The organism is Chryseobacterium sp. 22532 (assembly GCF_052044665.1).
Taxonomy (GTDB): Bacteria; Bacteroidota; Bacteroidia; order Flavobacteriales; family Weeksellaceae; genus Chryseobacterium; species Chryseobacterium lathyri.
This window is the reverse complement of record NZ_JBQENJ010000003.1, coordinates 1-57,671: the sequence shown is the minus strand read 5'-3', so window position 1 is coordinate 57,671 and position 57,671 is coordinate 1. Positions and strand designations below refer to the sequence as shown.

The window sequence follows — 57,671 nt, the reverse complement described above, 5'->3', positions numbered from 1 at the left end:
TCAATTACATTGTCGGCTGCAATGTAAAAAGCATCCTGATCATACAGTATTGGAATGGGTTGATACCCACTCAGATCAGGTTTTTGGTCATAAATAACAAATTCGTTGGCATCATAATCAATTTTAAATGCTTTTCCCTCAAAGAGAGTCGTTCCGATCTTTCCATCTGCTTCATGTCCTGCCAGTTGATTGTCGGAAAAATGGACATTTTTTTGAGTAAATTTTCCGATCTCAACCGTGTTATGATTGCTTATTTCATCTTTAGTAAAAACAATATGGTCTGCTTTTCTTTGCCGTTCCGGAGAAATTGAAGCATCTTTCATAGCGATCTGGAACATCAGGTCCAGAGAATCCTTTTTATTCACCAGGGTCTTGATGATGATATTGTTATGTTTTGTTATTCTGAAAGGGATTGTCTGCTGTGCATTGATGCTGAAAAGACCTGCAGAAAGGAGTAAGATAATGCTTGATTTTCTGAACATTCTGATGTGATTATGGGTTAAATTCCGGAATTTTAAAATTACCTATTATCTTTGGAACAGCAAATACTAATATCAAATGATTCAAAAACTGCTTAACAGTGGTCTTCATTGGGAGAGCAAGGAATTCAAACGGAATGAGTTTCTGAAAATTTCAGGAAGTACCGACACCGATATTTATTTTGTAGAAAACGGCAGCATCAGGATCTTTATGATGGACGAAAACGAAGAAAGAATCATCCGTTTCGGATATACGGGAAATATTATTGTTTCCCTTGATTCATTTCTTTCAGGAAAACCGTCAGATTTTTATATCCAGGCGATTAAAAAAACAGTGGTAAGAAAAGCTCTGAAAAAAGACTTCTACAGATTTATTCAGTCCAATGAAGAAAATCTTAGGTTCTGGATTGGTGTTTTAGAAGATCTCGTCCTGCAGCAGGTTGAAAGAGAAAAAGACCTGTTAACCCATTCACCTAAAGAACGGTATCAGAGGGTATTGAAAAGAAGTCCGAAGCTGTTTCAGGAAGTCCCGAATAAATACATTGCAAACTACCTCAGAATGTCTCCGGAAACTTTATCGAGGCTTAAAAAATCTTGAGTTCAATCAAGATTTAAGAAAAAACTGATCCCGAAATTTGTATAAAAATCAACAATGAAAATTTCTACATCGCAATTACTGGATGAGCTGAGAACATTAACTAAAAGACATATACAATACGCAGAGAACCTTCTGCAGGAAACTGATGATAAACTGAATTTCAGGGTCTCGGATGAAAGCTGGAGTGTACTGGAATGTCTGGAACACCTTAACCGTTACGGAGATTTTTATATTCCGGAAATCAACCGCAGAATTTCTTCTTCCAAAACTTCTCCCACACCCATTTTTAAACCAGGAATGTTGGGAAATTACTTTGCAAAAAGCATGCTTCCCAAGGAAAAGCTTAACAAAATGAAAACCTTTAAAAGCATGAATCCGATAAACAGTCAGTTGAATAAAGGAGTAGTGAACGAGTTCATAAAACAGCAATATCAACTCATAGAATTGCTGGAAAAAGCAAAAGATATCGACCTCAATGCTGCTAAAACCAACATCAGTATTTCCAGGTTGATCAAGCTGAAACTGGGAGATACTTTTCGGTTTGTGATTTATCATAATGTGAGACATATTCGTCAGGCAGAAAATATTCTGAAGGATATTTAAGGTTTTTTTACAGAGATTCCAAATATGTATTAATTTAGATCTATGGAAATCATTTACCGTAAAACCATACAGACTCCGCTGGGAGAAATGGTAGCTTGTGCTGTTGAAGAAGGAATCTGCCTGCTTGAATTTACCGACCGGAAGAATTTTGAAAAACAGTTTATCTCCTTATCAAAAGCATTAAAAGCTGATATTGAACAAGGAGATCACAAACACTTTATACAGCTTGAAAAAGAATTGGAAGAATATTTTGAAGGAAAAAGACAAATCTTCGATGTTCCCATCTACATTACCGGAACCGAGTTTCAGGAAAAGGTCTGGCAGCTTCTGCGTGAAATTCCGATGGGAGAAACCAGAACCTATAAACAGCAGTCGGAGTTCTTAGGAAATCCTAAGGCAATACGTGCGGTGGGAACAGCAAACGGTATCAATAAAATTGCTATTCTGATACCATGCCATCGTGTTATCGGTTCAAATGGTGAGCTGGTAGGTTATGCAGGCGGAATCTGGAGAAAGCAAAAATTATTGGAATTAGAGAAGGCTATTTTATTTTGATTTTTGTAAATTTAGGCAAAAATTTACACGTGAAAAAGTTACTATTTGCACTTTGCATATCAGCTTCGGCTTTAAGCTTTGCTCAGGATTATTCAGTGCCGGCAGCAAGCCCGCGTCAGAGGGTAGAGCAGCAGTTTTCTATGTCCAAAATCAGTATTGACTATGGAAGACCGGGAGTGAAAGGGCGTAAGATCTTCGGAGAACTGGTTCCTTACGGACAGGTTTGGAGAGCAGGCGCTAACTCATCTACAAAAATCACATTCGGACAGTCTGTTAATTTTGGTGGAAAAATGGTTCCGGCGGGAACGTACGGACTTTTTATCGTTCCTACAGAAAAAGAATGGAAAGTGATATTAAATAAAGATTTCCAGCAGTGGGGTGCTTATACCTACGATCCAAAACAGGATGTGGTAGATGTAACAGTACCGGTAAATAAACTGGCTGACAAACAGGAATGGTTTGAAATCACCTTGAACCCAACCGATGAAAACTCAGGAAACCTGGTGATTAAATGGGATATGGCTCAGGCAGAAGTTGCTTTAAAACCTGCAAAACCGGATGCTGTTATCAAGATTGCAGATAAACTGAAAGAGATCAAGAAAATAGAGGCAGACGCTGCAAAAACAAAAAGCTAAATAATGAAATTTTCAATTCAGCCTGTTTTAGAAAATCAGGAATATAAATTAATCCCCTTACAGCAAGGGGATTTTGAGTCTTTATATGAAGTAGCCTCCGATCCCAGAGTTTGGGAGCAGCACCCCAATAAAGAGCGTTATCAGAGAGAAGTTTTTGAAAACTTTTTCAGAGGAGCCATGGAAAGCGAAGGAGCCTTTAAAATAATAGAAAAATCCTCCGGTGATGTTTTGGGCAGTACGCGTTTTTACGATTTTGATGAAAATGAAAGCCGCATATTTATTGGCTATACTTTCTATGGAACAAAATCATGGGGAAAGGGAATTAATCCTCAAGTGAAAAAGCTGATGCTTGATTATATCTTCCAGTATGTAGATAAAGTCCATTTCCATATCGGGAAAGAGAATTTCCGTTCCCAGACGGCTCTGGAAAGAATCGGTGGACAGAAGATCGCGGAAGAGGAAGTGGCTTACTTTGCAGAGCCTACACGAACCAATTTTGTCTATGAAATAAAAAAAGAAGACCATTCATGAAAAAATATAAAATCCAAACATCACCTTTTGTAGTACCTACCACAGACGGAAAATTAATTGAAGAACACTGGGGAAATTCTACAGGAAATTCAAACGTTTCCATTGCCCACATGGTAGCGCCACCGGATTGGAGCGAACCGCATCAGACTCCCGAATTCGATGAGTTTACCCTTATTGTTTCAGGAAAAAAGCAATTTGAGATAGATGGAGAAATCGTCATTCTTGAAAAAGGACAGAGTATTTTGATAGAAAAAGGAGCAAGAGTTCGTTACAGCAACCCTTTCTCAGAACCTTGCGAATATATAGCCATCTGCCTTCCTGCATTTTCTATGGATCTGGTAAACAGGGAAGAATAAAGAGTTTGAGAGTCGGAGGGTTTGAGAGTTCTAGAGTAGATGTTTACCGGATTTTGCTTATTTGTTGTCACCACATTACGTAATACAATGCTTCGACTCCGCTCAGCATGACAGTAAAAAAAATACAGTTAGTATTAGCGTTGTCATGCTGAGCGGAGTCGAAGCATCTTTTTAATAAGGTAAAATATTTGTAAATCAACCCATGTAGCAGTGTAACAATACTTTACCGACGAATCGATTTGGTTATTGTTACACTGCTACATTGCTGCATTGTTATATTAAAATTAAATTTATTTAAGTATTTCTTTCAAGAACATCAATGTATGATTCCAGGCTCTTTTGGACATTACTTCATTATAATCTGGCGATTTCGGATCGGTAAATGTATGTTTTGAATGGGCATAGGTAATAATCTGCCAGTCTGCATTGCCCTCGTTCATTTCTTTGATTAAATTATTATAGTCTTCCGGCGTTACTCCCTGATCATCCGCAGGATTTTCCACTAAAATCTTTGCGGAAATCGGCCCGTTTTTTCTGGTTTGATCCTTTCCTATACTTCCATGGATGGAAACAACTCCCACAACCGGAAGGCTTCCTCTCGCAGATTCTAAAGCTCCAGTTCCACCGAAACAGTATCCGATCACAGCAATTTTATCAGCAATTGCCCCATTTTTCTTCAATTGTTCTAAAGCCAGGGAAATCCGCTTTTGATAAGCGTCATAATTCTGTTTGTAATATCCGGATGTTTTGCCGGCAGAAGCATTATCAGCGGGAATATTTCCTTCTCCATAAATATCGGCAATAAAAGCAATATAACCCTGTTTTTCAAGCTCGGCAGCAGCTGTTTTGGCTTCATCATCGATACCTTTCCAGGCCGGAAGAATCAGGACACCCGGAAGCTTTTTTCCAGCATTAGAAGTGACCAGACCATTCAGCTTCTGTGCGCCATCCTGATAAGATACTGTTTTAAGTTTTTGGCTGAGAAGTGTTCCTGCACTTATCATGCATGCTGTTAATAAGAGGTTGCGTATCATATTCTGTAATTGGGTAAAGTATTAAAAAGGTTTTAATTATGAATTCAGGTTAATTAAAATCCTCAACTAAATTACCAAAAATAACTTATATTGAGGATGAAATATTGTAAAGCCAAAGGTGATCAGAGTTGAATTCCCAGATCTGCCAGTTCTTTTTCCAGATCAGTATCCGGATCGATTTTTATAGTCGTAAACCCAAGTGAATTGGCCATTTCGATGTTTTTAGGATTATCATCAATGAAAACAGATTCATTGGCTATAAGGTCATACCTTCCAGCAGAACATGCCAGATTTTAGGATCCGGTTTGATCAGTTTTTCCGTTCCCGAAACCACGATCTTTCCGTTAAAAAGCTTGAAGAAGTCATAATTTTCCAGGGCATAAGGAAAAGTTTCCTCAGACCAGTTGGTAAGCCCGAACAATTGATAGTCTGTATTTCCTAAGCGTCTTAAAATCTCTACATTCTGCGGAATATCACTTTTCAGCATTACAGTCCAGTTGTCATAATAAGCTCTGAGCTCCTTTTCCCATTCAGGGAATTTTTTAATCTGGATGTCGGTACCTTCTGCCAGGCTTCTGCCGCGGTCCTGCTCTTCATTCCATTCCGACTGGGCAATGTTTTCAAGAAAATATTCCATTTTCTCATCGTCATTGAAATAATCTTTAAAAAAATACCTGGGATTCCAATCCATGAGTACGCCTCCAAAATCGAAGATGATATTCTTAATTTCCATATATGTTTTAAACCTTTTTAATTTTATTTAACCACAAAAGTCGCAAAAGTTTTTAATTTTGAACACTTGAGAGCACTTTAGTTTTAAAAGTTTTACCAGGCTGAAAATAATAAGATCACATAAGGAGAAAATCAGAGATTTTCATGAAAACTTAAGTGTACTTCTTTGCGCAGTGTATTCAACTTAAATACACTTAAGTGTTTCAAAATCTTTTGTGACTTTTGTGGTTGATATGTATGTTTTTAAACCACCCCGTCAAAAATTCTTTGAATTTTCGCCACCCCTCCAGTGGAGGGGAATGTGATCCCGTCAATTAAAAATTGGTGGTTAGAAAGTTTATTCCGATTTATAAAACTGATATTGCCCGTTTTCATAATAAGCATTGATGTGCTGCAGGCCATTGGTCAGGATAATTTCTTTCGCTCCGATAATGGAATTGTATCGCGCCGTCTGTTCAAATGTTTTCTCTGTAAGCTTAATTTGGGGCGCTTTGCATTCAATCAGAATAATGGGTTCTGTTTTCTCGGTAACCAGCAGGTCGATTCTTTTGGTAAGACCGTTCAGAAGGATCTTTTTTTCGGTAATAAGAGCGGACGGAGAATAGGCTTTTACGGTGAGATAATAGTGTACCCAGTGCTGCCTCACCCATTCCTCAGGGGTAAGGAGAAGATAAGTTTTACGGATCAAGTCATAAATAAAAAACTTATCTTTGTCTTTCTTGAATTTAAAATCAAAAGTTTCCTGAAAATTCAGTTTTGGAAGTTCCATTAATAAGATGAAAGAATTAGATTTAATCCTCAAAAATATTAAAAATAAAGAAGTTTTACCTATTTATTTTTTCCACGGAGAAGAACCTTACTTTATTGATGCTGCTGTAAAAGTGCTAGAACACGACTTTCTGGAGGAAGATGAAAAAGCTTTTAACCAGACTGTTGTATACGGAAAAGATACTTCTTATCAGGAGATTCTTTCCCTGGCAAGACAGTTCCCAATGATGGGGGACAAGCAGGTGATTATTGTAAAGGAAGCTCAGGATTTGAAATTTAATGAAGAGGAAAACAGAGTTTTGGAAACCTATGTTGAAAATCCTGTACCATCTACCGTGCTTGTTTTTGCCCATAAGCATAAGAAGCTGGACAGCAGAAAAAAAGCCACAAAAGCTTTGGACAAAGCCAAGGTTCTTTTCTTAAGTGAATCGGTGAGAGATACCAATCTTCCGAAATGGATTGCTGATGAATGTACACGTCTTAAAATTAAAACAGCTCCGAATATTTCCCATCTGCTTGCAGAATATCTGGGAAACGACCTTTCAAGAATTGCCAACGAACTGAATAAATTAAAGATTATCCTTAAAGAAGGTGAAATACTGGACGGGACGATCGTGGAAAACCATATCGGAATCAGCAAGGAATATAATGTTTTCGAGCTTCAGAAGGCTTTAGGAACTAAAAATGCTGATGCGGCCTTTAAGATTGCTCATTTTATGGGTAAAAACCCAAAGAACAATCCTTTTGTTATGATGCTGGCAAGCCTTTACAGCTACTTTTCCAATGTGATCATTTACCAGACGATGACCGGACAGCCGCCACAGGTTATTGCTTCGCAGATGGGGGTTAACCCTTATTTTATTAAAGATTATGCAGAAGGTGCAAGACTGTATCCACTAAAACATGCGACAAGAGTTATTTCTATTTTAAGAGAGTTTGATATGAAAGGCAAGGGACTTGGTGCTGTGAATATGGGAGAAGCTGAACTGATTAAGGAGCTGGTGTATAAGATTATCAATGTGGATAAAATTAAAATGAAGGTGTAATGAATTGATGGGTTTGAGAGTGGGAGAGTATGAGAGTTGTAGGGGTAGAATGAGAATGAAAATAGCCCGTAACTGCACATTATAACCTGCATTCCGAAACACGAACAATTTATCGACAGTTCACATATTTGATATTGACAAGTATCATTAAAAATACTTTAATAAAACATTAAAAATTACGAAATTAGCGGACTGAATTAAAATCTTTTTGAACAAAGTAAATTTATGGAGCAAAATATTTTAGATTGTGTGATCGTTGGATCTGGACCTTCTGGTTTCACAGCGGCAATATATGCAGCAAGAGCAGACTTAAAACCTGAACTGTATACAGGTTTGGAGCCGGGCGGACAATTAACAACAACTACGGAAGTTGATAACTTTCCAGGATATCCGGCAGGGATTACAGGACCTGAAATGATGATGGATCTGCAGAAGCAGGCGGAAAGATTCGAGACTAAAGTTCATTATGAAATGATCACCAAAGCTGAATTCTCTAAAGAAAACGGCGGTGTTCATAAATTATATGCTGGGAATAAAGAGATCCTGGCAAAAACAGTGATTATCTCTACAGGAGCTACAGCCAAATATCTTGGCCTTGACGATGAGAAGAAATACGCGGGAGGAGGTGTTTCGGCATGTGCTACATGCGACGGTTTCTTCTACAGAGGAAAAGATGTGGTAGTAGTAGGAGCGGGAGATACAGCAGCAGAAGAAGCAACTTACCTTGCAAAGCTTACGAGAAAAGTAACCATGCTGGTAAGAAAAGATGTTTTCAGAGCTTCTAAAGCGATGATCCACAGAGTAGAAAATACTCCGAATATTGAAGTGAAATTCAATCATGAGCTGATTGGTATTGAAGGTGAAAACAGCCTTGTAGAAAGAGCCCTGATCATCAACAACCAAACGCAGGAAACCTCTGCCGTTGACGTAGAAGGTATCTTCATCGCGATCGGACACAAGCCGAATACAGATATCTTCGTGGGACAAATTGATCTTGACGAAAACGGATATATCCTTACTGAAAAAGGATCTACAAGAACGAATCTTCCGGGAGTTTTTGCTGCAGGAGATGTTCAGGATCATATTTACAGACAGGCGATCACCGCTGCAGGAAGCGGATGTATGGCGGCAATGGATGCAGAGAAATATCTAGCTGAATTACATTAATATTCAACCTATTATTATACAAGCGTACCCGGTGGGTACGCTTTTTTTATTGTATTTTATCTTCTTTTTTATCACAAAAGTTACAAAAGCTTATTAAACCCTTAGCTACTTTAAGTAAAATTCCTAAATTTAAATCCCAATCAAAAAAAATAATATGCACAAGAAAGTCATAAAAATAAAGCACATAACAGGAACCTATACGATTGAAATCCAGGATGGAAGACTGAATGAAATGCAAAGCCAGCTGGACAAATGCCTGAACGATGAACAGGCGGCTATTGTAGTGAAGGGAGAAAATGGAGATCAGTTTGTGTATCCATCAGATCTTATAAAAAACAGTTTCATTGCTATAGTAGACAGGGAAGAGGTCAGGGTGTCCTAGAAAAATAATTCCCCTGATTTTAAGTCTATTATTAGGTTTAGTTAAAATTTCTCGCAGAAAAGTTTTGCAGAACTGTAAAATCGTTTTATATTTGCACCACTGAAAACAACGGTATAGCCGTTATTCAGGAGAGATGGCAGAGTGGTCGATTGCGATAGTCTTGAAAACTATTGACTGTAACAGGTCCGGGGGTTCGAATCCCTCTCTCTCCGCCAGTTGGGAGACCAAAATAAGCTAAAACGCTGTAAACATCAATGTTTACAGCGTTTTTTGTTTTTAAGCTAGTGTCAGAAAAATCAAATAGGTTATCATTTATATGATCTGTTTAATTACAGAGGTATCTACTTCTGTATTCCTGACTGAAAAAATAGATTTCCGGTTCTAAAAGGAAAAATTAAAACTTCCTGAGTTTAAAATCCAGAAAAAGGAAGAAAATCTGAAAATTTTGAAAAAAGGTATACTGAATTGAAGCCTGACATTGAATCAAAAATCAACATTTTCCTCATCATCTTCATCTATTAATCCTGGCCTGGATTTCTAAGTTAATGATGAGAGCTTGATTTTATCATTGAAGATCTCTTGTTATCTTAAATGCTGAGTATATTATATAAAATGATAGTAAAGAAACTGATTTATTAAGTATCATCATTGTCACCAAATAATATTATAAATTTATATCTTACAATCAATAACTCATGAAAAATAAAATTTACCTGATCATCGCATTATTCCTTCTTACATCCTGTCATTCTCAAGACAGCAAAATTGTTGATCTGGCAAAAATATCAAACGATTTTGATGTCTCAGAATTTTATATGAACAAGATTAAAAAAACCAATGAGATCATTTCGAAAGATCCTAAAAGTATGGATAAGAAAGAAGCCCTGAATCTTCTAGATAATGCATTTTTTGTCAAAGATACTTTAGGGTACTATAAAACAGATGGGAGGTTCCCTACAGACCTGTCTTTGGAATCAACCAATGACTGGATGGTAAGAAATAAAAAACCAACCGAAATATTTGGTTATGGATACAAGACGGTAGCGTATGATCCTGAAAAAGATCAGCTAGCTATTTTAAATACAGTAGCATTTCCCAAAATGGATATGGTGGAAGACCGTAAAGGCAACTTAATGTATCTTGAAGTGGAAAAGACTTCAAAGAATGATGCTGACTTTAATAAGATCAAAGACTATATCAGTAAAAACTGCAAGAAACTTGCTGTTGATGATAACGATCCAAATGCTTCTTATTGGGAAGGTAAAGCTTTCTACTATTATCTTTTTAAAGATGATCATAAAGAAGAGGAGATCTCTTTCGATTCACAGGGAAATAAAACATCCAGATCGGTAGATGTAACAGAAATTAAATTGTCAATGTTTGAAAGATCTTACATTAAAAAAATGGAAGAGCTTGGGATCTATTCAGCAGGATACAGATTTTGGAAAAAATCTCTGTGATGTACCAATTTATCCATGAGGATAGTTAGGGGTATCATCATAATAAAATTACTATTTCTTTAATGAGTTATATTTTTCGTATTTTAACATGGTAATATTCTCTTGAATTTTGCTATGTTTTCTTTTCAGCTTAAATAAAAATTTTGAAAAAATTCGGCAATCATGTGATATATTACAGAGTTTAAATACATAACAAATGACACAAAATAGCAAACTATTATTCTTCATATCTCTGTTATTATTTATTAGTGCCACTGCACAGAAAAGTAAAGCAGTTATTCCCAGTACATTTCCGGACTGGAGAAAGGACACTTTTGATTATGCAAAGCAGATTGTGCCTTCAAAAATAAAAAATGATAATACTGGAGAGCTGATTCCTGTCACGCTTAAAAATGCTTATATCACAAAAGCAGACAATGAACCGGTTGTATTGGCAATCTGCACAGTAGAGAGGGATGATAAAGAAACATCATCATTAACCTACTTTTTTATCAGCCCGGAAACAAATCAGATGGTTTCAAAGTTTAAATCTGTTCTGACTGTCAAAGGTTGTGATCTTACTATTCCTGCGTTCATTATCAAGGACATCAATGGAGATAAAAAGGACGATTTTATATTTTTAGAATTATATAATGACAAATGTAAAGGCGATTATTGGATAGGCTCAAATTTTCATCAGATCAAACCTGCAACGACAAAAAATGAATTGGATTATTATCTGAAACTTAGAAATGATATGAGAATCAACCGAAAAGTGACAACGGCTGAAACAGGTCAGTTACAGAAAAAATTGGAAGAAGTAGTTGCTGAGTTATTTAATCATTAATTAGTCAGAGAATTAGTTCAGGCTACGAAGAGAATATGGAGAAACCATAAGTAGTATGCGGTACCAAAAACATCATTAAAAAAAATAATATGAAAACTAAAACATTATTGGTAACGGCAGCAGTTGCAGGAGCATTATTAACAGCGACATCGTGCTCCTATTTTGAAAGTGGTAAAAACCGTGAGAAAGGAACACCAGTAGAACCGTCCAAAACAGCGGTCCAAAAAATAATCGCAGCCAAAGAGGTGAATGAAGGCAAACGTTTTTCTATTACAGGCTATTTGAATTATTCCGCGGGAATGACGGTGTACGTTGACAGGCCTCAAACCGTATATGTGAATACAGCACCTGGCGATGACGGAGAAACAATTACGCCAGTAGAGATGGATTGGAAACAAGATGGGCACAACAGTGTTTTTGTTCCTGAAGATGCAGGACGTGGCTCCGATAAAACAATATTCTACGACAACGATGGCCAACCACTAACAACGAATGATAAAGTAGAAGTTTCATTTGAAGTTGGAAAATCATCAATTTATCCTGTTGAAGTACGAATCGACAAAGTAAAATAATATGGTATGCAGGTCAATTATTTTATACTCTTATTTACGGGGCTTTTTTTAATCGGTACATACATCAATTACAGATATACTCAAAAGAGAGGGCTGGTATTCAGATATAAACCCGTTTTTTTAATTATTATAGCTGTTTTATTTGTGGTTTCTTTATATGGAATTATCTTCGGAAAACCATTTAATGAAATTCTGTCTTTTATACGGTAAAATAATGTTGTTAATTGTTGTTGAGATTTTCAGAAAATAGCTTAGGTGATATAGCCATTAAAAACCAAAATAAATGAATAGAATTATGAACAACATTTACCTATACTTTATATTCATTTTAATTTCAGTCCCAATGAATTTATCTGCCCAAAATATTAAGACTAAAGACAATTATACGTATCAGGTCAGGGAAGAAAACGGTGACTTAAATAATGACGGCAAAATGGATAAAATAACCGTAAAAATGGATACAGTAGATGAGACAAGACCGTTAAGATTGCAAATTTTTCTGTCTCAACCCAATGGAAAATTAAATTTGGCTGTATCTTCAACTCAAATCATCGAACCGCAATATCCCGTCGAAAACCAAGGTAAATTTAATGGATATCAAATTCCCGATTTCTTTATTGAAAATGGGATTTTAAAAATGTGGAGTGAAATTAAAAGCGGGAATATTACATATGATTTCAAATATCAAAATGGTAATTTTGAATTAATTTATGTCAATAAGCTCACGAATAATGCAATCAAAGGTTATACTGATGAAAATACCATATTTACAGAAACCAAATTTGATTTGGTGACAGGGATCAGAACCGAAACGGATGAAATATCAGGTTCAGCCAAAGCATTGAAAGCAAGAAAAAAAAGAGTTTTAATAAGGCCCCTGCCTACAATACAGGATTTCAAATTTTCTGATAAAGAATTCTATTAATTAATAGTTTCCAAGCTGGATTACTGAATAATGAATCGCGTAGAGCCACCTGTGGTCGGTCAAAATGCTATTGGTCTGGATGTTTCTCCCCGGATCACTCCGGTCTGTGTTAATGCTTCATTGGTAGTTGGCAATCGATCATTTTACCTGCAGGTAAATATTTTCCCACAGTAAATCAGGTATTAATTTTTAACCGTTACCTGGCAGAGTTACGTATCGTATTCATTCCGAAGCTTTTAAATTCCAATAAAAATCACTCAATTAGATCATTGAAGCTTTCATCATAATTGTAATGGTAACTGCCGGAAACAGAAGGTGCAACTAAATTATTATATTACCCTATATTGGCTTATTAATTGATATTAAATTTTAATTTTTAATTATTGATGAACAAATCGGTCGTAATTCTTATTTTTTTTTTAAATTGTTTTTTCTTTTTAAGTGCACAGGAAAGAAAGGATTCACTTTATTATAAAATTGAAAACTTTTCGGATAAAAGAAAAGTTACCAAATTTATTCACCGTTTTATATTTCGTAGGGAGGCAGATTCTGCCTCTGTTAAAACAAGAACTGAGAAACTTTTACAAAAGACTCACAATGGGAAATATATCAGAAATATCAGGATAGAAACAATTGACCCTTTTGGATATGGTTCAAAAGAAAAAAAGGAAAAATCCAGATGGTATGATTGGTTCACCAATCACCTTCATGCGAATACCAGAACCTCTACTGTTAATAATTATTTACTTTTTCAGGAAGGTGAAGAATATAATGCCCAGAAACTCTACGAATCTGAACGTTTGCTAAGAGCAATGCCTTTTATAAACAGAGTGAATATTAGTGTTTCAGACAGTACTTCCAGCAAAGATTCTATTGATGTTGTGGTAAAAGTTCTCGATTCCTGGAGTCTAAAGCCCAGAGTCAGTTATTCAGGAAGTAAAATTGGCTTAGGTGTTTCCGAAGAAAATCTATTGGGATTAGGACATGAATTGAATTTGCTTTATAGAAATGATTCCAAAGAAAAGCAGGACTATCTTTTAGGAAGCTATACTGCATTTAACCTTTGGGGTTCTTATATTAATGCTCAGATATTGGGAGAACGTGATTTTTTGAAAAATGAAAGAATCAATTTCAATGTCAGAAGAGATTTTTTCTCACCCCTTACAAAATGGGCAGGTGGTTTTACTTTCGAATATTTTATGCGGAATGTTTCACTTCCAGTAGAGACAGGCACCACATTTCCGGAAGTGCAGATCAAGGTGTACAGCCAGGATTTATGGGGTGGTTATCAAATCCCTGTTTCATCTGATTCAAATGAAAAAGTCGACAGTAATATTGCATTGATAGGAAGATTCCAGAATTATCAATATAAAGACAGTCCGGGAATTGACCAATATCAATATTTTAGCTCTTACAGCAGTTTTCTGATGTCTGCCGGATTTATTCACAGAAACTTTTCAGTTCAGAAGAATATTTTTCAATATAATTTGCCGGAAGATATTGCCTATGGCAATTCAATGAATCTTACTGCCGGAGTTTTATCAAGAAGTAATGAGGTGAAGCCTTACGTGGGAGTTTCTGCATCGTATGGTAATTTTATAAAGATCGGTTATTTCAATGTGAAAGCTCAGTTTGGAAGGTTTTTTAATGAAGACAGTCAAAACCGTGAGTCTTTTCGTTTAGATGGAACTTATTTTACTAATCTTATGGATTGGAAATTTGCCAAAGCAAGACATTTCTTTTCTCCAACTTTAGCATTAGGAAATCCGCAGCACAATTATTCTTATAAAGACAGAATTAATCTTTCCTCTGCAGATGAATTTCCTGTTTATAATTCAGATTATATAGGAACAAAGAAATTAGTTTTGAGATATCAGCTTCAGCTTTTTATTAATAAAACCTGGAAGAATTTTCATTTCAGTCCTTATCTGACTGCTGCAGTTGGGTGGTTGGGTATGCCTGATGATAAATTATTGAAAACAAAAAGTAACACTAAAATAGGAATTGGTGTTTTGATAAATAATCCATATTTGGTTTTCAATAGAATTCAAATTTCTTTTACGTACTATCCCCGTGTTCCTTTCGATAATAATTCTATTTTTGATTTTAACAGTAACCGGAACAATGTGTTGCCAGTGAATGACTTAGGGACAGAAATCCCACACTTTGTGAATTTCGGAAATTAATGGTGTTATTTTATATAGGAGCTTCAATACCCCATACAGCTATACAAAACTTGGAGATGTTGACAATCCGACCGAATTTGCTGCTACATTGGGTAACAGAAATGTTGTCGTGAAGTTTGAGAATAATTAAAATCAAATATTGAAAAGGGTGGTGAACAAACGAACGAAAATGTTTGAAACTACCCATAGAAGCATTAAGGTAAATAAATCCTAATTTGGGAACTAATATCGGCAGTTTGTAAATTTTCTTTCTATCTTGCGACACACAACCAATTTTTTTAACCAGGTTGAGTATGGACCTGATTAAGAATTTTTTTTAACCACTTCTATCATGTGATCAATATCAAATGGTTTTTCAATATAGTCATCTGCTTTGCATTCTTTTGCTTTCTCGGGTAAATCATGAGCCGTAGAAGTCAGGACAGCTGATATATCTTCTGTTTCCGGCACAGATTTTAATTCTTCGATGACCTCTGATCCCTTTTTATTTCCTTTGATATAATCATCTACAATAACGACGTCAGGTTCAATCTCGTCGATTTTTTCGATCGGTTCTGTTGTTAATGAGGAAGTAACATCAAAACCTTCTTCTTTCAACACTTGATCCATTATATCCAAGATGGCTTCATTATCTTGAACAAGGACAACTTTTTTTGTCATAATAACTAGTATATTCTGTAAATATAAGAAAAAGAATAATTGAATATCTATTGGTGAAATATAAAGAGAATTTATAATTTTAGTAAGGCCATTTACAGCTGCAATAACCCAAGTATGATGACCTACCTTAAAAAGTGATTTATTGCGAATAGTGGTTGGATTCCAAATGTTTACGAAAATATTCAGTGCGTTGAAAACCGTCACATTGGATGAAATCTGGGCATTCTCATGTTTTTATTTTAGGCTCAAAAACTGATTGGATGGGTGAGATTATTCTCTGAAGTAAAACGAAGGATTCCCTGGGTTGAGAACAAATAAAAAAGGATGCCAAATAGCATCCTTTTATTGGTTGTTTCCTGATATTTAATTCAGGGGCTTTCGTCCTGTAAGTAAATTGATCAAAATAACAATAACAGCAATGACCAGAAGAGTATGAATTAAACTTCCGGTGTCCATGCCAGGGATAATCCCCAGCATTCCTAATAGCCATACAACGATGCAGATTACTGCAACAAGCCATAATAAATTTCTCATAATACTATTTTTTGTGGTTGGTAATAGGGGTGAAGCTTTAATGATGCCTTACCCCTTTATGATGGTAAGTAACATTCTTGTTTGCCGTTTGTTGTTTTAAATGAGTGTTCCCATTCATTGTACCGTAAAAGGTGTTTGATTTAGGAAAGTGGTCATCTAATTCAGGAGTCTCAAAATGAAACTCTTTACCATTCTTAAACAATTTGTTGTCATAAGTGCGGTAAATTTCATTTTCTTTATAAGTATTTCCGTCGGGGGAAAGAAATACCTCTTTCTTTTTGTTTTTTTTTCGCAGACCCATATAAAGTAAAGAACTTCCTGCCGCCAGGGCTAACGCTATTTTTACTGTATTGTTCATAGGATATTTTTATTGATATGATTACAAATTTTCTGCCATCGGAAGAAATGTGGTATCTTTTATAGAAGATCCTTTTTTCTTGTCCTCTGTAGCCATCCATTTCGGACCTTGGTCACTACGTTGCCGGCTACAGAGATTGTATATCTAATGCTGTCTATTGGTAACGGTTACTTTTAAAATTAAAATTTTCTGTTTTAATGTGTTGAAAATGTTTCTTTAATTATCTATTCTGAATATTAGGCGTATACTTCGTAGAATACAATAATATAACAGTCATATTTTTAAATTATCGTTATTTATATGGAATAATGGTTAAATTTTATTAATTTTAGTAAGTACTGATTGTGACTGTTAAATCTTGCTCAGAATAACTTGCTTATCAGATGTGTTATCTAAAAATATATGTACCGTTTTATATTGCCCTTTTTTTTGTTCCTGTCCTGTGTATTTTATACTCAGCAGTTGTCCCCGTCCGAAATAGATCAGTTACAGAAAGATAAGTACTATCAATATTTTCAGGAAGAAAAGTTCTATGAAGGTATAGAGTTCAGTAAAAAAACAATTAAGCTGTCAGAGAAAATTAATTATGCTAAAGGAAAAGCACGGGGATATATTTATATTGCGGGTTTTCTGCATTCTCTAGGAAAATATGATGAAGTGCTACAATATCTGCAAAAAGCAGAAGATCTGACTTCCGAATACGGAGATGACCCAGCTTTATTATCATCATTATTTACATGGTACGGAAAAAACTATTATGCATTAGGCTTCACTGAAAAGTCAAATGAAAATTATAATAAGGCATTAAAAGAGGCATTTAAATTAAAGGACAAAAAACAGAAACAAAAACAGCTCCATTTTATTTACGGAAATAAGGCTGTTAATTTTGAATTGCTGCAGGATAAGGATTCAACGTACTATTATATCCATAAAGCATATACAATTTCTCCTAGAGTAGTGGAAGCCACTAATCTTACCGATTATTTTATCACTCAAAGAAAAAATGAAGATTCCGCAAAATTTTACTTGGATAAAGCAGAAAATCTTTTGAAAAAATCTACGGAAACATTTGATTATCTGGTGTTTAATTATATGTCAGGCTGCTATTATAAATATAAAGGTGAGTACAGTAAAGCCTTGGCGTTTTATGAGAATTCCCTCGAAGCATCCATGAGAATGAAGAGACCTAAAAATGTGATGAAGAATTATAAAGACATAGCTGAAATATATAGTTCCCAAAATAACGTTTATAAAGCCAATGAGTATTTACTGAAATACACAAAACTAAGAGATAGTTTAGCTGAAAATAATATAATAGCCATACAGGCTACTGAAAAAAAGTTTATTAATGATGAAAAGAAACAGAATCAAAATTCAAACATGAAGCTGTATTATCTTTTAGGGGGACTATTTTTAGGCGTTATTATTATAATCAGTGTGCTAAGTTTTTCACATTACATGAAAAATAAGAAAAAAGACTTTTTACTTACAAAAAATACAGCAGCTATTTTACAGCAAGATCAACAGGTAAGAGCGCTTAAGAAGAAAGTAAATGAAAGTTTTGAAGAAGTTATACAGCTGGCAAAAGAAAACAGCCCGGAATTCTGGGGCCGCTTTCAGGAGGTATATCCCGAATTTCGCGAAAGAATATTGATCATTAATCCTAATTTAAAAACGTCGGAGCTCATCCTATGTGCCTATATTTACCTGGGATTTAATACGAAAGATATTGCCCAATATACTTTTAAGGCTGTACAGACGATAAAAAATAATAAATATAATCTTAGAAAAAGGCTGGATGTTCCTCAGCAGGAAGATATCACACTATGGATGAGAATCATTTAGGTAAGGCCTAATTTCAGCACAAATTTACCAATCAATCTTCTAGTGGAAAAGGATAGATTTCTATTAGAAAAAAATTAAAGATATTCACTGCATAAAACCAATTTGAGTGATTAAGTAGCTGTTATTATTGTATTTAGCATAAAAGGTACCTCGTTGGTACCTTATTTTTTTTGTTTTCAACTCTGACTTCTCTTGCTTTGTGGTTTGAATTTTAAAATTCTTTATTAACACAAAAACTTAAAACACGATGAAAAAGGATGCATATTTCTACTTCAAAATGATATTGTACAACGAGCAGCTAGACATTGGGCCTAAGCAATCGACTACAATTCATCTTTAATAATTGCGGTTTAAACACGTCATTATTACTCATGTCTTTAAGAATTATTAATCAATGGTACTTAATTTAGCATGTTAGCAAAACAACACAAAAAAAGAAAAAAGAAAAATCTTATTATATATTATTTATTGATCGGGAGTGCTGTCACAATGATTCCATTAGTTTACAGGATGCTATCGGCTTCAAGTAAAAAGAAAAAAAATGCACAAGCTTTATTATCGGGGCAGAAAACCAGTGAAGCATTTGATGGAATAATGTATCTGGCTAAGAACAACAGCCCTGAATTTTGGGGACACTTTCAGGAAAAATATCCGGATTTTCAGAAAAAGTTATTAGAAATCAATTCTAACCTTAAAGTTTCTGAGCTTATTTTAAGCGCTTATATCTATTTGGGATTTAATACAAAAGATATTGCGGAGTATACCTTTAAAGCTGTCCAGACCGTAAAAAATAACAAATACAATTTAAGAAAAAGACTTTCCGTACCTGCAAAAGATGATATGGTTGTATGGTTCCGGAACAATCTAGGTAATTAATTAACGTTTTGATTTACAGTCTGTTAAAAATTGAAGTACTCTGTTGGTACCTCGGGTTTTTGTTTCTGATAGAATATTTTTATTGATTTGTAAGCGAAAACAAATGATAAAATATTCGGAGCTTATTTAGAAATTACGTTATAAAATTTTATACTTATTTCTATACAATTTTGACAGCCTTATAAAAACACAACACAAATGATGAAAAATACTGTAACCCTTCCTATACCTTTTCTATACAGGTATAATAATCTAAATTACCAATAAGTTGAGATCGGAAGTGAATTATCACTTTTCCTTCTTCTCGCTTTTTGATTAAACAGACATTCTAAAAACAAAACAACACAATGAAAAAAAATGTAATTTCTGCAGGAATTTTCCTGATTTCAACTTTCTCATTTGCTCAGGTTGGCATAAATACTTCTACTCCTAATCCTGATGCAGCATTAGATATCGTTTCAGCTAACAAAGGACTTCTGCCTCCAAGGCTAGCATTAGTTTCCACAGTTTCTCCGGCTCCTCTATCAGTTCACGTAGCGGGAATGGTAGCCTATAACACAGCAACAGTAAATGATGTGATTCCGGCATTATATTATGATGACGGGACAAGATGGGTATTGGCAAAAAACTCAGGAAACACAACCAATGCATTGAGCTCAACGGGCAATACGATTACTTCCACCGTGAACGGAGTTGCAGCGAGTACTACGGCTGTAAATACTGTAAGCAACACCTCTTCAGGGAACGTCTTATCTACAACGGTTAATGGAGTGACGGGAGCTACTGTTCCTATAATTAACACTAATGCATTGTCATTATCCGGGAGCAGCTTAACAAGCACGGTAAATGGAATTGCAAGCAATACGGTTAATCTGGGTCCTGCTATTACGGCAGCTACTACAAACCTGTTAAGTAGCTCAGGTAACACGATGACCTCAACGGTCAACGGGATTGCACGTACAGCACCTATCATCAACAGTGTGACCAACACCATTTCAGGAAATACACTGACTACTACGGTAAACGGGATTTCTTCAAGCTCCGTTACCTTTCCGCAGGGAGTTAATATTTATAATTCTGATGGGACTCTTACGGGTGACAGAATGGTTTCAACCAATAACAAAATGCTGTGGTTTCAAAATGGAACTACCAATACAAACAATCATATAGCGTTTGATATTAATGTAGCTGTCCCGGGCAGCACAAGGCTGATTACAAGAGGAAGCAGTAGCTCCTTGATCAGAGCTTTGATTGGCTCCAGCCGAATGTTGGATATGGAGCTTTTAACGGATGGGACTTCTAGGTTATTATCTACCGGAAGCACGGAATTATTCGTAGGGACCAACACTTCTTCCGGGCCCTTGGTTTTTGGAGTGGGAACCAACAGAGCTATCCTGGCAACCAACGGGAATTTCGGGATAGGAACAATGAGCCCTTCGCAAAAGCTGCATGTTATTGGTAACATTTTAGCCTCGGGAACAATAACCCCTGATTATGTGTTTGAAAAGCATTTTGACGGATTATCAAAGCTAAAGCCATCTTATACAATGATGGACCTGGATCAGGTGGAAGAATATACACGCCTTAATAAGCATTTACCTGGAGTTCCTTCTGCCTCTGAAATAGAAGCTCAGGGTGGAATTGTACTCAACAGAGCTGCGGAAATAAACCTGGAAAAAATAGAAGAACTGTATCTGTATGTTTTTGAATTAAAGAAAGAAATAAAAACTTTAAAAGAAAAAAATATGCAGTTGGAAAAATTTATTAATAAAAATTAATGAGTTTAATTGTTCAGTTGTTGGAGAAATAAAATACAAATGATGAAAAATTTTAATTTTTTAGTTGGCTTCTTTACTATATTCTTGTTTTTTTTGGCAGGAACAAATATAGTAAAAGCACAGGATTCAGACAGTGATGGCATTACAGATGTCATTGATTTGGATGATGATAACGATGGTATTCCGGATGCGGAAGAATCGCCGGACTGCTTCTATACGGTATACGAAGCCAACAGGATTACTTCTGTCATTTCCACATTAAATGGGGGAGTCGGGGATCCTGCGGCCGGAAATACGATCCCGTTGCTTTATAATGATAACCTTAATGACGGAACTACCGTTACTGCTTATAATTTTGCAGCATTACAAACCATCACTTCAGGATCAGGAATCTTTACGGTACAGTATCCAACTCCGGTAATCCTAAAATCGATGTCGGTTACCCAGGCTGCCAGTGGAATAGCGGCTAGTGGTTTTGCCAAATTATACGGTTCTAATGATGGTACCACCTTTACGCTTCTTACCACAGGTGCGGGAATTAGTATAGCTGGTACCAATCCTACTTTTACAAATACTTCTACAACAGCATATCTATATTACCAGATCAGGTATATAGGAACCGTTTCTGCAGGCAATGCAACCTCTGTAACTGCGGGTACGGCTGCAATACACGAAATCTCATCCCTGCTTTCAACAGCTACGGTTTATATCCCTTCAGCACATCCGAAACCCGGAATTTGCAGTGTAGATACGGATGGAGACGGAAAGCCCAATCATTTGGATACCGACAGTGATGGAGATGGCTGTCCGGATGCATACGAAGGAGGAGCGACTTCCAATAAAACGATCAGCATTTTACCTGCGCCTTACGGAGCCAATGGTTTGGCGAATGCAGTAGAAACCAGTGTAGACAGCGGACAGGTCTCTTATGTTTCCACCTATGCAAAATATGCCAGCAATTCTAATCAGAACCTGTGTACTGACACAGATAACGACGGGGTTCCAAACCCTATTGATATAGATGATGATAATGACGGAGTACCAGATACTACCGAAGGAGAATTCTGTGGAAGAATAGACAGGAACATCAGGGTAGGATATTTAAACAGTGGCGTAGGAGACGATGGTTTGGCTTCCAATATGCTGTTAAACCTAAATAACTTTGGTCCCTACGGTACTTATAATAAAACTACAGGGATCACATTGGTGCCTTTTGCTACCGAAGCCAGCATCACTGAAGCCAGCTTACTGGCCAATAATGTAGATGTATTTTTTGTAGGTTCCTCGGCGGCCGATGCTACCACCAGTGCAGACAAGGTATCTACAGCTCTTAATACCAGACTGATCACCTGGGCCCAGAATAACAGCAAATCTATATTTGCCCTTCAGAATAATGCTATAGATTATGGGTATACCATTACCCCTAATAATGTCAACCCCAACACACCTTCGGGAACTATAGGAACGAATACCTACACCAACGGATATTGGCCAACTTCTTCCCTGAATCAGTCAGGGACAGTTCAGATGACGATCCAGTCTACTACAAGGCAGTTTGACATTCTGATGACAGATGCCAATCTCAGACCTGTAGTGATTACAGATAGAGGATATAATTTGCTGATTTTCCCGGATGCTACCATATATAATGCTGAATCCGGTATGGTCACTCCGACGACCAATGACCAAAAGGCCATTGCAGATACCTGGACCTATTTTTTTGACAGATTTGTTACGCCTCAGTGCAGCACACTAGATACGGATGGGGATGGTACTCCCAATCATCTGGATTTAAACTCGGATGGGGATACCTGTAGTGATGCTTTAGAAGCCGGAGCAACAACTTCTTTAACTCCTAACTATACCTTTACTTCACTGGCAGGTACGGCAACAGATACCAACAGTGATGGTTTAGCAGATATTGTAGATACCAATACTAACGGGATTCCGGATTATCTGAGTACTTATGATCCTCAGGCATTGGATGCTACGATCAGAAAATGTCTGGACAGCGATGGAGATATTCTGCCAGATGCTGCAGATTTGGATGATGATAATGACGGTATATTGGATACCAATGAAGGGAACGTTTGTAGTGGATTGACCAGAAATCTGAGAATAGGGTATCTAAATACAGCTCTTGGAAGAACCGGGTTAATGATCAACATGCTCAGCAATACAGCTAATTTTAGCCCTACAGGCACTTATGACAAAATTCCAGGGATTACATTTGTACCTTATGCTACTGAAGCAGCCATTACTGAAGCACAATTATTGACTGATAATATAGATATTTTCTATGTAGGGTCCTCAGCAGCTGATGCCCAAACCTCCGTGGATAAGCTTTCAACAGCCGTAAATACCAGAATACTTTCCTGGTCCGAAAATAATAGCAAGGGAGTGATTGTTTCCCAGAATAATGCAACAGATTACGGATATCAGGTTACTAATAATAACTTAAATACAGATGTTCCCTACGGACTTATTGGTGATGCTGTTTTTACCAATGGATATTGGCCGGAAAGTACATTCAACCAGTCCGGAGCAATACAAATGACCATTGCTTCCTTAACCAGAACCTATGAAGCAGCAATGGTAGATGCCAATGGGAAAGCTGTTTTTATCCGGGATGCAGACAGGAAGATCGTGTTTCTGCCGGATGCAACTGTTTTTACAACCTACCAAGCTACGGCAACAATCACCAATGCTGAATTAAGAGTAGCTGCAGATGTTTGGGCGTATGGTTTTGATGTGTTTTTAGACGGGCAGGAGACTTGTACTTCCATAGATACTGATTTGGATGGCATTCCCAATCAGCTTGACCTGGACTCAGATAATGACGGATGTGTGGATGCACTGGAAGGAGCTGCAAATATTACAAGCTTACAATTAGTAACTGCGGCAAGCAGCCTCTCTGTAGGAACAGGGTCTACGGCTTCTAATCAGAATTTATGTGCAGGCTCTTCATGTGTTGATGCTAATGGTGTTCCCACTATTGCAGGAGCTGCAGGACAGGCAATAGGTGATTCTCAAAATGCGTCCATCAGTTCAGGATGTTTCTGTTACAAGCCGGCAGTACTGGCCGGAACCGTATTGGATACTAAATCTGGTATAACAGCACTGGGAAGAGCCGGAATAAACAACGGTAACTGGCCCATGATTCGTAAAGGAGCATGGACAGCACTGGAGGCTAAAACCAAAGGATTTGTCGTGAACAGAATCCCTACCACAGCCCAGGTGAATGCCATTGCCACTCCTGTGGAAGGCATGATGGTGTATGATGAAGAAGCTGACTGCTTAAAGATCTATACCACCACAAATAATGGAACTTCATTCAGCTGGCAGTGTTTCAACACACAAACCTGTCCGGATTATTAATAACCCTATCAACTCATAATATTCTCAAAATGAAAAAAATATTCATCTCAATATTGGCTGTTATTTCTACCTGTGTTTCTTCACAGGTGGCAATAGGCAAGAGCTCAGTGACCAACTCGTCTGTTTCACTGGAGTTTGGAACAGAAAACAGGGGACTGTTATTACCCTGGGTGACTTCCGCAGCAGGAGTAACAGGAGCTGTAGATGGTACCATGATCTATGATATCACGGATAAAAAGATCAAATACCGCAAAAACGGAAATTGGTTTGACTTAAGCATAGATACTACAGGAACTGTGAATACCACATTACAGGATCCGCTTGTTGAAAAATCTTCCGCTAAAACGGGAATAGGAACCAATGCTGCTACTGATACCACTCCGGGTGTTTTAGTGTTGACAGATATTAATAAAGCAATGATCCTTCCCAAAGTGGACAGCCCGCATGCAAACATCATCAGCCCTTCGGCGGGAATGATTGTATATGACAATATTAAACATCAATTGGCTGTATTCAACGGAACAGTATGGTCTTTCTGGAAACCCTAATGAAATTATTCTCTATTATTAATTTATAAAATATTATGATGAAAAAAATAGTATTTGCGGCTTTAATCATGCTACCATTCGCTGTTTATTCACAGGCGGGAAATGTTGGAATTAATACTTCCTTGCCGGGAAGTACCCTGACAGTCAATGGTTCTATAGCCGGGCAATATAAAAATGTATCAACATCCGCCACGCTTGGGGCCAATGATTTCTATATGGCATTTAACGGCAGTACTCCTGCTACATTTACTCTGCCGGTAGCTGTAGCAGCCAGTCCTGCTGCTGGAAATATCCTGGGAAGGGTATATTATATTAAAAATACCGGAACAGGCCAGCTCACCATTGCAGCAGGTGGAACGGAATTAATAGACAATCAATCGGGAGCAGGAGTAGCAAGCTTTAAGTTGAATCCTGGTGGCTATGCTATGATGATCAGCAAAGGAACAGCTTCCGGTACCACATGGGAGCTGGCTACATTCATCGACAAAACAACGGCAACTATAGCCGCGCTGGGAGCCACGGATACAGTAACTTATACAGGAACTGCATTTACCGCTTTTAATAACAGTACTCCACAAATTATCCCATTTTCTGTAGGAGATGTTATTGTTAATCAGGGGGGATCTGTATCATGGAATGATGCAGAAGATTACTGGCAGATTTTGGAATCAGGAGTGTACAAAATAGAAGGATATTCCTATTTTGGGAGTGGCGGCGCGCCTTCGGGTGCTTTTCAATGGACGGGGATTAACCTGAATATTACTAAAAATGGGACATCTGTTGCAAATATTATTGGTGGTAATCGGGGAAATTTTATGGATATCATTGCCCAGTCAGCCAATACGCCTATTAATGTAAATTGTATAGTGCATTTGAATGCAGGAGACCGGATTTATCTGACGATGAATTGGGGAGCCGGAGATAAACCTACTACAAATGTACAAATTACGGCTCCTAATTCCCTTGTAGAAAGCCGGAATTTCTCAATGCAACAACTATCTGTACCTTAATATAATGAATCCAATGCATCACAATGAAAAAGAAATAAGAGACTTTATTTTAGAACTGATTGATATTAAGCAAAAAAGCATTTCACAAGTTTCCAAAGAAAATAATATTTCTAAGAAAAATCTTTATAAATGGATGATTTATAGATGGGTGGAAAAGCATATAAAAAAAACAATCTTCAATAATATGGATATAGATTTTAAAGAAATACATATAGGAAATTATATTAAAGAGCAGATGGAACAGAAAGAAATTTCTATTGAAAGGGCATGCAATTTCTTCAAAACCGGAGAGAAAGAGGTAGTAAGGATGTATGGCAATAAAAGTATAGACACCGATTCTCTTCTAAAATGGTGCAAGCTGCTAGAATATGATTTTTTTAGAATATATGTAACCCATCTTTTATTGTATGACGGAATCTCTCATACTAAAAACAATAAGAAAATAAGAGAGAGCGGAGAAAAGATTATTTTCAGAAAAAATATTTATACCAAGGAAATCAAAGAATTTTTGGTTGGTCTGGTCGCTTCTAATCAAAAGACTGTATCGCAGATCACTGATGAGTATAATATTCCAAGAACTACACTGTATAAGTGGCTAAGAAAACATTAAAATTTATGAGAACACCTAATTACCAGAAAATTTATTCTGATCTTCTAAAATGTAAGGGCTTGGAAAAAGAGATTTCCATTCCACCATTGGATAAAAGCATTGACATTATTAAATTCAATAATTTGATATCAAAAACGGTAGGGGAGAAAAAGTCTTATATCACTCAACAGTCAAAATCTTATGATGAAGAATCCATCATTGTATTGCTCCGCTATCAAAAAGAATATGATCTTAATAATACACAATTAGCTAATGAGTATAGACTCAGCAGGAATACTGTGGCAAAATGGAAAAAGATTTATCAGGAAAAGATATAATAAAGTTTCTGTAATCTTGACTAGATTTTAAATTAAGGTGTAGAATAATTCAAGGTTTCAGGGAAAAAATAAGCAGCCTCAAATGAGGCTGCTTATTTTTTTGATTTGTAAGTTTATATATTACTGTTTCCAGAAAGTCCAGACATTACCGTTAAAAACAGCTAACTGTTTATTAAAAGTATCATACACCATCATTCCCGGAGCTGGGTTAATGATATTAAGATGTGGACTGTCCACTTTGGGAAGAATCATTGCTTTATTGGTGTCTTCCAAAACCAAAATACCCGGAGTAGAGGTTGGAGTACCTATGGATGTTTTGGCAGCTGTATTTTCTGTAGCTGTATTTTGGATAGTTACCCCATCCACGCTAGTCACTGGATCAACGGTAGTTCCGGAAGTGTCCACTGAGAGATCTTTCCAGCCTGAAACATATTTTACCTTCACTTTTTTATCAGTAAGGTCATAGGCCATTGTCCCGTTCACAACACCTGCTACAGCTCCTGTTGAAGTTACCCAGGGGAGTACTATTCCCCGGTTGGCAGTTCCAAAATCCAGTGAAGCAGATGGAGACGAAACGAGTGTCTTTCCTATTGCAACCTGCGAAAAAGCAAGCTCACAGAATAAGGTCAATATGAGTACGAAAATATTTTTCATCTTGAATATATTAAAAGTAAGTTAATTAATTAGTAGGACAAGTTTGGGTATTAAAGCAAGCCCATCCGGCAGCAGTCCCATTGGTATTAACCTGTAAACAATCCAGGGTAATATTATACACCATCATTCCTTCTACCAGATTAGCAGCCGGGATAGCAGTAATCTGTGCTGAAGTCAGCCTATTGAGCACAAATCCTTTCGTTTTGGCTTCAAGAACAGTCCAGGCGCCTTTTCTTACCATTGGCCAATTATTACCTCCTGTAGAAGCTCCGGCTCTTGCCAGGGAAGTAATTCCCATAGGAGAGTCTAATGCTGTTCCTGCTGTTACCGCCGGCTTATAACACACTGCCTGGGTATCCGTATCTGTTGCCGTATTATTGGTATTATTGACTTCAGTTATATTAGACGGAGGAGTAATGGTTACTGTATTAACAAGATTTCCCGAATAGGCAAAAGGTATATTTACCACCACTGTATAGGTTACAGTACCTCCAACGGGAAGGCTCACCAGGTCATTAATTGCTCCTGATTGCGTTCCGGATACGGATGTAGTGGCTCCGCCTGCCGCAACTGCGGTATAACTCACATTTGCAGGTGGAATTCCTGCAGGAACAGGATCTGAAACAGTGGCCCCTAGAACTCCAAACGGCCCACTGTTACTCACTGTTACAGTATAAGTGGTAGAGGTACCTGGAGCATAGGTTGTAACTCCGTCTGTTTTAGTTACAGCAAGATCAGCACTGAAAACTATAGGGGTATTAACACAATGTGCACCGTCATTTCCGGAACTTGGAGGTGCATTGGAAATAAGAACTCTCTGTCCGGTGGTAAGATTAAACTGATAAAAACCTCCTGTATTATCAACGCCAAACATTTCACTTGTGCTGGAAGCAAACATAGCCCCAAAATTAACAGTTCCAGGTGTAATTCCTATTGGGACCACAGCTCCTGTAGTCGGATTAACGGACACGAGCTGCCCATTAGTTGAGTTAACACCATACAACAGTCCCGTAGTTATGCTATATGCCATATCAGGTAAATTAACACTAGCTGAAAGCGTAATCAATGTAGCAGTTAACGTTGTCAGGTTTATTCTGTAAATCTGATTATTATTGGTATTTAATTTTACATAATAGTTTCCCAGATTATCTATTTCTCCTGAGTTATATATAACTGCACCAGGTAAACCTGTTACCGCTCCGAGTGTATTATAGGTACCGTCGGCATTGATACGGATAATCGTATTAGAGTTGGTAAGCATTCCGTACATGAAACCATCAAGCGGATTAATGCCTATTGCATTATAATTTGTAGCGGCGGCAGGTCCGATCTGTGTATAGGTAAAAGGATTGGTAGCAGTGTCTACACTATATAATGTATTTAATTGAGAAAGGTACATATTGTTAGTACATCCGAACCCTGTTAAACACTGAGTATCCTGAATCGCCGAATTAGTTGAAATGCCGACTCCTTGTCCCTGGTCTGCACCTGTATCTGCGGCCCCACCAGAGTTTACGATCACGGGTACCCCTTGGGCGTCAACAGCTCCTGCAATACTTCCATTTGGATTCAACTGTGCAACAAGTACATTTTCGTCTCCTTCAAGAGAATCATAACAGCCATCTCCGTCGGAATCCAGATCCAGATAATCTGGTATTCCATCTCCGTCTGTATCTCTGTGATTACAGAAAGTAACCGTATTCTGTGAAATAGTGATCAGTCCTCTATTCCCGGCATTCGTTGCTCCCGAACCTGCAGTACTTGTAAATGCTGTATAGTTCCATGTATAAGTATTGCCATAGTTAGCCTCAAAAGGCAACGTCGAAGGTGTACCTCCCGAATTGGTTGTATTCTGGAATTGCATCCTTGAATAGTACCCGCTTCCCAAGACTGCTCCAGAACTAGCGGCATTAAAAACTGAAAATAAATTGAGCGCAGTATTGCTGCTGTAAGAAGAAGTTCCCGTTACTGTAGGTAAATTTCCTATGGTTGTGGTATAATTGCCTAACTGAGTAATCCTATTGGTGTTTAGCAGATACCTGAACCAGGAATCCGGTGTATTCGGTGAGGCACCACTCTGATCTTCATTGGTCGTATTATTAGTAGGTAAGCCGGTATACAAAGAAGTTGTATTCGGAAGTATTCTGAATTCAGTTGCTGAAGTATTGAATATACTCCAGGTATGGTTTTGTGCATTCACCGTATTGTTAAGGTCTGAATAGGAGAAAGGAACATTAAAACTGCTTCCTAATGATGCTACTGCTGGACCGGAAGTTAGGGTATATACCAGATTAAAGCTTCCGCCATTAACTCCTATGGTAGCTCCTGCCAAGGTGCTGGCCGTATTCAAAGTATAGACACTTTGAGATGTACAAAAGCCTTCATCTGTATCTAAAATGCCGTCATTATCATCATCAAGATCTACAGTATTATCAATCCCATCACCGTCTGTATCAGTAATAACCGGTGTTGGTGTTACGCTCGCGGTATTATTCGTACTATCAGGATCCAGAAGATCTCCGGAAATAGTAGCTGTGTTCATATAGCTACCTGTGCTTTTCACGATTGCATTAACTTGTAAAGTAGCGCTTGCACCAGCATTTAGACTTCCTATGGTCCAGACTCCGGTTCCGCTATTATAGGTCCCAGTAGAGGTTGTAGAACTAACATAAGTGTATCCCGAGGGAAGAAGGTCATTTACGATTACATTGGTATTATTGGAAGCGCCCGTATTATTTGCCGTCACAGTGAAGCTGATAGTGCTTCCTGCAGCTGGTGTTGAGTTATTAACTGTTTTTGTAACGCCTAAGTTCGATTCTGAGGCAGTTACTCCCAGCATATATCCATCTCCTGCTGTGTTTGTTGTTCCATGCCAGTTAGTTCCTGTATTGGCAGCTGCTCCACGTGTAAATATTCTCAAGGTTATAGTTGTTATACCCGTGCCGGACACCAATACAGTTCCTCTGGAAGCATTGGCGGCTGCACCATCAGGAGTTGTGGCTGAATTTAGTATCTGAGTGGAAGTAACATTCAAAAGCGCCGTACCCGATATCTTTGAAAAAGTTACCGGCACATTAGAAGACACATAATCAAATTCTGCTGTATAAGATTGTCCGTTTGACGTTCCTCCAAGTGCATTAATCTGTAAATATGGATTATTAACCGGTCTGCTAAAAGTAAGCGTTAAGTCCGCCATTTGCCAACGTTGATTTGTGGCTCTTCCAGCAGCTGTCAGTGGCTGAACATTGGTGGAAAAATTGATAGCCCTGTTTGTTGTAATGTCAATACCAGTCCCTACCGGTGCACTGCTGCTCGTAAAAGGAGTATTAGCAGTTGTATTTCCGAAAGCATTCATTAATGTCAGAATAGGTTCTCCCGGATATCCCATGAAAATAGCTCCGTTATAGCCGGTAAAATTGGTTTGTGTATACTGCTGATTGCTCATAGTATACGTAACATTCAAAGCACTGGGATTTGCATAAGTAGCATAAGTACTACCAGTAGGGTTGTCTGTATTGTTTCGTAGTCTGATTACAGTACTGCCTACAACATTGGTTACATTGGTAGTGGGATTACTGTCACCTGCGGCCATCTCTAGGGAAGGGGATTGTGCTTTTGAGCAAACCGTGGATAATACCACTATCAATAAGAAAAGTTTGCCCCTAATAGCTTCCTGGCCATAACTGGGTTTAGAAAATAGGTTTTTTATCATGATTTACATTTTATGCTACTTAAAAATAGAAATTATTATTTGTATTTTTAATAAATTTTTAACATTTTTTTATTTATTGAATATAAATTTTAATAAAATTGGAAATAAACGCCTGAAATGGCAAGAAAAGAGGTATTGTCTCATTAAGAACAAAAAAGACCTTTGTAAATTTATTAACAGAAAAAATCGGTCAAAGGTCAGGAAATGAAGGAAATTTCGAACCCAAATTAGTTGCTAAAAGACAAAAATTTGTAAAGGTTGGGAAATATTATCTCATTTTACACTGTAGATAAGCTATTGGAAGATACTCTTTTGTATCAATAAAATCACACTTGTTTTTGTAACGGATCTCTTGATAGAGTACATTAAATTCTTAATTTCTTTTTATATTTGTAATCCCAAACTAGAGTTCTTGGTTTTAATTGTTTGATTTTCATATTCAAAGTGCTCATTTTGAATTGATTAATCTCCATTTATAAATCAAATTATATTGTTGCTCCTTATATATTCTAAAAGTGAACCGCAGTGAAATTGAGAGCTTCAAAAAAGCATTAGATTAAGTATTCGCTTAGTTGAATCACCAAAGATTGTTCCGTCTTAACAGCCTTAGTGCATGCAAAGTATACTAAGCTTCGTTGAAAACAGACACCAACAAAATATTAATATGATTATTAAAAATCAATGTAAAATAATCATAAGAATTGAATATTAATTTTAAACACATAATATCTCAGAAATCTATTTACATAGCGGTTCTGTCGACCTGTTTAATTGCTTCAACCGCTTTTGCCGTGCTGAGTGTTCTTATTACTCATGACAGCCGGAAAAATAATGAAGAATTTGCCCGGAAAACATTTTTCAGGAAATACGAAACCATAGAAAAAGAATTCAGGAATATCGAAGACTATCAGTATCTTCTTCGGGCCTTGATCCAGAAAGACGGTCTGAAAAATTATAAAGAATACTCTTCCGTTCTGAACGAGCTGAACCGAAAACGTAATCTGCTGCCTTACAGTTGGTATGCCTACTACAACCATGCTTCCGGGAAATTTGAAAGCAGCAGCCCTTTATCTTACCTGTTCAGAAAAAAAGGAAAAGAAGGAAAGTACATAAAGATAGACAATAACGGCTCCGGAAATTTCCGTGATTTTTTAAATATCCGTAAAGACAGTATGTACTGGGTAAGTTATGACTCTCTTACACTGTCCAATAAAGACCTGTTGTATTATGGCTCTGCAGTAAGCCTGGATGATCTTCACGAATACTTCATCAATATAGATAAAACCCCGAACAATTATGCCTACGTTTTTACCAAAGAAGGTGTCTGTATTACCCATCCTGAAAAGAAATATTTAGGCAAAAATATTTTTGAGTTTACCAACATTAAACCAAAAGACACATTAACAGGTAATACACAATCGGGATATACAGAAGGAAGCACGGTCTCCGAGTATCTGAACGTAGACGTGACCCGCTTTATAAAACCACTGAAGACCGATAATTTCGAAGGATACGCCGTCGTAAATCACGTGAACTTCCTGATAGATGAGAGTGTCAATAAAACAAAGACCTACACCGTGTATATCTTTCTTGCAGCTCTTTTTCTTATTGTTACCGTTTTTATCTTATTCCAAAGATCCACAGCGTTGGCATACAGAGAAAAAGAAAAGATCCAGTCTGAAAAAAATCTCCTGCTGGTGGATAACGAGAAAATGCACAAAGCAGAAGCCCTGCACCAGCTTCAGCAGCTTAAAAATAACATCAATCCCCACTTCCTGTTCAACTCCCTGAATTCTCTTTATATGCTCATCGGGATCAACAAAGAGAATGCACAGAAATTCACCATGAATCTTTCCAGGATTTACCGGTATCTTATTGTGCCTCCCAAAGAAAATATCGTTCCTGTTGCCCAGGAAATCAGTTTTATTCAGCAGTATATGGATCTTTTAAAAAGCAGGTTTGATGAGGAACTTACTTTTGATCTCGTCATCAATGACCAAAAAAGTCTCGAAAAGCGGATTCCATATCTTTCTCTTCAGATGGTCGTGGAAAATGCCATCAAACATAATATTGCTACCATAGATCATCCATTGGACATTATCATTACTGTAGAACATGATGGTATTAGTATTAAAAATACATGGCAGCCAAAGACAGAAGAAAAGGTTCAGGGCGAGAAATTCGGAATTGATTATTTGAATCAGGTTTATGACTATTTTAAAAATAATTCTGTTAATATTTCAGTAGATGGTGAATATTTCGTATGTTTTTTACCCTTATTGGAATAAAAAATGAAATCCACTCACTCCCAAAAATACACCTCTCACTCCCTATTAATGTTGATATTATTTCTTTACCTATAGTTTTGCGGCAGAAACATGGGATATCTAATAATTTGGAATGAATAGGACTATTTTAATGAAGAACTACAGGCTGGCACTGTACTTAGGACTTGCTTTAGCCTCACCGGCAGCACTTGCACAGAAAAAAGACACTTTAAAAACAGATAAAGAAAAATCAGAAAAAACAGATTCTTCATCAAAGAAAGCAAAGAAAATTGATGATCTGATCAAAAAAGGAACTTACAAAAAAGGGCTTCTTAATACCATTCAGGTAAAAACAGATGTATATTTTGAAATTCCTGACAGCCTGATGGGACGTCAGTTTCTGGTAGTCAATAAACTGTCACAGGTCCCGATGCAGGTAAACGAAGCCGGTCTCAATAAAGGAATGAACTATGAAAACAAAGTCATTTCCTTTCACCGGGACACTGTAGCCAAAAAAGTTTGGGTGAAAACTGTGGTTCCACAGGTGTCATCACCTAAAAATGACGCCATTACAAGATCTGTTAAAGATAACTTTTCAGAATCTGTGATTGAGGTTTTTGATATTGAAGCCCAAAACAGCGATTCTACCTCTGTAGCCATTAAGGTCAATAAAATCTTTGACGGAAATCAGAAAAGTTTCAATGATGTTCTGGCCAATGTAGGTCTTGGAGGATCTGTAAAGTCAAACCTTTCCTATATAGAAAAAGTAAAAACCTTTCCTCAGAACCTTGTGGTGAAGTCCCAACTGACGACATCCGTAAACGAAGGAGGCGTAGATCTGCCGGTAACCCTTGGAGTTACTACCAACCTCGTTTTGCTTTCCAAAATACCGATGCAGCCGAGAACAGCTGATTCAAGAGTCGGATTTTTCAGTGAAAAGCACTGGACATTCAACGACCGTCAGCAGAAAATGGATGAAAAGCAGCTCATTACCAGATGGAGGCTTGAACCCAAAGATGAAGATAAAGAACGATACTTAAGAGGGGAGCTGGTAGAACCTAAAAAACCGATTATTTACTACATAGACCCATCAACACCAAAGCAATGGCGTGAAAAGATCATTGCAGGCGTCTATGACTGGCAGGCAGCTTTTGAAAAAGCGGGCTTTAAAAATGCCGTTATCGCTAAAATGCCCGATGAAAAAGATGAAGATTTTGATATTGACGATGTAAGATATTCTGTGATCACATATGCTGCCTCACCTAGGGCCAATGCGATGGGGCCGTCGGTAGTGGATCCGAGAAGTGGTGAAATCATTGAATCGGATATCATATGGTGGCATAATGTGATGACTTCTCTTCAGGAATGGATGAGAATCCAGACAGGACCGATAGATCCAAAAGCCAGGGGAAATACATTCAGTGATGAGCATATGGGGGAAGCAATCCGTTTCGTATCCTCCCATGAAGTGGGGCATACCTTTGGATTGAAGCACAATATGGGAGCATCCTTTGCATTCCCTGTAGAGTCACTTCGTTCAAAAGAATTCACTGATAAAATGGGTGGAACTGCACCTTCCATTATGGATTATGCAAGGTACAATTACGTTGCCCAGCCGGAAGATGGGGTTACGGCCATTACTCCAAAAATCGGTGTCTATGATAAATATGCTATTGAATGGGGGTACCGTTGGTATCCGGACGAAATATCCGAGAAAAAAGCACTCAGGAATTTAATAGAAAAACACCAGGATGATCCTATGTATTTCTATGGAGAACAGCAGAATTACCTGGAAACCATCGATCCGCGTTCACAGTCTGAAGACCTGGGCGATGATGCCATGAAAGCCGGTGAATACGGGATCAAAAACCTGAAGACTGTTGTAAAGAACCTTTTAACATGGACCTATGAAGACGGAAAAAGCTATACAGATGCCGGAAAGCTGTATCTGGGAGTAATAGGGCAGTGGGATCTCTACACAGGTCATGTTATGGCCAATGTAGGAGGCATTTATCTGAATCAGACGGTTTTTGGCAGCAATAAAAAAGCCTATGAGGCAGTACCTGCTGAAACTCAGAAAAGAGCTGTCGATTATCTCATTAAAAATGCAATCGAACTTCCGGAGTGGCTGTTTTTCAATCCGATTACAGAGAAAACCTATCCGGTTAAAAACTCACCGATGGGACCGTTTGAGCAGACTCCTTATACTTTAGCGAGAGGAATGCAATATGGGAATATTTACTCCCTGTTTATGGATGACCGACTGCTCAGAATGATCGAAAATGAATTAAAACATGAAGTTTCAGGTTCAAAAGAAGAAATCTACACCGTAGAAAATTTATTCAACCAGGTTCGTGCGGCCATTTTCAGCAAAAAAGGAAGTTTAACCATCCTTGAAAAGATGACCCAGAAAAATTATGTGGATGCTTTAATCGTTTCCGTCAATAAACTATTTGAAAAAACAGCTGTAAAAGCTCTAAAGGTTGAAAATACGCTGAACGTTCCGATGATCTGCAACTTCCATGGAGAAGATCAGAGCCTTAGGAATATCAATTATTCATCCATGAAAAGAGTATCTGAAGTAACCACTTATAAAAGAGCAGAACTCCAGAAAGTACTGAACTTACTATATAAAACTAACAATAAAGGAGATGAAGCTTCCAGGGCTCATTATGCAGACTTGATCATCCGGATAAAAGAGGCTTTAAACAAATAATCGGCTATGAAAAAAACTCTAATACTTTTACCTCTTTTGGCGGCTCAGATAGCATTGGCCCAGGAAAAGAAAACCATTACAGGAAAAATTGAAGACGAAAATACCTCTGGTGTTATTGTAGGAGCATCTGTAAAAATAGAAACACAGTCCGTTTCCACCAAAACCGACCTTGAAGGAATTATTGAAAGCGTATCCGTAGGTACGGTAACGGATAAAAGCGGAAAATTCATCCTTGAAATTCCTGCAGATACCAAGTCTGTACTGATCAGCTATCCCGGCTATGAATCCAGGATCATTCAGATCAGTGAAGACAAGACTAATTATACAGTAAGACTGATTCCTGAAGTTACAGACAAAAACAAAATTCAGGAAGTTATCATTACCGGATACCAGAAAATTGAAAAACGCAAGCAGACTTCTGCCGTTTCAACGGTGAAGATGGATAATATCAGCCAGGCCGGTGTTGCCAGTGTGGATCAGATGATGGCAGGACAGATTGCCGGAGTTGTAGTAACACCGGAAACAGGAGCTCCGGGAAGCCCTGCAAAAATCAGAATCAGAGGAACGGCTTCCCTTTCCGGTCCACAGGATCCGTTATGGGTAGTTGACGGCCTTCCGTTAGAAGGAAATGATGTGCCGAATTTCAGTGATAAAGACAATATTGACCAGCTTCAGAATTTTTCTATTGCCGGACTTAATCCTAATGATATTGAAGATATTACCATCCTGAAAGATGCAGCAGCTACAGCCATTTATGGCGCCAGAGCTGCAAACGGTGTGATTTCCATTACAACAAAAAAAGGAAAGAAAGGAACGATGAAGCTGAATTTCTCAGCAGATACTTTCGTGACGGCACGCCCTGATTTCGACAGACTCAACCTGTTGAATGCCTCTGAAAAAGTTGATCTCGAATTGATGCTTGCCAGCCGTGCAGACCTGACTTATCGTGCGGATAAAGGTGAAGTCATGAGAATTTTAATGAAAAACAGTCAGCTTGATGCCTTCAGAAACGGAGGTTTGGGTGCATTGAATTCTTTTACCCGTCAGCAGATCGATGGTTTAAGAAATAACAATACGGATTGGGGGAAACTGTTGTATAGAAATGCCATCAACAAGCAATACGGATTAAGCCTTTCAGGAGGCAGCGACCGTTCGGATTATTATTTCTCACTGGGGTATTATGATGAAGAAGGAACCACCATAGGGACGGGTTTTGAACGATATAACCTTACTTTAAAGAACAATTACAAAATAAGTGATAAGCTGAATGCAGGAATCTCTGTTTTTGGAACACGCAGCGAGAAAGAGTCGTTTATGACAGATGCAGACGCATCAGCAAGCCCGGTTAATTATTCAAGAAATGCCAATCCGTATATGAATCCTTTCAATCCGGATGGAAGTTATAACTATGACAAAGATATCGACGGTTTTGCAGATACTTATATTCCTTTCAATTTTCTTGAAGAAAGAGAAAATACAGAGTATACCCTGAAGAATCAGTCATTAAAGGCGATATTGGATTTAGAGTATAAAGCATCCAAAAGCCTCAGGTTTACTTCACAGCTGGGCATTCAGTATGATACCAATAAGACAGAAAAATACGCCGGACAGGAAACCTACTTTACCAGAAAGATGAAAGAGGGAACCCGTTACTATAAAGATGGTGCCTACCGTTATTTCCTGCCTGCCGGAGATATTAAGCAAAACTGGAACAATGATTTCTTTCAATACAACTGGAAATTACAGGGGTTATACAGCACAAGAATTAATTCGGTGCATGAGATTGATTTAATGGCCGGAACTGAAATCCGTAAAACAGAGGATAATACTACGGTTACCAGAGCTTTTGGTTTTAACAGTCTTACCAAAACAGGAACCCCGATCATATTTCCCAACTCTGATTATGCCGGAGATAAAAAATACGAAACCTATCGTGAAATGCCTACGGTAGAGAACGCTTATGCTTCTATGTTTGCTACGGCTTCTTATACTTATGATCAGAAATATACATTTTTCGGAAGTGTGAGATATGATGGGACCAATCTTTTTGGAGTCAATAAAAAGTACAAGTACCTGCCAATATGGGCTGTTTCTGGGTCCTGGCTGGTGACAAAGGAAAACTTTATGAAGAATGTACCTCTTATTTCCAATCTGAGATTAAGGGCTTCCTATGGTTTACAGGGAAATATTGACCGTAATACCTCTCCGTTTTTTATCGGTGAATATGGAGAAGCCAACATTCTTCCCGGAACAAAAGAAGAAATTATTAATGTAATCACGGCTCCGAATGATAAGCTCCGCTGGGAAAAAACCACCAATGTGAATCTAGGGCTTGATCTGGGCTTGTTTAAAAACCGTATCAACCTTACTGCCGATGTATACAGCAGAAAAGGAACAGATATGATCAGTATGAGAGAAACACCTCTTGAAACAGGATTCAATTATACGATGATGAACTGGGGAAGCTTAACGAACAAAGGTTTTGAATTGGCAGTTTCTACGAGAAATATCGATAATGAAAACTTCAAATGGTCAACCACGATTAATTTTGCTCATAATAAAAGTAACGTCATTACTGAGCAGCCCCGTCAGAATTCAATGCTTCCTTCGAGGGAAGGACTTCCTGTAAATGCTGTATTTGCTTTGAAAACGGCAGGAATGGATGAGAATGGCAACCCTATGTTCTGGAAAGGAAACGAAAAGGTGAAAATTGAAGATTTCTTTAAACTCTATGATGTGTATGAAGAATTCCTTCCGGGGCAGCTGGTCGGAACAAAGCTTACCGCTGAAGAAATGAGAGGCCTTTTTACCTACGTTGGAGACAGAGATCCTAAATTTACCGGGGGTATTATAAACACCTTTAAAGTACATAATTTCGATCTGACTGTTTCAGCAGCTTTCAACTTTAAACAGACGGTGATGAGGTCCCCTTCTTACAGAGGAATGAATTTAGACAGAGGAAGAAATTATACAAGGGATATCTACGAAGCAGGAATTTCACTTCCGGCCATAACAAGTCCTGATATGGAAAGCAACCCGGGATGGATGGGGAACAAATGGCTTACCGACAGTCCAAATAACACCTATGGTCTGCTTGATATATGGGCAAAAGAGATCAGTTACCTGAGAATCAGCAGTATCCGTTTAGGATATACACTTCCTAAAGAATTCACGAATCCTATGGGAATCAGCAGTCTGAGACTGAGTGTGGAAGGGCGTAACCTGTTTGTATTCAGTAACGGGTATAAAGGATATTTTGATCCCGAAACCTATGGTAATATTTATGCGCAGCCTATTGCCAAATCAGTTACAATTGGCTTTAATGTTTCTTTTTAAAACTTGAAAAAAATGAGAAAAATAACTACATTCATTGCTTTGGCAGTAATCAGCTTTACAAGTATCGGCTGTGACCGCTTTCTGGATATACAGCCTGAAGGGAAAGTGATTCCGGTTAGCGTTGAAGATTACAGAAAAATACTGACGTCCGCCTATTCCAAATATCCTATTCATAAATCCCTTTCTGCCCTTCGTACAGATGAGATGGTAATAGATGAAAATACCAGTGATTTCCCTTACTATCGTGAACTGGCTATGTGGAAGGATAGCAATTATGATGCTGAAACAAAAGAATTTCAGTGGGCAGATTTTTATACGGTAATCTTCTACCTGAACCAGGCGATCAACGAAGGCAGCAAGACCATGAAAGATTCTCCTGAAAAAAATCAGATTCTGGCAGAAGCTTATGCATTGCGTGCGTATTCTTATTTTGATTTGGTTAATTTGTATGCAAAACCTTATAATGCTGCTACGGCTTCCGCGGACAGGGGAGTTCCTATCAGTTTAAAAGCTGACATGGAAGCAGTATTAAAACCTTCTACCGTACAGGAAGTCTACAATCAGATTCATGAAGATATGGAAAAAGCGGAGGGGCTTATGGTGGAACAGCAGCAGGCTGCCGGTGCTAACTATAAATTCTCCAAAAATGCACTCATGGCCTTCAATGCAAGACTTGCTCTTTATCAGGGAGACTGGAATAAAGCACTGTATAATGCACAGGCGGTATTGGCTGTAAAAGGAGAATTAAGTAATTTAAATACCAGCAATACGGCACCTAATCATTATGCGTCCGTGGAATCTATTCTGGCATTGGATAACCCATTGAATACCAATGTCCAAAATGTAATTTTTGCCTCTCCGGAATTGATTTCAAAATATAATTCGGCTACAGACAAAAGATTTGGAATCTATTTTGAAAAAAATAACAATAAGTATAAAGTGATTAAAGGAGGCAGTAATAATTTCAGGGTCTCTTTCAGAACAGCTGAATTATACTTTATAAAATCTGAAGCATTATTAAAGCTCAACAGGCTTGATGAAGCCAAAGAAGCATTGCTGAAAGTTTTAGCCAACAGATATACTCCTGCAGGATATACCGCAGTTCAGAACGAGATCAGTCCAATGAATGCTTCACAGTTCATGAGCTATCTTCTGGACGAAAGATTCAGGGAGTTTGCTCTCGAAGGCCACAGATGGTTTGATCTGAGAAGAGCAGACCAGAAAAAAATTATTCATATCGTCAACGGTGTAGAATATATTCTTCAGCAGAATGACCCAAGATATACCATAGAATATCCTATGAGTGCCAAGAAGAATAATCCGAATTTATAAAACATTTATATTAACATCCTCTGAAACCGCTTGAACGTAATAATTTAAGCGGTTTTTTCGTACTTTTGTGAGGTTATGAAAATCGCCATTATAGAAGACGAACTGCTGGCTGTTAATTATCTCAGGGATCTGCTGGATAAGCAGACCATAGTCCCTGTCACAGAAACCGTGATTCTCCGTTCAAAAAGACAGGCCATAGACTTCTTCGAAAACCATTCTGCTGACCTTATCTTTATGGATATTCACCTGGGGGACGGCATGAGTCTGGAGATTTTCGAACAGGTGGAACTCTTTACACCCATTATTTTTATCACTGCTTTTGATGAATATGCAATACGTGTTTTCAGGCATTTTACCATAGATTATCTTCTGAAACCTTTTGAAGAGAATAATCTGCATCAGGCATTGCAGAAGTTCATTTCCATTAGGTCTAATTTTGATCCCGAACCCGTCCTCAAATCTATTTCCACCTTACGTCAGCCGGAAAATCCCGGGAAAATGAATCATTTCATGGTACGCGAGGGAAATAAACTGAAATCAATAGACGAACATCAGACCGCTTATTTCTTTGCTTCGGGAAAATACCTTTTTCTCACCACGATGGACAACCGGACCTATATTTATGATGATACCATTAAAGATATCATCCATAAGCTGAATCCGGATCTGTTTTTTAAGATCAACCGCAAATTTATCATCAATAAAAATGCTATTGTTGAGATTATCAAGCATTCCAGTCAAAAAGTAGAATTAAAACTTTCTCCGGCTCCTGAAATCAATTCAGATGTATTTATCAGTAAAAGGCAGATTACGGAATGCTTGAGCTGGCTGAAAAGCTGATTAAGACATAATTGTGCTTAAAACGGACTTCCAGAGTGATCATTTAAAATGTATTTTAATCTTTTAATGATTTAATTCCCACTCGGTATGCTTTAAGACTCAATCCCTTATGTCGTTTGAAAAACTTATTGATATGGCTTTCATCAGCAAACCCAAATTCATCGGCTATTTCATGAACTCTTTTATCACTGAAACGTAATCTGTGCTCTATCAGCCGGATGCGGTAAGAAGAGATATACTGCTGTATAGATTCATTGCATTGCTTACGAAAATAGCTGCCAAGATAGGTAGGGGATAACCCGAATTTTTCAGAAATTATGCTAATCTTTAATAATTCAGGACGGCTTATATGTTTCTGAATGTAATCCAGAATTTGCAAAATACGGCTGTCAGCATTGAGGGTGATCAACTTTGGCTGAATCATAGCCATGTTTCTTGCAGCGATTACGATAACAGCATTCACAAAATGTCGGATGAGGTCTTCATTGTAAATAGATTGATTTTTAATAGCTTGCTGTAGGTTTTGTATCACTAAATCAACCATTTTTCTGTCATCATTATTAACAAGTACCGAGCCTGGTATATGGGATGCATAGTATAAAAGACATTCTATATGGTCTATACTTTTCCATTGATATTCCCGGATATAGCTTTCTCCAAAACGGATCACCATAAATTCGCAGGTATGTTCAAGATCAAATGCATGACAGTCATTGGGCGTTATGAGAAATAGATCTCCTGCAGAATACCAAAAATTATTTCCATTCACAGTGTGATTTCCCGTGCCCGAAATGACGTATACAAATTCGAAAAAATTGAACTGCCTGTCACGTAGAGGACAATCATTCACTTTTTCATAGAATACTTCAAGTGGCTGATGGATGTTTTCTTTTGCCATATCGTAAAGATACCCAAATAAGCTTTAAATGTACCTTTTTTTACTCTGTTTTCCAGTCTATTTTTGTAAAATTAATACAGTAAAGAAGTACTATGAAAGCAATCGTGTTGGAAAAATTTGGAGGAACTGAATGCCTTATTTATAAAAACATAGAAAAACCTGAAATAAAAACAAATGAAGTACTGATTAAGGTGAAAGCTGTAAGCATTAATCCGGTAGACATCAAAGTAAGAAGCCGACAGGCTCCGCTGGCAAAAGAACTCGCACAATATAATCCATTGATTTTAGGTTGGGACATTTCTGGAGAAGTGGTGGAAGTCGGAAGTGAGGTCACGCAATTTCACATTGATGATGAAGTGTTTGGGATGGTCAATTTCGTGGGACACGGTAAAGGGTATGCAGAATATGTTGCAGCTCCGGCCGAACATTTCACTTTAAAACCGAAGAATATCACTCACATAGAAGCTGCCGCAAGTACCATGGCGGCTTTAACGGCATGGCAGGCATTTAACAGCTACGGTAAGTTGAGATCAACAGATAAAGTGCTTATCCATGCTGCTTCGGGTGGCGTGGGACATTTTGCTGTACAAATAGCAAAATACAGGGGTGCCTATGTCATTGGTACATCTTCATTGTCCAATCGTGATTTCGTATTAAAACAAGGGGCTGATGAGCATATCGACTACCATGCAACTTCTTTTGAAAAAGTACTCAGGGATTTAGACTTTGTTCTTGAATCCATTGGAGGCAAAAACTTTCAAAAATCAGTACAGGTATTAAAACCATTTGGAACCATTGTCACATTACCGTCAGGACATACGGAAGATGACGAATTGAGAGCCCGTGAAAAAAAACTACATGCCTGTTATTTTATGTCTGTCTATTCCGATGGGATCGATATGAAGCAGATTGCGTCCTTACTGGGAGCAGGTATATTGAAACCTTATGTCTCCCATGTATTTGAATTTGAAGAAATGGCTAAGGCACATCAGCAAATTGAAACCGGGCGGACGGTTGGGAAAGTGGTGGTGAGGTTTTAAAAAATCTGTGCAGGAAATGAGAGTGGTTTTGGGAGATCATTTATTTTAATTATTCCTAAAGTAACCGGACAAACAGATGATAACAATTTTAGGTCGTATTTCATTTGTTGTATGATCATTTGTGAAAAGAATTATTTTTGCCATACTTCAATTGATTCTATACAATGAAACGATTTTACTTTCTGATCACAGGCCTTCTTATCCTTATTTCATATCAATGCCAATGCACAGACCGATAGTTTAAAAAATTATATCGTCAGTGCTCTTGGCCTTCTGAAGGTCAAATCTGTCAATAAACATCGGATCACCTGGAATTCGCCGTATATGTTCACTTGTCCGGTATCATTTAAGTATTAGATTTAAAGCTTTTTTTTGAATATAATAAAATTTTCATATTATTTTTTTTAAAAATTGATTTATAAGTATATACGTGTGGTATGTAGACGTAAAATGAGTAAAAAAATCAATGTTTTTCGAAATTTTGTGAGTATTTTTGGCGGGACTTAAATATAAAATAAACCCCAAGTACTTATTCATTTTATGATCTTAATTGTTGATGATAACCAAAGCAATCTTTATTCATTGAAAAAACTGCTGGAATCTAAAGATTTTCAGGTAGATACAGCCAGTTCCGGAGAAGAAGCATTAGGAAAGGCCATAAAAAATAATTATGCATTGATTATTTTGGATGTGCAGATGCCGGGCATGGATGGATTTGAAGTCGCAGAAACATTAGCTGATTATAGCAAAACAAAAGAAGTTCCCATTATATTTTTATCCGCAGTCAATACCGAAAAGAAGTTTATAACCCGCGGATATGCCTCAGGAGGAAAAGACTACGTCACAAAACCGGTAGACCCTGAAATTCTGTTGCTTAAAGTGAAAACTTTTTACAGTCTTCAGGAGCAGAATCTTGCCATGAAAAAGACACAGCAGAGTCTGGAACTGGAAGTTAAAGGAAGACGCGAATCACAGGTAACCATGAAATCCCAGATCGATCACTTTCAGCTCATGCTTGAGTCACTTCCGCAGATTGCATTTACACTCAATGAAGATGGGAATATAGAATTTGTCAACTGCAAGTGGTATCAATACTCGGATACAGATGTGGATTTTCCCGAAGTGCATCCCGATGACCTTAATATCAGAGAAGAATTTAACCGCTGCCGCAAAAAGAGCCAGGCACTCGAGCTCGAGGCCAGGATAAAGAAGGTGGATTCCGGAGAATACAGATATCATCTCCTGCGAATAACCCCGGTGAATGACGGAAATGTAATAAAAAACTGGGTAGGAACCTTTACCGATATTGATGATCAGAAAAAAGTAGAAAAAGAAAAAGATGAATTCCTGAGTATTGCCAGTCATGAGCTGAAAACACCTTTGACCAGTATAAAAGCTTATGTCCAGCTTTTGGACCGTAAATTAAAACTAGATAAGCAAAGTGCTGAAGCAGGCTTTATGAACAAGGTCCAGGACCAGATCGAAAAACTGAATAACCTGATTACTGATCTGCTGGACGTTTCCAAAATAGAAAACGGAAAGCTTAAAATCAACAAAAAGCCAACCAGCCTTGAAAACATTATAAGCAATGCGGTTGAAACCATTATCCAGACCCATGACGAAAATAAAGTCAAGATAAAACGGCATGGTATAAATCCGGATATACTGATTCCTTTAGATGAGGTACGCATAGAACAGGTTCTCATTAACTTCCTTACCAACGCCATCAAATATTCTCCTCAGAATAATCAGATTATAGTCACTACGTTTGTAGACCAAGAAAAGCAGGAGGTAAAAGTAAGTGTCACAGATTTCGGAATAGGAATTCCGGACTTTAAACAGGACGCCGTATTCCGCAAATTTTACCGTGTAGAAGAATCCTCACTGCAGTTTCAGGGAATGGGTATCGGATTGTTCATCTGTTCAGAAATCATCAAACAGCACCACGGAACCATAGGAGTATCCAGTAAAGTAGAAGAAGGTTCTACTTTCTATTTCACTTTACCTTTAAACTAAATTTCTCATGCCTAAAAAAATAATCAGAAATCTTCAGTTTGGGGTCGGGTTATCTTTGCTGATCCTGATTGCGAGTTCAGTTGCATCTTATCTGAGCATTCAGAAACAGATGGATCATCGTGAAAGCCTTTCCCAAAGTAGAAGATCCATAACGGCCGTAAAAGACGTTCTTGTTGCCCTGCTGGATGCCGAAACCGGAAACAGAGGTTATCAGCTTACAGGAAGAGAAAATTTCCTGGAACCCTACAACCGCAGTTTAAGCGAATTTTCTAAAGCGATAGAACGGGCAAAATCTTTAGATATCTCAGATCCAAAACAGCAGCAGCGTTTAAATGACCTGGAAAAAAATGTTAACAATAATATTGACAATTTAAAGCAGTTTGTCCACAACAGACGGAATGGTATTATAATGACCCAGCAGCAGATCCTGTTGAGCAAAAGCTATATGGACAAATGCCGCCAGATCGTCCGCGATTTTGTACAGTATGAAGAAAGCCAGCTCGAAATTAAAAATAAAGATCTCAACCGCTCATCCGGTACAACTGTTATGTTTATTATTGTTTCGGCAATATCAGCAGTAATTGTTACCCTGTTTTTTTATATTAAGCTGAGAGCAGATCTGATCCGGAGAGATAAATTAGAAAAAGAATTAAGATCAAAAGATCTGGAAATAAGCAGACGTGTAAGTGCTGTTCAGCAGATAGCGAACAGGGTGGCCAATGGAGATTACAGCCAGAAAGCAGTAGATCATTCGCAGGATGATCTTGGAGATCTGGTAGATTCCCTGAACCATATGACCGATTCCCTGAAAAAGTCATTTGATCAGATCAATAAAAGTGACTGGCGTCAGAAAGGATTAGCCTTGCTCAATGAATCTCTGGTAGGCAATAAATCCGTGAAGGAAGTCTCTGATGTATCCTTAAACCAGCTTGTAGAATATAGTAAATGCATCAACGGTGCTTTATATCTGTTTGATGAAGGAATACTTAAGCTTAGTACAGCTTTCGGTCTGGAAAGTACAATGAAAAAAACTTTCGAACCGGGGGAAGGAATGGTTGGCCAGGCTTTTGCCAATGAAAAAATGCAGGTTTATAATAACCTTCGGGAAGATGATTTTGCCGTAAGCTTTGCCAGCAGCAGAATAAAAATTAACAGCATATTATTATTTCCGGTTCATGCAGACGGGCACTGTATCGGGATACTGGAATTAGGATCAACATCAGATTTTGATGAAGACAAAATTAATTATTTTGCTGAAAGCAGCCGCAATATCGGAATTGCTTTAAATGCTGCCAAAGGCCGCGAAAAAGAACAGCAGCTTCTGGAAGAAACCCAGGCTCAATCGGAAGAATTGCAGGTGCAACATGCCGAACTGGAAAATCTGAATACCGAACTGGAAGCCCAGACACAAAAGCTTCAGGCGTCTGAAGAAGAGTTGAAAGTACAGCAGGAAGAACTGATGCAGGCCAATGCCGAACTGGAAGAACGTTCAAGAATGCTTGAAGAAAAAAATCACCTGATTGCAGAAAGAAACAGCGAAATCCAGAAAAAAGTTGAAGAACTTGCCTTAAGCACCAAATATAAATCCGAATTTTTAGCCAATATGTCCCACGAACTGAGGACTCCGCTAAATTCAATTCTTCTCCTCTCAAGATTAATGGCCGAAAATCCTGATGAAAACCTGAATGAAGATCAAGTAGAATCTGCAAAAGTTATTCAGAGCTCCGGAAGCAGCCTTCTGACCCTTATTGACGAGATTCTTGACCTGGCTAAAATAGAATCAGGCAAAATGTCACTGGAATATCAGGATGTAGTGATTGACGATGTAGTGAAAGATCTGAAAAACTTATTCAATCCCGTTGTTCAGGAAAAGAAACTCGGATTTGATATTCAGATAACGAATGATGTCGAAAATACAATCGAGACCGACAGGCTTAGAGTAGACCAGGTATTGCGTAACCTTTTGTCAAATGCTTTGAAGTTTACATCAGAAGGAAGCATTACGCTGAACATCGCAAAAGATCCTAAAAATAAAAACTTTATTGTTTTCACTGTAAAAGATACCGGAATAGGAATCCCGGAAGAAAAGCAGGCTATTATTTTTGAAGCATTTCAGCAGGCGGACGGCTCTACACGCCGAAGATTTGGCGGGACCGGATTGGGATTATCCATAAGCCGTGAAATTGCCAGACTGCTTGGAGGAGAGTTAACCCTGAAAAGTAAAGTAAATGAAGGCAGCGAATTCAGTCTGATTATTCCTGTAAAAGCTGTGGCTGAAACAGTTCAGCCTGAAACCGACGTGCATTTGGTGGATATCATCCGTGAAGATGTTGAAGTGATTCAGAATATTTTAGAAGATACAGAATCCCAGCCAGCCTTACCGGTAGAAGTATTGCCTATTCCGGAAGCTATAGATGATGACCGGGATGCAATAACTGCACAGGATAAGGTAATTTTAATTGTTGAAGACGATATTCATTTTGCAAAAGCTTTACTCAAATATGCCCGTATGAATCAATACAAGGGGGTAGTAGTGGTAAGAGGGGATTACGCATTATCGGCAGCCGTTCAGTACCACCCACAGGCTATTTTGCTCGATGTTCAGCTACCGGTAAAAGATGGATGGCAGGTGATGGATGAGCTTAAATCCAATGCTTCAACCAGGCATATTCCGGTACATATGATGTCCGTATTGCAGCTTGAGAAAGAAAGTCTGATGAAAGGGGCCATTGATTTCATTAATAAGCCGATGGCACTCGATAAAATGACCGATGTTTTCAGAAAAATTGAAGAAGCTCTTCTGAAATCTCCTCAAAAGGTCCTAATTGTTGAAAACAATGCTAAACATGCCAGTGCACTGGCTTACTTCCTGAGTAATTTCAATATTTCCTTATCCGTAGAAAATAATGTGGAAGACAGCGTGAAAGCCCTGACGTCATCTCATGTGGATTGCGTCATCCTGGAAGCTTCAAAAGGGAATGAATACCAGATCATTGAATCTATCAAAAGTTATGAAGGACTGGAAAACCTGCCCATCATTATTTTTACAGAGCACAGTCTGTCCAAATCCGAAGAGCTTAAGATCAAGCAGTATGCAGATTCCATTGTCGTAAAAACCGCCCATTCTTACGAACGGATTTTAGATGAAGTAGGTTTGTTCCTGCATTTGGTGGAAGAAAAAAATAACTCTGTTGAAACAGCAAGAAACAAAGTTCTAGGATCATTGACTGAAGTGTTGAGCGGTAAAAAAATACTGATTACCGATGATGATGTCCGTAATATATTCTCTCTGACCAAGGCTTTAGAAAAATATAAAGTTGAGGTAGTTGTGGCTATGGATGGAAAACATGCCCTGCAGCAGATTAAAGAACATAAAGATATAGACGTTATTTTAATGGATATGATGATGCCTGAAATGGATGGCTATGAAACCATAAAAGAAATCAGAAAAATGCCGGCCCTTACAAGACTTCCTATTATCGCCATTACAGCAAAATCTATGATTGGAGACCGTGAAAAATGTATCGAGGCCGGAGCCTCAGATTATATATCGAAACCTGTGGATATTGATCAGTTATTATCCTTACTGCGTGTCTGGTTATATGAAAGTTAAATGATGAATAAGAAAATTTTAATTGTGGACGATGATCCACGTAATATATTTGCACTCAAACTCACCCTGAAATCCCGTGGATATCAGATTGAAAGCTGTATCAGCGCTCAGATAGCTATTCAGATTTTAAAAGAAAATGAAATAGATATTGTCCTTATGGATATGATGATGCCTGAAATGGACGGTTATGAAGCCATAAAGATGATCAGAAATACGCCGTCTATCAGTCAGATTCCTGTAATCGCTGTTACAGCACAGGCAATGCCGGAAGACCGTCAGAAATGTCTTGATGCCGGAGCTCAGGATTACGTATCAAAACCGATTGATGTAGACCAGCTGATCGCAGCCATAGAAAAGCTTCCATAAAATGTTAGAGCCCAGTATTGTAAAAGATGAAGAAGTAGAATACCTCATAAAAGATGTTTATGAGATGTACGGCTATGACTTCTCAGAGTATAGCAGAGCTTCTTTTAAGCGTCGGGTAAACCGCATCTGCTTGATTGACAGATTTACCAGCTTTGCAGAGCTCAGGTATACCATTCTTAATGATCCGGAATACCTGAAGCGCTTTGTAGAAGAAATAACGGTGAATGTTACAGAAATGTTCCGCGATCCCCATTTCTTTAAAGCTCTCAGAGAAAAGATCTTACCACAGCTCGGGACCTATCCGCTGATCAGGATTTGGGTAGCAGGCTGCTCTACCGGTGAAGAAGCCTATTCCATGGCTATACTGCTTAAAGAAGCCAATCTTTACCATAAGTCACTGATATATGGTACAGATCTTAATCCGTCCGTTTTGGAAACTGCGCGTTCAGGCGTTTTCCCTTTGCAGCAGATGAAAACCTATTCGGAGAATTACATTTTATCCGGGGGCAAAAAAGATTTTTCAGATTATTATACCGCGAACTATGACAGTGTGAGATTTGATAAAAGTTTACAGGAAAAATTAATTCTATCTACTCATAACCTGGTTTCGGACAGCTCTTTTAACAGTTTTCAGCTCATCATCTGCAGAAATGTACTGATCTATTTTGACAGAGGACTGCAGGAGCGTGTCTTTAAACTTTTTGATAACAGTCTTGAAAATTTAGGCTATCTCGCACTGGGAGCAAAAGAAACCCTTAGATTTTCCAAACTTGACAGGAATTACCATCAGGTAGATGACCAGCGCATCTGGAAGAAAACAGAGCATATGTAAAACATGATCATGGAAACAGAAAACACAAAAACAGAATTAGTGGTCATAGGAGGGTCCGCAGGAAGTCTGCAGGTCATTCTTGAAATGCTTAAAAAATTGAAAGATAAGCTCAGTTTCCCTATTGTTCTGATACTGCACCGTAAGGCTTATTCAACCAATATCCTGCAGACGCTGCTGCAGCAGTTCATTTCCATTGAAGTGGTGGAAGTGGATGATAAAACAGAAATTCAGAATAATAAAGTATATGTAGTTCCTGCAGATTATCACCTTCTGTTCGAGAACAAAAATATGATGTCACTGGATTTTTCAGAGAAAATGAACTATTCGCGGCCATCCATCGATGTAACCTTCAAATCTGCTGCGGAAGTGTATGGTAAAAACCTGGTGGGCGTTCTGCTGTCAGGAGCCAATGCTGATGGAGTGGAAGGTTTGGGATTTATCAAAAAAAATGAAGGAAAAGTCTGGATTCAGGAACCGGAGACGGCCGAGGTAGAGTATATGCCTAAGCATGCGCTGCAGGAAGTTGCCTATGATTTAATCATTACACCGGATAATCTGGCAGACTATATCAATCAATTATAAAAATACAGTATAACAACCCTAAGATTTAAATAGAAAGAATATGAGCGCAAAGAAGATTTTGATTTTTGATGATGATACCACTATTTTAGAGATCATTACCATCATTTTTGAAGAGAATGGATATCAGGTCGAAATTTCAGAAACATCTCATGATATTTTGGAAAAAGTTTCGCAGTTTCAGCCAGATGTTATTCTCATGGATAACTGGATTCCGAAAATTGGAGGAGTTCAGGCAACCCAGCTTCTGAAAAGTCATGAAGAGTTCAGGTCAATCCCGGTTATTTATGTAACAGCCAACAATGACATTGTGAGGCTGGCACAGGAAGCTCAGGCTGATGATTATGTGGCTAAGCCATTCAACCTTGATGATCTGGAAGAAAAAGTAGCTAAATATTTACAGCAATAAATAAACTAAACTAGTAGGAATCGTATAAAATGCGATAATATTAGAATTATAGAATAATCCTTACTTCATCTGTAAGGATTTTTTTTGTTTAAATAATTCTTTTGACTGGCAGATACCTTATTTCCTCAAAATGTTTGATTTTTTCACGGATAAAGTCAACAGTGCAATTTCCGTTATTGATTTCAGTAATCAGTGCGGTTAAAAATAATTTCAGTTTAGGATAAAGTAGTATTTTGTTTGTAAATGTAGAAGCAATGATGGTCTTTTTAGATACGATATTCTGTGTAAAGGTATATTCACCTTCCAAATCAACGGTTGAGTAAAACTGGTGTGTTATACTGATAGATAAATACCGGTGTATCAGTTCTATATTTTGTAACATGTTTTCCATCTGGTGTATTTATATGATATACAATAATATTTATGCCACAATTGTTTTTTAATGATTTTTTTATTGATAATCAGCTGCAACGAAGATGATCATTGGATATTTTAAAATAAATATTATCTTGCTGTTCATAGAGAATTGTAGACCAATAAATTATACCTGCTTTTAACATGTTGAAAGATATCATTGCCAAAAATCTCACCGTTATTTTTTGTGGAATCAATCCCGGTTTAAAATCTGCTGAAAAAGGATACCATTTTTCCGGAAAGAGCAACCGGTTCTGGAAAGTGATGCACCAGGCAGGATTTACTCCGTACCAGATCGAAGCTGAAAATGATCGAAGTATTTTAGATTTCGGATATGGGCTTACTACTGCTGTAGCAAGAGCAACATCCCGTGCCGATGAGCTTTCAAAAGAGGAGTTCGACGGCTCCCTGGAATTTTTTAAAACAAAAATGACGGAATTTCAGCCAAAATATATTGTATTTCTCGGTAAGGCAGCGTATAAGTATTTTTCAGGAAAAAAAGAAATTCCATGGGGTTCACAACCCGAAGATTTTTGTGGATGCCGGGTTTGGGTCTTACCGAATACAAGTGGTTTGAACCGCGGATTTAGTTTAGAGGATCTTGTCCAGGCATATGGAGAGTTGTACAGAGAGATTCATAAGAACTTTTTGTAAAACTTGCTGTATGTAAAATGAAAAACAGAATCTTCCTATCAATTTTTGAAATGTATTTAAGAGATTCCCTATTTTTGCCAAAATCCAATATTCATGAAGAATGTCCTGAGCTGGATATTAATTACATTTCTTACGGTGTCTCTTTTGAATAACTGTTTCAGCAATAGTGTTCAAAAGGAAATCAGGGAAAAATCCTCATTCCTTGCTGAACTGAGGAAATTATATTCTTCCGGAGACCCTTCAAAATGGCCAAAACCAATTCTGGATCCGCAAGCTGTACCTTATTTTTCTGAAATAGGACATCTGCCTGAAATTCAGTTTCCTGAGGATAATCCCTATTCTGAAGATAAAGCTTTGCTGGGAAAAACACTTTTCTACGACCCGCGGCTTTCCCAATCCAATCAGATTGCATGCGCTTCCTGCCATGATCCTGAACTGGGATGGTGTGATAACCGGACCTTCTCTTTTGGGCACGACAGGCAGCTTGGTACCAGAAATGCAATGAGCATCCTGAATGTAGCTTATGCGCGGTCATTATTTTGGGACGGCCGCGCTGCATCCCTTGAAGAACAGTCCGAAATGCCGATTCGTGATGAAAGAGAAATGAACGGGCACATTGATCTCGCAGCCGGAAAAATTGCAAAGATTAAAGGCTATGAAATATTATTTGAAAAAGCATTTGGAGATAAAATGGTTTCAAAGGACAGGATTTCCAAGGCAATAGCGGCTTTTGAAAGAACTATAAAGAGCGGAACTTCTAAATTTGATCAGTTCATTGATGGGAAAGCAGATGTCTATTCTGATAATGAACTGATGGGGCTGCATCTTTTCCGGACCAAAGCCCAGTGCATGAACTGCCACAGCTCCGGTTATTTTTCCAACAATCAGTTTGAAAATGTAGGAACTTCTTCATTGGGATCGAAAGAAGAAGATCTGGGCCGGTATCTGGTGACCAAAAACCCGGAAGATGCCGGGAAATTCCGCGTACCCGGACTGCGTGAAGTCGCGAGAACAGGACCATGGATGCATAACGGCTCTATGGCCACCCTTACGGAGGTGATCCAGTTTTATAGCAGAGGAAACCCTGAACATTCCCAAAAACGGTCAACAGTTCATCAGGGAATAGCACTTACTTCTGAAAAATCAGGTTTTGTAAGGCTACTGGATCTTACGGATGAAGAAATTACTCAACTGGAAGCATTTCTAAGGACTTTATCCACAAAGCCGGAAAGAGTGCTGCCTCCTGCATTACCCAGGTAAAATACTTCTCGCATAATCAGTAATTAGCGTTTTATTGGCTCAGGATGTCAAGCTTTTTTGCTACATTTATATACCCATAATCCTCAATAATGATCCACTTATGAATATTGAACTTTTTTCAAAAAATGCTTTAGTAGGAGCTGCTACCCAGGGAATCGGTGCAGGAATAGCATTGGAGCTGGCCAAATGCGGAGCTAACGTAACTGTAATGGCCCGCAATGAAGCAAAACTTAAAAAGATGGTATCTTCATTGCCTGTAATCAATTCCGGTCAGAAGCATCAGTATCTGGTAGCTGATTTTTCTAATTTTGAAGAATACAGAAGGATTATTTCCGAATATTTCAGCAATAACTCTATAGATATCCTGGTTAACAATACCAATGGCCCGGAACCGGGGCTGGCACAGGATAAAAATGTAGACGACTATCAAAAAGCATTTGATCTGCTTTTTAAAACGGTTTGTGAGACAACTCTACTGGCTTTGCCACATATGATCAAACAGAAAAATGGGCGTATCATCAATGTTTCTTCATTATCTGTCAAAGAGCCGATCAATAATTTATCCCTTTCCAACTCCATCCGTTCAGCCGTGATTGCCTGGGCAAAAACATTATCCAATGAAGTGGCACAGCATCAGATTACGATCAACAATATTTTGACAGGATATTTTGATACGGAGCGTATTCAGAATCTGATCAGTCACGAGTCGCAGCAGACAGGCAAATCTCAGGAAGAAATAAAAAAAGCCAGAGAAAATAAAATTCCGATGAAAAGACTGGGTAAAACCGAAGAATATGGTCATCTGGCTGCTTTTCTGGCATCGGAATATTCATCTTATCTTACCGGAGCCAGTATTCCTTTAGATGGAGGACTGAATAATACCTATTAATTCTCAGGAAGATATTCAGCTAAAAAACGTACTAAAATTCACTGAAAACGTTTATCATTAAGGGATTATTCTTTTTTGATTCCACGATTTTTTGTAGTTTCACCACTTTAAGAAAACACCATCACAATTTTTTATGAAAAGGAACTTTATCAACCAAAAAGAGCTGTCCGACAAATTTTGGAATATTGAGTATTCCGGAAAAGTACAGAAAATATCTTTTGGGAAAACCGGAACTAAAGGCCGGGAAACAGCTAAAGAATATGCCGATGAAAGCGAATGCATTCAGGAATCTGAAAAACTGATTGCTCAAAAAATAAAAAAAGGCTATACAGAAATTCAGGAAAATGATGAAATCCCACAAAAAGCGGAGCTTTCGGATAACGAAAAAGCCGATATTTATTTTTGGGAAGCCATTGACAAATCCAACAAATATAAAAAAGCCCACTGGAGTGAATATGATATTGATGAGCATATTGAGAACCTGACCGATTATTTGTCCAAATTTGGGAAAGACAGAATGATACTTTTTGAAAAAACGCTTCAGGAAAAACTAAGTGAGCTTTATACCGCTGAAATTGCAGAACTCTCAATCATTCTGGAGGGTGATTTTAAGAATGAAAATGGAATATATGTCTTTGATGATTATCTTTCTGATGATGGATTTATCTATTTCAGATGTTGGCTGCTGCTGAAGGGAAAAGACTTCTTTGAAGATATAAAAGCTGATATTCAGTCGTTCGTAAGCGGAAAATACAGTTTTAATATCGGAGACTGCTGGGCAGAAGGTCTGCTGTATGTTGCTGATGAGGCGTATGCCCAAAATCACGACGATGAAGAATCCATTATAAAAGACACCGTATACGAATTATATCCTGAAAACGATTACGACGGCATGGAACGCAGCATGAACCGGGAACCGAAAAGAGGAACGGATTTACAGAAAATGTATCCAAAGCTGGTAAAAGAAATTGGTGAGCTAAGAAGTAATTAACGTTAAAGTCTGACAAAAGCTATTAAAATTAATGACCCAATGAAAAACAAGGTTAAGATTTTGAGAGAGGGGAAGAATATGACCCAGGCCGAACTTGCCGAAAAGTCAGGCCTTTCATTACGGACGGTTCAGCGCATTGAAGCAGGAACTGTTCCTAAAGGATTTACCCTGAAAGCTATTGCCGGTATTCTGGAAACAGATCCTGAAAATCTGATCTCTGCAGATGAAGAAAAATCCTCTGTTGATAGAGCAAAATTAATTAATCTTTCTGCCCTGCTGGGACTTATTATTCCGTTTGGGGGAGTTATATTCCCTCTGATTTTAACTTACAAAACCGAAGATCCGGGCAGTAAAGAGCTTGGGAAAAATATAGTAAGCGTTCAAATCATTCTGGCAGTTGTTGTCTCTGTTTTAATGATCATAAGTCCGTTCATCCAGAAACTATTGGCAGTGAAAATTCCACTTTTTTTGGTCTTTTTAATTGCTTTTCTCTGTGCCAAACTGTTTGTAATTATTAAAAATGGTATCTGTTTAAATACAAAAAACGATTTGTGTATCAAATTGAAAACCAGTTTCTTATAGCTGTTGTCGTACAAATGGCGTAAACTTGTCATATTGTTTTTGCAGGAAAATCAAACGATAATGCTGAATCTTGCAGAAAAATTGAAGCATGAAAATCTTTAAGAAAATTGCATTATCGGTTGCCGTATGTACTGTCCTGTTATTATTGGGTGGTTACTTATATTTTGATAAAAAATTTACACCACCGGAAAACAATCTGGCTGTTTCAGGTATTGCACAAAATATAGGTATGCGATGGAACTCTGCCGAAGGAAATGCTCATGCGGCAGTTCTTCTTCCTGTACAATTCAAAGGTATTGACAGAACATTTTATATGCAGCTGGATTCCGGATCTCCAACGACGCTGTTTTACAAAAAATCCATAGAATCTCTCCGGGGAAAATTTCAGAATCAGATTCCGTCTCAAAAACAGGAAAACCAGATCTCACTGCAGTGCAGCATAGGAAATATGAGTATAACGTCTGACCGTTTTGAACTGTTAAATTATGGGAGGGCAATACATCCTGATAATACCGAAGCGGTTTATATCATTGGAACTATCGGAACAGATCTTTTGGAAAAGCGGATTATGATTCTGGATTTTAAAAACACGGTATGTTCATTTGTTGAGAATATAGATGAAAAAGGTTTTGAAGCCTTTGAATTTAAAAAGCGTAAAATATTGTTTCCTTCAGAACTGGGAAATCAAAATCTGAAACTGCTTTACGATTCAGGGACCAGTGGATATGAGCTTATTACCAACAGGGAAGAATGGGAAAAATACAGAATCTCAAACGGGAATGTCAAAAAAGAAAAAGGAAATTCCTGGGGAAATATTTTAACGGTTATTTCTGCACCTGCCGACCAAATAATCAAGATTGGAAACCGCAACCTTAAGCTTTCGGAAGTGACCTATATAGAAGGAACCTCAAAGATGCAGAACCTTTTAATGAAAACCTCCGGAATGCAGGGAATGATAGGGAATAAGCTTTTCCTGAATCATAAACTGACGGTAGACTGTAAAAACAGAAAATTCAGAGTTGAGTAATTTTTTTGGAGTACAATCTTAAATCTATTTAATGATATTAAGTTTTTTAATGACTATGTAATAATTCCCCAATCTGGGTTGTCTTACTATGTATTGAAACTACATAGTTTATGAAGAACTGGTCTTTTAAAAAATGGAACACTGTTTTAGGATGGGTGATTTTCGTTATCGCACTGATTACCTATTTCTCCACCATGGAACATTATCTTAGCTTCTGGGACTGCGGCGAGTATATTTCCTCAGCTGTAAAACTTGAAGTAACGCACGCTCCCGGAGCTGCTTTATTCCAGATTGTGGGAGCTATGGCCAGTATATTTGCATTGGGAAATGAACAGAATTATTCTATCGTAATTAATGCGATGTCTGCATTGTTCAGTGCGCTGACGATTTTATTTCTGTTCTGGACGATTACCCATTTTGTAAGACGGCTGCTGAACAAGGATTTTGATGAAATTACAAAACACCAGGAAATCTC

At 37.8% G+C, this 57,671-nt stretch carries 53 protein-coding genes and 1 tRNA gene (1 of these 54 running past the window's edge); 43 read left to right on the top strand and 11 right to left on the bottom strand.

Annotated features, from left to right (window positions below; translation table 11 throughout):
* On the bottom strand, positions 1-482 hold the 5' portion of the coding sequence (locus tag ACTJIV_RS08195; RefSeq protein WP_440626762.1) for a hypothetical protein. 373 nt of this gene lie to the left of the window's left edge; the window shows 482 of its 855 coding nt (coding positions 1-482); it begins with the start codon at positions 480-482; the stop codon falls past the left edge of the window.
* Positions 483-558: 76 nt separating this feature from the next.
* On the opposite strand from ACTJIV_RS08195, the gene ACTJIV_RS08190 reads away from it, so the two are divergent.
* Genes ACTJIV_RS08190 through ACTJIV_RS08165 form a run of 6 tightly spaced genes read left to right on the top strand, consistent with a single transcriptional unit; the run spans position 559 to position 3,757 of the window.
* A complete protein-coding gene (locus ACTJIV_RS08190) occupies positions 559-1,077 on the top strand; it encodes a Crp/Fnr family transcriptional regulator (protein ID WP_440626761.1) in 519 nt (172 codons plus the stop codon).
* A 54-nt stretch (positions 1,078-1,131) separates the two neighbouring features.
* Positions 1,132-1,680, top strand: a complete 549-nt coding sequence (locus tag ACTJIV_RS08185; RefSeq protein WP_440626759.1) for a DinB family protein — start codon at positions 1,132-1,134, stop codon at positions 1,678-1,680.
* 42 nt (positions 1,681-1,722) lie between these two features.
* Positions 1,723-2,235 carry a methylated-DNA--[protein]-cysteine S-methyltransferase gene (locus ACTJIV_RS08180; protein ID WP_336379965.1) on the top strand — a complete coding sequence of 171 codons (513 nt, stop codon included), beginning with the start codon at positions 1,723-1,725 and terminating at the stop codon, positions 2,233-2,235.
* A gap of 29 nt (positions 2,236-2,264) precedes the next feature.
* Entirely contained in the window at positions 2,265-2,870 is a 606-nt protein-coding gene (locus ACTJIV_RS08175; RefSeq protein ID WP_111957906.1) for a DUF2911 domain-containing protein, read from the top strand.
* 3 nt (positions 2,871-2,873) lie between these two features.
* Entirely contained in the window at positions 2,874-3,401 is a 528-nt protein-coding gene (locus tag ACTJIV_RS08170) for a GNAT family N-acetyltransferase (protein WP_111957530.1), read from the top strand.
* Complete coding sequence (locus ACTJIV_RS08165; RefSeq protein WP_111957528.1) at positions 3,398-3,757, top strand: cupin domain-containing protein; 360 nt, start codon at positions 3,398-3,400, stop codon at positions 3,755-3,757. The genes ACTJIV_RS08170 and ACTJIV_RS08165 overlap by 4 nt, the downstream gene beginning before the upstream one ends.
* A 290-nt stretch (positions 3,758-4,047) precedes the next feature.
* On the opposite strand, the gene ACTJIV_RS08160 is transcribed toward ACTJIV_RS08165, so the two are convergent.
* The 3 genes from ACTJIV_RS08160 to ACTJIV_RS08150 all read right to left on the bottom strand — a co-directional run bounded on the left by ACTJIV_RS08160 (position 4,048) and on the right by ACTJIV_RS08150 (position 6,292).
* On the bottom strand, positions 4,048-4,791 hold the full coding sequence (locus ACTJIV_RS08160) for a dienelactone hydrolase family protein (protein ID WP_440626755.1): 744 nt from the start codon (positions 4,789-4,791) through the stop codon (positions 4,048-4,050).
* 256 nt (positions 4,792-5,047) lie between these two features.
* A complete protein-coding gene (locus tag ACTJIV_RS08155; protein WP_440626753.1) occupies positions 5,048-5,524 on the bottom strand; it encodes an HAD family hydrolase in 477 nt (158 codons plus the stop codon).
* A 336-nt stretch (positions 5,525-5,860) separates the two neighbouring features.
* Entirely contained in the window at positions 5,861-6,292 is a 432-nt protein-coding gene (locus ACTJIV_RS08150) for a type I restriction enzyme HsdR N-terminal domain-containing protein (RefSeq protein ID WP_440626751.1), read from the bottom strand.
* Between the two features lie 7 nt (positions 6,293-6,299).
* Here ACTJIV_RS08150 and holA point away from each other — a divergent pair, with 7 nt between their 5' ends.
* The 10 genes from holA to ACTJIV_RS08100 all read left to right on the top strand — a co-directional run bounded on the left by holA (position 6,300) and on the right by ACTJIV_RS08100 (position 14,855).
* Positions 6,300-7,337 carry a DNA polymerase III subunit delta gene (holA, locus tag ACTJIV_RS08145; protein ID WP_440626750.1) on the top strand — a complete coding sequence of 346 codons (1,038 nt, stop codon included), beginning with the start codon at positions 6,300-6,302 and terminating at the stop codon, positions 7,335-7,337.
* A 225-nt stretch (positions 7,338-7,562) separates the two neighbouring features.
* Positions 7,563-8,504 carry a thioredoxin-disulfide reductase gene (trxB, locus tag ACTJIV_RS08140; protein WP_111957518.1) on the top strand — a complete coding sequence of 314 codons (942 nt, stop codon included), beginning with the start codon at positions 7,563-7,565 and terminating at the stop codon, positions 8,502-8,504.
* A 154-nt stretch (positions 8,505-8,658) separates the two neighbouring features.
* Positions 8,659-8,886, top strand: coding sequence for a glyceraldehyde-3-phosphate dehydrogenase (locus ACTJIV_RS08135; RefSeq protein WP_111957516.1), 228 nt, complete (start codon positions 8,659-8,661; stop codon positions 8,884-8,886).
* Positions 8,887-9,013: 127 nt separating this feature from the next.
* Positions 9,014-9,101: transfer RNA gene (locus ACTJIV_RS08130), tRNA-Ser, on the top strand.
* Positions 9,102-9,581: 480 nt separating this feature from the next.
* Complete coding sequence (locus ACTJIV_RS08125) at positions 9,582-10,346, top strand: hypothetical protein (RefSeq protein ID WP_440626747.1); 765 nt, start codon at positions 9,582-9,584, stop codon at positions 10,344-10,346.
* Between the two features lie 196 nt (positions 10,347-10,542).
* Positions 10,543-11,172, top strand: a complete 630-nt coding sequence (locus tag ACTJIV_RS08120; protein ID WP_440626746.1) for a hypothetical protein — start codon at positions 10,543-10,545, stop codon at positions 11,170-11,172.
* Positions 11,173-11,261: 89 nt separating this feature from the next.
* Positions 11,262-11,744, top strand: a complete 483-nt coding sequence (locus tag ACTJIV_RS08115; RefSeq protein ID WP_440626744.1) for a hypothetical protein — start codon at positions 11,262-11,264, stop codon at positions 11,742-11,744.
* 343 nt (positions 11,745-12,087) lie between these two features.
* A complete protein-coding gene (locus ACTJIV_RS08110) occupies positions 12,088-12,669 on the top strand; it encodes a hypothetical protein (protein ID WP_440626742.1) in 582 nt (193 codons plus the stop codon).
* Positions 12,670-12,699: 30 nt separating this feature from the next.
* Complete coding sequence (locus tag ACTJIV_RS08105) at positions 12,700-12,843, top strand: hypothetical protein (protein WP_440626740.1); 144 nt, start codon at positions 12,700-12,702, stop codon at positions 12,841-12,843.
* A gap of 212 nt (positions 12,844-13,055) precedes the next feature.
* Positions 13,056-14,855 (top strand): POTRA domain-containing protein, encoded by a 1,800-nt coding sequence (locus ACTJIV_RS08100; protein WP_336379165.1) that lies wholly within the window; start codon positions 13,056-13,058, stop codon positions 14,853-14,855.
* A gap of 303 nt (positions 14,856-15,158) precedes the next feature.
* On the opposite strand, the gene ACTJIV_RS08095 is transcribed toward ACTJIV_RS08100, so the two are convergent.
* From ACTJIV_RS08095 to ACTJIV_RS08085, 3 genes are all read right to left on the bottom strand, one after another.
* Positions 15,159-15,719, bottom strand: a complete 561-nt coding sequence (locus ACTJIV_RS08095; protein WP_440626738.1) for a response regulator — start codon at positions 15,717-15,719, stop codon at positions 15,159-15,161.
* Between the two features lie 159 nt (positions 15,720-15,878).
* Entirely contained in the window at positions 15,879-16,049 is a 171-nt protein-coding gene (locus ACTJIV_RS08090; protein WP_440626736.1) for a lmo0937 family membrane protein, read from the bottom strand.
* A 37-nt stretch (positions 16,050-16,086) separates the two neighbouring features.
* The gene (locus ACTJIV_RS08085) at positions 16,087-16,407 is read right to left on the bottom strand and encodes a hypothetical protein (RefSeq protein ID WP_440626734.1); all 321 of its coding nucleotides are present in this window, start codon (positions 16,405-16,407) and stop codon (positions 16,087-16,089) included.
* 462 nt (positions 16,408-16,869) lie between these two features.
* Between ACTJIV_RS08085 and ACTJIV_RS08080 the strand changes: the two genes are divergently transcribed.
* From ACTJIV_RS08080 to ACTJIV_RS08045, 8 genes are all read left to right on the top strand, one after another.
* Positions 16,870-18,252, top strand: coding sequence for a hypothetical protein (locus ACTJIV_RS08080; protein ID WP_440626732.1), 1,383 nt, complete (start codon positions 16,870-16,872; stop codon positions 18,250-18,252).
* A 489-nt stretch (positions 18,253-18,741) separates the two neighbouring features.
* Complete coding sequence (locus ACTJIV_RS08075) at positions 18,742-19,128, top strand: hypothetical protein (protein ID WP_223558855.1); 387 nt, start codon at positions 18,742-18,744, stop codon at positions 19,126-19,128.
* Between the two features lie 347 nt (positions 19,129-19,475).
* Entirely contained in the window at positions 19,476-20,906 is a 1,431-nt protein-coding gene (locus ACTJIV_RS08070; protein ID WP_440626730.1) for a hypothetical protein, read from the top strand.
* A gap of 39 nt (positions 20,907-20,945) precedes the next feature.
* Positions 20,946-24,284, top strand: coding sequence for a hypothetical protein (locus ACTJIV_RS08065; RefSeq protein WP_440626728.1), 3,339 nt, complete (start codon positions 20,946-20,948; stop codon positions 24,282-24,284).
* Between the two features lie 29 nt (positions 24,285-24,313).
* A complete protein-coding gene (locus ACTJIV_RS08060; protein WP_336379170.1) occupies positions 24,314-24,832 on the top strand; it encodes a hypothetical protein in 519 nt (172 codons plus the stop codon).
* 35 nt (positions 24,833-24,867) lie between these two features.
* A complete protein-coding gene (locus tag ACTJIV_RS08055; protein ID WP_440626726.1) occupies positions 24,868-25,842 on the top strand; it encodes a hypothetical protein in 975 nt (324 codons plus the stop codon).
* 13 nt (positions 25,843-25,855) lie between these two features.
* The gene (locus ACTJIV_RS08050) at positions 25,856-26,452 is read left to right on the top strand and encodes a transposase (protein ID WP_440626724.1); all 597 of its coding nucleotides are present in this window, start codon (positions 25,856-25,858) and stop codon (positions 26,450-26,452) included.
* A gap of 5 nt (positions 26,453-26,457) precedes the next feature.
* On the top strand, positions 26,458-26,769 hold the full coding sequence (locus ACTJIV_RS08045) for a helix-turn-helix domain-containing protein (RefSeq protein ID WP_111957483.1): 312 nt from the start codon (positions 26,458-26,460) through the stop codon (positions 26,767-26,769).
* A 120-nt stretch (positions 26,770-26,889) separates the two neighbouring features.
* On the opposite strand, the gene ACTJIV_RS08040 is transcribed toward ACTJIV_RS08045, so the two are convergent.
* Both ACTJIV_RS08040 and ACTJIV_RS08035 read right to left on the bottom strand, forming a co-directional pair.
* On the bottom strand, positions 26,890-27,423 hold the full coding sequence (locus ACTJIV_RS08040) for a hypothetical protein (RefSeq protein WP_440626722.1): 534 nt from the start codon (positions 27,421-27,423) through the stop codon (positions 26,890-26,892).
* A gap of 25 nt (positions 27,424-27,448) precedes the next feature.
* A complete protein-coding gene (locus ACTJIV_RS08035) occupies positions 27,449-31,135 on the bottom strand; it encodes a DUF6923 family protein (protein WP_440626720.1) in 3,687 nt (1,228 codons plus the stop codon).
* A gap of 701 nt (positions 31,136-31,836) precedes the next feature.
* On the opposite strand from ACTJIV_RS08035, the gene ACTJIV_RS08030 reads away from it, so the two are divergent.
* From ACTJIV_RS08030 to ACTJIV_RS08010, 5 genes are all read left to right on the top strand, one after another.
* Positions 31,837-33,423, top strand: a complete 1,587-nt coding sequence (locus ACTJIV_RS08030) for a histidine kinase (protein ID WP_440626718.1) — start codon at positions 31,837-31,839, stop codon at positions 33,421-33,423.
* Positions 33,424-33,535: 112 nt separating this feature from the next.
* A complete protein-coding gene (locus ACTJIV_RS08025; protein ID WP_440626716.1) occupies positions 33,536-36,118 on the top strand; it encodes a zinc-dependent metalloprotease in 2,583 nt (860 codons plus the stop codon).
* A gap of 6 nt (positions 36,119-36,124) precedes the next feature.
* Positions 36,125-39,454 carry a SusC/RagA family TonB-linked outer membrane protein gene (locus ACTJIV_RS08020; protein ID WP_440626714.1) on the top strand — a complete coding sequence of 1,110 codons (3,330 nt, stop codon included), beginning with the start codon at positions 36,125-36,127 and terminating at the stop codon, positions 39,452-39,454.
* Between the two features lie 12 nt (positions 39,455-39,466).
* The gene (locus tag ACTJIV_RS08015; RefSeq protein ID WP_440626712.1) at positions 39,467-40,786 is read left to right on the top strand and encodes a RagB/SusD family nutrient uptake outer membrane protein; all 1,320 of its coding nucleotides are present in this window, start codon (positions 39,467-39,469) and stop codon (positions 40,784-40,786) included.
* Positions 40,787-40,861: 75 nt separating this feature from the next.
* Positions 40,862-41,626 carry a LytR/AlgR family response regulator transcription factor gene (locus ACTJIV_RS08010; protein ID WP_440626710.1) on the top strand — a complete coding sequence of 255 codons (765 nt, stop codon included), beginning with the start codon at positions 40,862-40,864 and terminating at the stop codon, positions 41,624-41,626.
* 55 nt (positions 41,627-41,681) lie between these two features.
* Here the strand turns inward: ACTJIV_RS08010 and ACTJIV_RS08005 are convergent, their stop codons facing one another.
* Positions 41,682-42,524 carry an AraC family transcriptional regulator gene (locus ACTJIV_RS08005; RefSeq protein WP_440626708.1) on the bottom strand — a complete coding sequence of 281 codons (843 nt, stop codon included), beginning with the start codon at positions 42,522-42,524 and terminating at the stop codon, positions 41,682-41,684.
* Between the two features lie 92 nt (positions 42,525-42,616).
* On the opposite strand from ACTJIV_RS08005, the gene ACTJIV_RS08000 reads away from it, so the two are divergent.
* From ACTJIV_RS08000 to ACTJIV_RS07970, 7 genes are all read left to right on the top strand, one after another.
* Entirely contained in the window at positions 42,617-43,564 is a 948-nt protein-coding gene (locus tag ACTJIV_RS08000; protein WP_111957465.1) for an NADP-dependent oxidoreductase, read from the top strand.
* Between the two features lie 540 nt (positions 43,565-44,104).
* Positions 44,105-45,580, top strand: a complete 1,476-nt coding sequence (locus tag ACTJIV_RS07995) for a hybrid sensor histidine kinase/response regulator (RefSeq protein WP_111957463.1) — start codon at positions 44,105-44,107, stop codon at positions 45,578-45,580.
* Between the two features lie 7 nt (positions 45,581-45,587).
* A complete protein-coding gene (locus ACTJIV_RS07990; protein ID WP_440626705.1) occupies positions 45,588-49,193 on the top strand; it encodes a response regulator in 3,606 nt (1,201 codons plus the stop codon).
* Complete coding sequence (locus ACTJIV_RS07985) at positions 49,194-49,559, top strand: response regulator (RefSeq protein WP_167409425.1); 366 nt, start codon at positions 49,194-49,196, stop codon at positions 49,557-49,559.
* A 1-nt stretch (position 49,560) separates the two neighbouring features.
* Positions 49,561-50,391, top strand: coding sequence for a CheR family methyltransferase (locus tag ACTJIV_RS07980; RefSeq protein ID WP_336379183.1), 831 nt, complete (start codon positions 49,561-49,563; stop codon positions 50,389-50,391).
* 9 nt (positions 50,392-50,400) lie between these two features.
* Positions 50,401-50,973 carry a chemotaxis protein CheB gene (locus tag ACTJIV_RS07975; RefSeq protein ID WP_223558873.1) on the top strand — a complete coding sequence of 191 codons (573 nt, stop codon included), beginning with the start codon at positions 50,401-50,403 and terminating at the stop codon, positions 50,971-50,973.
* A gap of 40 nt (positions 50,974-51,013) precedes the next feature.
* Complete coding sequence (locus ACTJIV_RS07970; protein ID WP_111957457.1) at positions 51,014-51,379, top strand: response regulator; 366 nt, start codon at positions 51,014-51,016, stop codon at positions 51,377-51,379.
* A gap of 88 nt (positions 51,380-51,467) precedes the next feature.
* On the opposite strand, the gene ACTJIV_RS07965 is transcribed toward ACTJIV_RS07970, so the two are convergent.
* Positions 51,468-51,770, bottom strand: coding sequence for a hypothetical protein (locus ACTJIV_RS07965; protein ID WP_111957455.1), 303 nt, complete (start codon positions 51,768-51,770; stop codon positions 51,468-51,470).
* A gap of 167 nt (positions 51,771-51,937) precedes the next feature.
* Here ACTJIV_RS07965 and mug point away from each other — a divergent pair, with 167 nt between their 5' ends.
* The 7 genes from mug to ACTJIV_RS07930 form a co-directional block, all read left to right on the top strand.
* Positions 51,938-52,447 carry a G/U mismatch-specific DNA glycosylase gene (mug, locus tag ACTJIV_RS07960; RefSeq protein ID WP_440626702.1) on the top strand — a complete coding sequence of 170 codons (510 nt, stop codon included), beginning with the start codon at positions 51,938-51,940 and terminating at the stop codon, positions 52,445-52,447.
* A 93-nt stretch (positions 52,448-52,540) separates the two neighbouring features.
* Entirely contained in the window at positions 52,541-53,707 is a 1,167-nt protein-coding gene (locus ACTJIV_RS07955) for a cytochrome-c peroxidase (RefSeq protein WP_440626700.1), read from the top strand.
* A gap of 100 nt (positions 53,708-53,807) precedes the next feature.
* On the top strand, positions 53,808-54,596 hold the full coding sequence (locus ACTJIV_RS07950; RefSeq protein WP_111957449.1) for an SDR family oxidoreductase: 789 nt from the start codon (positions 53,808-53,810) through the stop codon (positions 54,594-54,596).
* A gap of 133 nt (positions 54,597-54,729) precedes the next feature.
* Positions 54,730-55,587, top strand: coding sequence for a DUF4240 domain-containing protein (locus ACTJIV_RS07945; protein WP_336379187.1), 858 nt, complete (start codon positions 54,730-54,732; stop codon positions 55,585-55,587).
* A 39-nt stretch (positions 55,588-55,626) separates the two neighbouring features.
* On the top strand, positions 55,627-56,169 hold the full coding sequence (locus tag ACTJIV_RS07940) for a helix-turn-helix domain-containing protein (protein WP_440626698.1): 543 nt from the start codon (positions 55,627-55,629) through the stop codon (positions 56,167-56,169).
* An 88-nt stretch (positions 56,170-56,257) separates the two neighbouring features.
* Complete coding sequence (locus tag ACTJIV_RS07935) at positions 56,258-57,196, top strand: hypothetical protein (protein ID WP_440626696.1); 939 nt, start codon at positions 56,258-56,260, stop codon at positions 57,194-57,196.
* Between the two features lie 110 nt (positions 57,197-57,306).
* A partial coding sequence (locus ACTJIV_RS07930; protein ID WP_440626694.1) for a glycosyltransferase family 117 protein occupies positions 57,307-57,671 on the top strand: 365 nt, incomplete at its 3' end.

Bases quoted from the DNA above. Each gene is read 5' to 3' on its own strand.
- ACTJIV_RS08190 (WP_440626761.1), top strand. From the start codon at position 559: ATGATTCAAAAACTGCTTAACAGTGGTCTTCATTGGGAGAGCAAGGAA.
- ACTJIV_RS08185 (WP_440626759.1), top strand. From the start codon at position 1,132: ATGAAAATTTCTACATCGCAATTACTGGATGAGCTGAGAACATTAACT.
- ACTJIV_RS08180 (WP_336379965.1), top strand. From the start codon at position 1,723: ATGGAAATCATTTACCGTAAAACCATACAGACTCCGCTGGGAGAAATG.
- ACTJIV_RS08170 (WP_111957530.1), top strand. From the start codon at position 2,874: ATGAAATTTTCAATTCAGCCTGTTTTAGAAAATCAGGAATATAAATTA.
- ACTJIV_RS08165 (WP_111957528.1), top strand. From the start codon at position 3,398: ATGAAAAAATATAAAATCCAAACATCACCTTTTGTAGTACCTACCACA.
- ACTJIV_RS08160 (WP_440626755.1), bottom strand. From the start codon at position 4,791: ATGATACGCAACCTCTTATTAACAGCATGCATGATAAGTGCAGGAACA.
- ACTJIV_RS08155 (WP_440626753.1), bottom strand. From the start codon at position 5,524: ATGGAAATTAAGAATATCATCTTCGATTTTGGAGGCGTACTCATGGAT.
- ACTJIV_RS08150 (WP_440626751.1), bottom strand. From the start codon at position 6,292: ATGGAACTTCCAAAACTGAATTTTCAGGAAACTTTTGATTTTAAATTC.
- holA (WP_440626750.1), top strand. From the start codon at position 6,300: ATGAAAGAATTAGATTTAATCCTCAAAAATATTAAAAATAAAGAAGTT.
- trxB (WP_111957518.1), top strand. From the start codon at position 7,563: ATGGAGCAAAATATTTTAGATTGTGTGATCGTTGGATCTGGACCTTCT.
- ACTJIV_RS08135 (WP_111957516.1), top strand. From the start codon at position 8,659: ATGCACAAGAAAGTCATAAAAATAAAGCACATAACAGGAACCTATACG.
- ACTJIV_RS08125 (WP_440626747.1), top strand. From the start codon at position 9,582: ATGAAAAATAAAATTTACCTGATCATCGCATTATTCCTTCTTACATCC.
- ACTJIV_RS08120 (WP_440626746.1), top strand. From the start codon at position 10,543: ATGACACAAAATAGCAAACTATTATTCTTCATATCTCTGTTATTATTT.
- ACTJIV_RS08115 (WP_440626744.1), top strand. From the start codon at position 11,262: ATGAAAACTAAAACATTATTGGTAACGGCAGCAGTTGCAGGAGCATTA.
- ACTJIV_RS08110 (WP_440626742.1), top strand. From the start codon at position 12,088: ATGAATTTATCTGCCCAAAATATTAAGACTAAAGACAATTATACGTAT.
- ACTJIV_RS08105 (WP_440626740.1), top strand. From the start codon at position 12,700: ATGAATCGCGTAGAGCCACCTGTGGTCGGTCAAAATGCTATTGGTCTG.
- ACTJIV_RS08100 (WP_336379165.1), top strand. From the start codon at position 13,056: ATGAACAAATCGGTCGTAATTCTTATTTTTTTTTTAAATTGTTTTTTC.
- ACTJIV_RS08090 (WP_440626736.1), bottom strand. From the start codon at position 16,049: ATGAGAAATTTATTATGGCTTGTTGCAGTAATCTGCATCGTTGTATGG.
- ACTJIV_RS08085 (WP_440626734.1), bottom strand. From the start codon at position 16,407: ATGAACAATACAGTAAAAATAGCGTTAGCCCTGGCGGCAGGAAGTTCT.
- ACTJIV_RS08075 (WP_223558855.1), top strand. From the start codon at position 18,742: ATGATTCCATTAGTTTACAGGATGCTATCGGCTTCAAGTAAAAAGAAA.
- ACTJIV_RS08070 (WP_440626730.1), top strand. From the start codon at position 19,476: ATGAAAAAAAATGTAATTTCTGCAGGAATTTTCCTGATTTCAACTTTC.
- ACTJIV_RS08065 (WP_440626728.1), top strand. From the start codon at position 20,946: ATGATGAAAAATTTTAATTTTTTAGTTGGCTTCTTTACTATATTCTTG.
- ACTJIV_RS08060 (WP_336379170.1), top strand. From the start codon at position 24,314: ATGAAAAAAATATTCATCTCAATATTGGCTGTTATTTCTACCTGTGTT.
- ACTJIV_RS08055 (WP_440626726.1), top strand. From the start codon at position 24,868: ATGATGAAAAAAATAGTATTTGCGGCTTTAATCATGCTACCATTCGCT.
- ACTJIV_RS08050 (WP_440626724.1), top strand. From the start codon at position 25,856: ATGCATCACAATGAAAAAGAAATAAGAGACTTTATTTTAGAACTGATT.
- ACTJIV_RS08045 (WP_111957483.1), top strand. From the start codon at position 26,458: ATGAGAACACCTAATTACCAGAAAATTTATTCTGATCTTCTAAAATGT.
- ACTJIV_RS08040 (WP_440626722.1), bottom strand. From the start codon at position 27,423: ATGAAAAATATTTTCGTACTCATATTGACCTTATTCTGTGAGCTTGCT.
- ACTJIV_RS08035 (WP_440626720.1), bottom strand. From the start codon at position 31,135: ATGATAAAAAACCTATTTTCTAAACCCAGTTATGGCCAGGAAGCTATT.
- ACTJIV_RS08025 (WP_440626716.1), top strand. From the start codon at position 33,536: ATGAATAGGACTATTTTAATGAAGAACTACAGGCTGGCACTGTACTTA.
- ACTJIV_RS08020 (WP_440626714.1), top strand. From the start codon at position 36,125: ATGAAAAAAACTCTAATACTTTTACCTCTTTTGGCGGCTCAGATAGCA.
- ACTJIV_RS08015 (WP_440626712.1), top strand. From the start codon at position 39,467: ATGAGAAAAATAACTACATTCATTGCTTTGGCAGTAATCAGCTTTACA.
- ACTJIV_RS08010 (WP_440626710.1), top strand. From the start codon at position 40,862: ATGAAAATCGCCATTATAGAAGACGAACTGCTGGCTGTTAATTATCTC.
- ACTJIV_RS08005 (WP_440626708.1), bottom strand. From the start codon at position 42,524: ATGGCAAAAGAAAACATCCATCAGCCACTTGAAGTATTCTATGAAAAA.
- ACTJIV_RS08000 (WP_111957465.1), top strand. From the start codon at position 42,617: ATGAAAGCAATCGTGTTGGAAAAATTTGGAGGAACTGAATGCCTTATT.
- ACTJIV_RS07995 (WP_111957463.1), top strand. From the start codon at position 44,105: ATGATCTTAATTGTTGATGATAACCAAAGCAATCTTTATTCATTGAAA.
- ACTJIV_RS07990 (WP_440626705.1), top strand. From the start codon at position 45,588: ATGCCTAAAAAAATAATCAGAAATCTTCAGTTTGGGGTCGGGTTATCT.
- ACTJIV_RS07985 (WP_167409425.1), top strand. From the start codon at position 49,194: ATGATGAATAAGAAAATTTTAATTGTGGACGATGATCCACGTAATATA.
- ACTJIV_RS07980 (WP_336379183.1), top strand. From the start codon at position 49,561: ATGTTAGAGCCCAGTATTGTAAAAGATGAAGAAGTAGAATACCTCATA.
- ACTJIV_RS07975 (WP_223558873.1), top strand. From the start codon at position 50,401: ATGGAAACAGAAAACACAAAAACAGAATTAGTGGTCATAGGAGGGTCC.
- ACTJIV_RS07970 (WP_111957457.1), top strand. From the start codon at position 51,014: ATGAGCGCAAAGAAGATTTTGATTTTTGATGATGATACCACTATTTTA.
- ACTJIV_RS07965 (WP_111957455.1), bottom strand. From the start codon at position 51,770: ATGGAAAACATGTTACAAAATATAGAACTGATACACCGGTATTTATCT.
- mug (WP_440626702.1), top strand. From the start codon at position 51,938: ATGTTGAAAGATATCATTGCCAAAAATCTCACCGTTATTTTTTGTGGA.
- ACTJIV_RS07955 (WP_440626700.1), top strand. From the start codon at position 52,541: ATGAAGAATGTCCTGAGCTGGATATTAATTACATTTCTTACGGTGTCT.
- ACTJIV_RS07950 (WP_111957449.1), top strand. From the start codon at position 53,808: ATGAATATTGAACTTTTTTCAAAAAATGCTTTAGTAGGAGCTGCTACC.
- ACTJIV_RS07945 (WP_336379187.1), top strand. From the start codon at position 54,730: ATGAAAAGGAACTTTATCAACCAAAAAGAGCTGTCCGACAAATTTTGG.
- ACTJIV_RS07940 (WP_440626698.1), top strand. From the start codon at position 55,627: ATGAAAAACAAGGTTAAGATTTTGAGAGAGGGGAAGAATATGACCCAG.
- ACTJIV_RS07935 (WP_440626696.1), top strand. From the start codon at position 56,258: ATGAAAATCTTTAAGAAAATTGCATTATCGGTTGCCGTATGTACTGTC.